Genomic DNA, 57,671 nt, shown 5'->3' on the forward strand with positions numbered 1-57,671 from the left:
TTCTCCCCTGATAAAAACTGCTCTAATACTTTTTTCTTGAATGCTGATTCTTGTTCTTTCATACTGCTCTATCTTATAAACTTTAACTAAAATTCAAAGTTTTAGACAGAGTTTAGATTACAGTCTCTATGATAAACCTATACTATATGATTATAGTTTATCAATACTATTAATGTTAATTCTCAATTTTTCACAAAAACGGGGACTGATTAATCTTCCATCTGGAGAATTTAACTTTGAATTTGCATCAGATATTGGTGCTATTGGCTTAACGATTTCTGGTTTTATATTAACACTAATTACTATTTTGATTTCATTTAAAAGTTCACAGATTCTTTCTAATGAAGAATTGAATAACGATTCAATTCCTTTTAAGATATTTTTATCTAGTAAACTTTATAAAAGAGCGATCGAGATTTTACAATCAGGGGTTATTTCATTAATAATGATATCATTTATCATTTATTTCTCCAAGCTAGTTCTGTCGGAAGAATATTCATCTTACATGTTTTTTTTAAATATTACAGGATTGATAATTATTCTAACCACTTTTTTGAGATGTTATTATGTGTTAGAGTTAATATTGAAAATGCAAAAATAAATTCAGCACTTTTCACAAGGTGAAATTTTTCTCTGCTTTATCTACTGCTGTAAATAAATAGTTAAACTATATTATTGCCATAAATTATTTTGTGATGGTCATATTGTTATTTCTTAATTGAAATAAATCTTATAATTTTCAACTACTACTTTTCATCCTCTTCACTTCCTCAGCCAAATCCATCACCGTCTTAGTCAGTGACTCTATTTGGGCTGTCTTTTTCTGATCATCCTGAAGGTATTTCTCAAGAAGCTTGACCATTTGATCTACTGGATGATGTTCAATATGGGGTCTATTATGTTGACTTGAATTTACAGCGTGATCGTTGTAAGTAATGTTGGATTGGATATTACATACGGCTTTGTCTGGATCAAAATTTTTGATGAATTCAGATGTTACCCCAAGCTCCTTAGCTATAATCTCTAATGTCTCATCTTCAATTGTTTCTGAATTCTCCAATTTTGACATTTGCTGTTGACTCCAGTTACAAGATTCGGCAAGAGAATATTGCTTGATTCCCAACATTTCTCTAAATCGTTGAACATTATTTCCTACGTGGATTTGACCTCTGTCTTTTTTCACTTCGCTCATGATGGAAAGATAAATATTTACCTTATGGTATGATACCACAGCCGGTGGTTTTTTACCGAATAAATTACTCACATATTTGACTAAAGCAGTTTTGACCTGCTTTACAGTGGTAATTTACATTATTTGTCAGAGAATTTATAGTTGTAGTTTTCAGCTAGTTCTTAATGACTGACAATGAGTGTCCTAAAGATCTGGTTTAAATGCAGCTAGAATTGACTACATCCTATTCCTATAATGTTGCTTCGCTCGTAGCGGGAATGGGTGTGGATTTTCTTTCTGTTTTGGATTTTGGTCACTTATGCTCACTAACTATTAATTTATCCCCAGTGGAACAGGGCATTATCGCTTCAGATCGCCTGTATCCCCTGAAGCCCAAGAATCCGATTTGAGGGATGGGTTCACTTTTAAGACCGTGAAAGGGGAGGTGCACATCCCTGAGCAGATCGGTTACTGCATACGCACGTCAGCAAGCTCAGAATAGCCGGTAGAGCTGACACATTACATCTTATTATTAATTAATGCTGGTTGGTCGGATAGACTGAGGTGGGATTACTATTTCTGGTTTGGGGTAGCAAGTAGCAGGTATCAAGTAGCAAGAGGGGAGAGGTTAGAGCCAAGAAGCAAGAGCCAAGAAGCTAGAGCCAAGAGGCAAGAATCGAGAGTCAAGAGTCATGAATCAAGCGTTCGTGATAGTGCTTTCAGCTTTCTGACTTTCCCTTCTGCCCACTGCGACTGATGACTGTGACTGAGATTTCTCCTCGTACCTCGTCGAAATGACGGTGCTCCCATCGGACATCGGTCACCGGACACCTGTCTCGCCGTGGCGGACCCAGCATTACAAACAAAAAGCACATGAAATGCCTGAAGCAGGATAGCTATGTCTAATTCTATCTCAGTTGAAGGCATTCCATGAGGCCATTAAAAAACAATTATAAATCTCATGAAAAAAACAATACTCATCTGCTTAGTGGTCCCGATAGCCATCGGGATTCCCACAAGCACACTACTGGCACAAGTTGCTGATTCACCCGGGGCGGATTTTCTTCATAGGTCGCAGCCCCACGTCCCGCATGGATTGCGGGACACCCATCGGGGCGGGGAGACCCGTCCCGATACCTTGCCGGGGGATGGTAGTTTGGTTGATCACTCCGGCACCCAAGGGCAGGAGAGCGCAGGCTCTTCTGCTGAGGTGGGGGAGCATGCTCCGGTTACTGTCTATTTGGTACACCGTACCCCCGAATCTGCAGGAAATCTGGTGGTTGACCTCTGGGATGCTGAAATGTACGGACTGGAAGACTTCTCCAACCATCAGCAGATGGAAATCCCTCCCATGGACGCACATATGCTCACCGGACTGATGCCACGTGAGGAAAGAGGCTATCGGTTTCGGACTCCTTCTATTTCAGGCCCCTCCATTTTGCGCTTGTCTTTTGGAGCCAATCCGGTAATCCGGGACTATAGGGTCAGCCCGGGGGATAGTATCATGATTCAGGTAAACCCCCAGTCTTCAGCGATTACCTTTTCAGGACCTTCTTCCTTTAAGTTCAGACTTCAGAAAGAGCTTCAGGAGGTGCTATCCGCTTCAGTTCAGGAAACAGATGTCGTACTGCCTTTTAATTCTGATGATGGATACAGGACATTTCTTGCAGAACCTAAAAACCACACAGCCTGGGATACTATTTCGAGGTCTTTCGGGAGGAAAACCTCTCCCGTGGTAGCAGGAAAATCCGAATTGGAATTTCTTAAATCCATAGACTATAAAAAATGGGAAGCGGAGGTTAGCCAAAGGGTTGGATTTTACGAAAAGTGGCTTTCAGAAGCGGATAGAATGGCTATCAAGGCAGGAATATTGGGTAGATTGGGGTATATCCATGTAGCAAGATTACAGGGGGCATATGAGAGGGTAGTTCAATTGGACGAACCGCAAACCGAAAGGGAATTTGAGGGTTTCATTTCCCAATATGCCCATGAGTTTGCTAAGGACATTCCGATAGAAACTGCCTTGCAGGTGCCCCCATTCCGTAACTTTTTGCTGTCCAAATCCAAATTAAGCGCCGATGTAACTGGCAATTCTTTTTTAGAAGAGGTTCGAGGGGAATATCCTTCAGCGGTTGCGGATCGCCTGGCGATCCAATATCTCAGTGACTACCGAAGAAGGATTCCGGATTTTGAATCCCAGGCAAAAGAACTTCTTTCCCAAGTAGCTGAGCCAAGCCTAAAAGCCGAACTGGAAATCATGCTGGGCAAATTCGGCAGCGGAAGCAAGGTCATTTCTTTTGACTGGCTGGGAATTGACGGCAAGCGTATCCAAACAGATGAATATAAAGACAAGGTAATCCTGATGGATTTTTGGATCAGCGGATGTGGTGCATGCAAGGCATTTCATGAAAAAATCCTGAGTCCTTTGATTTCCAGGTACGCAGAACACCCCAAAGTAGAAATTATCTCTGTAAGTGCCGACAGAAAGCCCGACTACTGGCAGAGGCAAAACGGTACCCCCAATGTTCCGGATGCTGGCTATACGCCGGCTTATGCTGAGCAAGAGGAAGGTAAGAACACCTTTCTTTCGCATTATAATATACAAAGTTTCCCGCAGTGGATGATCATAAGGGACGGCGGGAGCCTTCTCAATCTTGGTCGGGTCCCGGCTACTTTGGAGGAAGCAGAAGGGCTGATAGAAAGAGCGCTGTCCAACCCCACAAGTCAATCCAACTTACTTTAAATCCCTGTTTATGAAAAGCTATAGTTATAAGTTTAGGTGCCGTCTGGTGTTGCTCCTGGGTTTGGGAATGATCCTTAACCTTAAGGCGGCGGCGCAGAACACTGATACCATACGAGGGAAGGTGGTTTCCGCCACAGATTCCCAACCCATTCCCGGGTCAACCGTGACGTTAAAGGGAACACTTCGGGGTACAGTCTCAGACGAAGAAGGGGAATTTTCCCTGGAACTACCCCGGGGAGAGCATCTAGTGGTTGTAAGTTTTCTTGGCTATAAGTCCCAAGAGATACAGGTCACCGTCCCCACATCCACCCCACTGGAAGTCAGGCTGGAGGAAGATCAGATGAACCTGTCCGAGGTGGAGGTGGTTTCTACGGGCTATCAGGAAATTCCCAAAGAACGTGCTACAGGATCCTTTGTACAGGTGGACCGGGACCTGATTGACCGAAGGTTCAGTACAAATCTGCTGGATCGGCTTGAAGATGTGACCCCCAGCCTTATGATCAACCGGGAAGGTCCCGGTGAGGGGATCCGTATCCGTGGCAGAAACACGATATTTGCCAATACCGATCCCCTGATCATTGTGGATAATTTCCCCTATGATGGCCCATTGGAAAACATCAATCCTAACGATGTGGAATCGATTACTATTCTCAGAGATGCGGCTGCGGCCTCTATTTGGGGGGCACGTGCGGGAAATGGAGTAATAGTAATTACTACCAAATCAGGAAAGACCGGACAGCAGACCCGTGTCAGCTTGAGCAGTAATGTGAGCGTAACCGAGAGCCCTGACCTTTTTTACAATCCTGTTTCCAGTGTTGAGCCCTTTCTTTCTCTGGAAGAACAGCTGTTTGCAGGAGGCTTCTATGCTGTCCGTGAAAACAACGCAAACAAACCAGCACTTTCCCCATGGGTGGAGACATTGATTGCCCATCGTGATGGAAAAATCTCTGATGATGAAAAGCAAAGACTGCGGGATCAATTTGTAAATTCTGATTTCAGGGATGAGTTGAACCGGCATTATTACAGACCGGAAATCAGAAGCCAGCATTATTTGGGCTTGCAGGGAGGAGATGGAAGTGGTCGCTATGCGTTTTCAGCTGGTTACGATGCCAATCAGGCAAATGTGATCGGCAATGGAGATGAAAGGATTACCCTGAGCGCAAAAGGAGACTGGTCACTGATGAAAAAAGACCGCTTGAAAATCTCCGCGGGTCTGTATTACACTTCAAATGAATCCACTGTCCGCACAGAAGTGCCGGAAGCCTTCCTATATGAGAGGCTTATCGATGACGCGGGAAATCCCCAAGCCGTCATCCGCCAATATTCCAGAAGGTTTACAGAAGCGAATACGTTAGATGGAGCTTTGGACTGGAGGTACATTCCCTTGCTGGAAAAGAACAACATGAACTTTCAGAATTCCCAGGAGGAAATCAGATTGAATCTATCAGCAGGGTACCGGATTACGGATTGGCTTTCGGTAGAGGTATTGTACCAGCGCTGGAGAAACAACAGAACAGGAAGTTCATTATATCCTGAAACCAGTTACTATACCAGGGAACTTGTCAACCGGTTTGTTCAGGAAGAACCGGATGGTACGCTGACCTTTCCGGTGCCTCTGGAAAGTATTTTTGACCGATCCAACACTTCAGCCGATAGCTATAACCTGCGGTCCCAACTTAGATTCAGCAAGTCTATCGGGGAGAAAGGGGAACTGAGCGGACTGGCCGGAGCGGAAATCAGGGATTGGAATTCAGTCACCCATTCAGCAAGGTATTATGGCTATGAGGAGGAATATGGCAGAAGTGTGGTTGTTCCCTTAGCCACCCGTTTTCCAAGTAGGGTAAATAATTCGCTGATACTTATTCCCTCTGCGGGAATAAGCCATCCGGGTTCAGTGGATCGGTTTCTCTCCCAATACATCAATTCGGCCTACACCCATGATGGAAAATATACTATTTCTGCAAGTGCCAGAAGGGACGCCAGCAATTTTTTCGGGGTAAATGCCAACCAGCGGGGAGTGCCGCTCTGGTCTATGGGCATGGCATGGACGATCAGTGAAGAGCGTTTTTACAGATTTGACTGGATGCCCTATTTGAAGTTACGGTCAACCTATGGTTATGCCGGCAATATCAACCGTTCGGTCACCTCCTTTATTACCGCTAATACCTATTCCGGAGCTTTTAATGCCTTGACGGGAAGACCATATGCCTGGATCACCAATCCACCTAACCCGGAATTGAGATGGGAAAAAATAGGAACCTTCAATTTGGCCTTGGATTTTGCGTCAGTAGGAGATCGGCTGAGTGGTAGCGTGGAGTGGTACCAAAAAAATGGAAGGGATCTGTTTGGTGACTTTCCGGTTTCACCAAGTACAGGTGTCAGTCAGTTAAGGGGGAATTTTGCTGAAACCCAAACCCGGGGATTTGATGTTCAGTTGAACAGCAAAAATATTATGGGAAAGTTTTTCAGCTGGGAAACACGTTTTTTCCTGAGTACCGTCAGCGAAAAGGTTACCCGCTATGATAAAGAATCCAGTGTAAGCAACTTAATGGGATATTTTGGGACTTTTCCAATGGAAGGCAGACCCTTGTTCGCAATATACAGTTACCCTTGGGCTGGTCTTGATTCGGATACCGGCGACCCACGGGGCATTTTGGACGGAGAGCCATCCACCGATTACCGTGAAATCATTTCGAGTGCTACACCTGAATCCATAACTTTTCACGGTGCGTCTAGGCCGACATCCTTTGGTTCTTTGATGAACAACTTCTCCTACAAAGGTTTTGTGGTATCATTCAATATTAGTTATCGTTTGGGTTATTACTACAAGAGAAGTGCTGTGGATTATTCCGGCGTGTTTGCAGGAAACATCCCCCATGCTGATTTTGAAAACCGTTGGTTGGAGCCTGGAGACGAAATCAGAACGGATGTCCCATCTCTACCGGCTAATACCAACAGCCTGAGGGATACATTTTACGCACATTCCGAAGCCCGTGTTGAACGGGCGGATAATATCCGCTTACAGGACGTGAGACTGTCCTACAACTTCAACACTACGGTGTTAAGACTCCCGCTTTCCCGATTGGAATGGTTCTTCTATGCCAATAATCTTGGGATAATCTGGAAAGCTTCTGATGATCCTATGGATCCCGATTTCAGGTCCATGCGACCGCTGAGAAGTCTGGCAACCGGGCTACGAATTGAGTTTTAACCTTTAAATCCACATGCAATGAATATTAGAAATACAATCCTGTTCTTCAGCCTGATTATGCTGGGAGCTTGTGATGGCTTTTTGGATCAGAAGCCCCAATCCAACCTTTTAATCCCACAAAAAGCAGTGGAGTTGGAGCAATTGCTTGATGCGACCCTATTGGGGATCAACAGTACTCCTGGAATACTTGAATTGAGTTCGGACAACCTTTACATAACCGAGGATGGCTTTTTGGGGCTAACTTTGTTTGAGAGAAACGCCTATACTTGGCAGGAAGATATATATGAATTTTTGGGAAGTGACTGGAGTGTCCCATACCAACAGATTCTGGCAGCTAATGTGGTGTTGGAACAGGCGGATGAAATAGTTCCGGAAACCTCCGATGACGCAGAACTGTTGATTGAGCTCAGAGGCCGGGCATTATGGATGCGGGCTCAGGCTTATTTTCAGCTATTGAGCGCTTTTGCAGCTCCCTATAGCCCGGGTTCTGCAAATGATTCACCTGGTGTTCCACTTCGTCTGTCCCCAAACGTTTCGACTTTTGTTGATAGGGGTACGATAGGGGAAGACTATGACCAAATCACAGGGGATCTGGAGCTTGCAATCGGTCTTCTTCCTGAATATGCAGAATATAAGACCCGCCCTTCAAAAATCAGTTCACATGCGCTTTTGGCCAGAATTTATTTGGCAATGGAAGAATATGAAAAAGCGGGATTTCATGCCGGGAAAGTTTTGGAAATAAACAACACCTTATTGGATTACTCGGAGCTGGATCTTGCAGCGAGGTACCCTTTTCCTCTATTCAACGATGAAGTGATCCATCACCTGGAAATGATGAATTACCGGCATATGAACAGTGGATTGACCTTTGTGGACAGCACGCTGGTCGGGATGTTCGGTGACAATGATCTAAGAAAGGAATTGCTTTTTACTCCTGATGAACAGGGGATTAGCTTTGATGGGAATTATTCGGGGAGCAGAGTTCGTTTTTCAGGATTGGCAACCAATGAAATGTATTTGATTTCGGCTGAATGTGCAGCAAGAAGGGGGGGTATTGGTGAATCGATGGAGATACTAAACACGTTGTTGGAAACAAGATGGGTAGAGGGGGGCTTCATCCCATACACTGCGTCCAATTCCGAAGAAGCACTCAGGTTGATCCTTATGGAAAGGAGAAAAGAACTGATCTTCCGGGGAATCAGATGGACGGATTTAAGAAGACTGAACAAAGATCAAAGATTTGCAACTTTGGTGACAAGGAAAATCGGATCTGAGAGTTTTGAAATAAGTCCGGGCTCACCACGGTATGTCTTGCCGATTCCTCCGGAGGAAATTCAGGTTTCAGGAATTGCCCAAAATCCTAGATGATTATTGTAACCAACGCTGGATTCCAAATGGAATGGGCAGATAAAAAAAACATTGGTATAGTTCAAAAAAAAAGAGGCCGAAAAAAATTCGGCCTCTAATTTCAATTAAGGAAGGAATTTACCTGGTGCCACCATTGGTGAGGTGACGTCTTGTTCCTCGTAAATACATACCAGGCTTGGGTTTGTTTCGCATTCATAATTTTGTGGGTTTGAGATATCCACTTGATGCCATGCGATGACTTCGTCATCATCATTCCTTTCTGCACCATAAGCTGTGGTGACTTTTAATGGCTGGGTAAATGCGAATGCGGCTACCACAGCAAGCGAAAATACACCTCCGCGTAGGAGGTTAAGGCTATTTGATTTCATAAGATTATAATTTGTTTTTTTAATTGTTGTATGCCCGTCTGTCGTCGGACAGGAAATCACGCATATATGTTGATCAACTCTTTGAGGCGGTACCCACCATATGCGTGATTTCATAGTTGTAGTTTTGTGATAACTCCGATCGCTTTGGACTAGCTGTTATGCCACGAATCATAACAGATTTTCCTTCTGAGAGGGGCGGCCGGTTTTAATCCGGATTGCGCAGTCCTGATCACTGCCCCCTGCTGTTGTCCGGCAACCACCTGGTGGCTTCACGGACCGTGCTGTTTTTTTATTTATCGAGCGTCATTGCCCCTTGCGTTTATAGAGCTGCCTTTGGCGTTATGTGATAACCTTTGAGGTTTGCCAAACCTCGAAGGTTTTTTATGTTACTTGTGCTGATCGGGATTTGCAATCCCGATCCTAAACCGTAGGATTTGTAATCCGATAATTGATTCGCAAACGCTGCAGATCTCCTCGGGACAAGCTTTCTTCTTATCACTATACCTCATGTCCGAGGAAATGGCCTTTTTGTCTTTTTTGACCTAGGGTTACACCCTTCGTTCCTCAGGTCTCCACCCTAGGCTACCGACCAGGCCTACCTACGGCAGGCTTCTTTTCTACAGGATTTTGGATTCAAATCAATTGAGTTATTATTGGGCTGTCCAGCTTAACCCTTAACCCTTAACCCTTAACCCTTAACTTTTAACCCTTAACCTCTTAACCCTTGAGCTCCAATTTCTCTTTGCCTCAACCCCCATACCGCCGTTCCCAAAAACACCAGGTTGAACACCAGATGCTCTCCCCAGCCCAGACCACTGAGCACCCCGCCGCAGGAGCAGGGGACACGCTCCGCAAATCCCAGCCAGACCAGGGCCACATACCCGGTAAATAGACTCAGCAATACCACGCTCAGCAGCAATCCTACCCTACGCCAGCCCGGGGCCAGCAGCAGTACGGCAACAACCATTTCCACCACTGGCAATACATATAACAGTACTTCCGCCATTCCAGTGGGGAACACCTGGTTGTACATCGCCATCCGGGTCCCGCTCCAGTCATACACCTTACTCACCGCCGTATAGGCGAAGAGTGCCGCCAGCAATAAGGAGGCTCCTTCGGCCAGGACAGGGGTAAGCGTGTTGGGATAGGGGCTTGTTTTATTCATGCTCAAGAGCGGTAAGTGATGCTCTTATAAAATTACTTTACCCCTGCCTACCCGGCCTCCGACATATGTCGGAAATGAAAAATCAGCGCTTAGATTCCGACAAATGGCGGATTTTTGGGCTGATTTCTTGGTTTCTGCTGTGATTTTCTTGGATCGTATTCACCTACTAATTAGATTAATAGGTAGGATTTAGTGAGGGAAGGCCAATATACCGTGGTTTGGACTTTTTATCCTACACTGAATCGATTGTTTGATTTACTGACTTTTGACATGGTGGAGACTTATCAAAAACTGCTTATGGATGACATCAACCAGTTAGTTCCCTTACCGGGGAAAAGCTATGCGAAGGTGTTTGCCAAACTGGAATTAAAGCAGGTTAAAAGAGGAAAGACACTGAAACATCCGGGGGAGACGGACCGCGTCAGCAGGTACCTGTGCAAGGGGTTTATCGGGTCTTACAAATTCAATGGTGACCAACACGCCCTGTTTATGGTGTTCAAGCCGAAGGATATTGTCTTTGATGAACGGTCGTTCCGTAGCGGTGTCCCCAGTGATACCCTTATTAAGTGCATCACGGATGTGGTGTTTTATGAGTTTTCCCGTGATTCGGAGCGGGAGTTGTTGGACGAAAATCCTGATTTCGTCAAGGTTGCCCACAAGATCAGCCTGCGGATAAACGAATGCAGCTCCACTGTGCTTGAACTGAGTAAAAAGAAATTGGATGCCGGATACAGGGAGTTTGTGCGGATGTTTCCCGGGCTCGAACCGGAAATCACCAACGAGGACCTGGGGGCATTCTTCAGGGTAAGCCGCCGGACGGTGGAGCGTTTCAAACACGACTTAAAGAATTTCGACGATGAAACCTACTGATTTTCACGTGGCCATGCATGTGGATTCGCCCCTGTTGAATGAGCTGGTATTGGCCTGGGCGATTACCTGGCTAGACGTAGTCCGTGATGATTCAGATTGGGAGATACTGCAGCGTTCTGTAGCCCAGAAGCAGAATTCATTTGCCAGCTACCTGTTCCCCCAGATGGAGCGCCATCGGCTGATCAGTATAGCTAACTTGTTCTTTTGCCTGTTTATGGTTGATGACCTGTTGGATATATTGGAAGAAAAGAATGAGGATTATTTTTTAAAGTTCTTGTCTGCTGAGGAGTTGGCACTTGACAAAACGGAAATGTCCACCATAGGATTTCCAATTGATCGGTGTTATATAAAGGTTATGGAGAATTATGCCGATAAAGGCTGGAAAGCTGGATTTGAAAGCGTCTGGGATAATTACATAGCGGGGCTTCGATGGGAAAGGCAGAACAAGAGGGAAAACCGGAGTCCATCACTGGACGAGTACCGTAGGATGAGACCCCATAGTTCTGGGGCGTACATCGCCATCCACTTGCTCCGGGGAGAATATGGAAGGCAGGCGGACGGTTCCGGGGAGCTAGAGGAAGCTATCGCCAGATACATCTACCTGGCAAACGATCTGGTCTCCTCCGTAAAGGAGCAAGCTATAGGGGACAACCACAATGAAGTGCTCCTCTTGGCCGGTGATCATGGGATGAAAGCGGGTAAGAAGTTGGTCGAAGGGGAGCTTTTGGGCCTTCGCCAAAACATCAGGGACTTGGGCGATGCTATCAGTAAGAAATCTCCGGAAGGCGCGCGATGGGTGGAGGGCCTTTTTCTGCTTCTGGGTGGGTGTCTGTTCTGGTCGCAAGAGAGCATGCGGTATAGGGACGGGAAACTGGGGGTTTCCACCAATAAATTCCCGAAAGGGCGCTGACTCAGCTAGTAGCTTACCTACGGCATGTTTTTTTTATCCACTATTCCGCCCTTTCAGGGCTGGGATTATTAGGCATTTCGGAGCGATGGGCTTTACCCATCGTTGAGCTGTTTTGGCCCTTCAGGCCTGTGTGGGGGAACAATATTCGGTTTAATAGGGTGATTGAAGTTTAAATAGGGAGATTGAAGTTTAATTTTCTCTACATGGATTTTGGTGCTACTCCTCGGACCGCATCCTATTTTCCAAAAAATCCCCCTGCTCCGAGGACAATTGCCTTAATCATTATCTACCCCGGGTTTCGCTCGCTCACTTCGTATCACTCCCTTACCCGGGGCTATTAAGGGTTTTACCCCTTCGGGGTAGTTTTCCATTCGATAATCCGGTGACCTCCAGCTCGCGCAAGTCTCCTGACTTGTGCGGTGGATAATGCAGTCTCCCGACTGCCTTTAGTTGATAGGTAAACTTTCCAATTCAACATCTATTTGTTGCTCGACTTCCGATAATCGTTGTGATGTTATCCTAGGATTTCCAATCCGATAATTTACAAACGCTGCAGACGTCCTCGGGACAAGCCTTTGTCTTATCACTATGTCCCATGTCCGAGGGAAACGGCCTTTGGTCTTTTTTACGCCGGGTTGAAACCCGGTGCTCCGCCACGGCGGACGAGATATAAAATCGGCATTTCTTAGTCTCCAACAGACCAGCTCGCGCAAGTCTCCTGACTTGTGCGGTGGATAATGCAGTCTCCCGACTGCCTTTAGTTGATAGGCAAACTTTACAACTCAACATCTATTTGTTGCTCGACTTCCGATAATCGTTGTGATGTTATCCTAGGATTACCAAGCAGACAATTGATCTATTTTCATAGGCTATGCCCACACAGACCTATCTCCAATTAATCCTCTTTTCCACCCTCCTGCATTAGCTCCCTTTTCCATATGATAATCCTGCGCAGGAGGCAATGGCCATTGGTCTTTTTTACGCCGGGTTAAACCCCGGTGCTCCGCCACGGCGGACGAGATATAAAATCTGCCATGCCTACGGCATTTCTTAGTCTCCAACAGAGTTGGCATACAAATCAATTGAGTTAGTATTGTGCTGACACAGCTTAACGGTTAACCCATTAACCCTTAACTTTTTTATCCCATAAGATCTCAGTGTTCCTCATATTTCATCTGTGCCTCTCTGTGATCACCCGATCCCAAACCGTATGATTTCCAATCCGACACTTCACAAACGCTGTACACCTCCTCGGGACAAGCCTATTTGGACAGGCCCTAGGGGGTTAGTGCTAGGCTTTCTCTCTCGATCCAGCTGTCATCCAACACAGCACACCCGTCATCCAGCACCTGACATCCTACCTCATGTCCAAGGGCAATGGCCTTGTGGGCCTTTTCAGTACAAAAAACGATTCGCCTCGATTCCCCTCGCTCCCGTCTTTACCAGAAACACATCGCCGCTTTTAGGAGAGCTTTTTAAATCCTCGGAACTCATGTTTTCCTGAGCGCTGGTGATCAAAAGCATGTCTAGATTTTCTCCCCCAAAAGCACAGCTGGTGACATTGGGAACCGGCAGTTCAATCTTTTCGACTAATTCTCCTGTCATAGGATCCCAACGATTTACGCCCCATCCTCCATAATGGGCCACCCAGAGCATTCCATCCTGGTCTATACACATCCCGTCGGGCATTCCCATTTCTTCGGGGATTTCAACGGCAACCTTTTCAAACTCAAGTGTTCCCTCATCCAAATCAAAACGGTATGCTTTGATCTGTCTGGTAGGTGTGTCGATAAAGTAAAAAGTGTGGTTGTCTTCCGTCCAGGCCATTCCATTGGAAATCGTCAACTTATCCAGCATTTTTTCAGGCTTCAGGTTAGAGTCCATTTTATACAGACTTGCTGCCCCTTGGGTGAATTTTCTGTTAAGCGTCCCTATCCAAAGCCGCCCTTTTGCGTCACACTTTCCGTCATTGAAGCGGTTTAGCGTAAGATCCGCCTCTACTTCTGCCAGCCACTTTAGCTGTTCTGTCCCCAGATCAAAGGATGCTACTTTACGATCCAGTGCCAGGATCAACTCATTGCCTTTTCCTGCCAAGACTAATGTGAGCCTATTGGGAAATGATTTTATAGTAGTCTTCCCGGTAGGCAAATGGTGCTCAAAGAGTTTCCCGTTTTCTATATCCACCCAAAAAAAACGTTGGCTTGCCGCATGCCAAAATGGACTTTCCCCCAGCATGCATTGGGATGCATGGAGGTGTCCGATGTTTAGTATCCCTTTTTTCATACCTGCCAATATTGGGCTATTTTCTTTTTCAAAAAAGCCACGCTACGCTGAAGTTGGTCCATGCCGTCCACGCCGTCCTCGATGCTGATCCAATTGTCAAAGCCAACGCGCTTCAATTCGGTAAAAATAGCATCGTAATCATTCAGTCCTTTGCCCACTTCCCCATGACCCAACCGTGCGGCATAGCCGGTTACCCCACTTTCCTCATTTTTCAGATCTACAATAGTGCCATATTTCAAAAACCGGTCACTGGCATGCATGGTGACTACGCGCTCTGACACATCATACAATAAATCCAGCGGGTCCTCACCGGCCAGAAAGGCATTGCTTGGATCATAGTTCACCCCGAAATTCGGATCCTTGATGCTATTGACCAGCTTGGTGAACAGTTCTCTTTTCTGGGCAAATTCGGGGTACTCCCAAAAGTCGTCTTTGTAGTGGTTCTCCAAAATCAGTGTAATTCCCAGGGATTTGGCATAGGGCAGGCAGGCATGGATGGAATCGGAGGCAAATTTGATTCCTTCTTCCACGGAAAGTTCTGGACGATATTGGCCGGACAGTACACGGCAATATTTCCCGCCAAGTTCGTCAGTCATCTCTATCCAGCGCTTTTGCTTCCGTATCTCTTTCTCCCGAAATGCCGGGTCAGGATGGGTGAAGTCCGGGGAGCAGCACATCATGGGAATGACCATTCCTCTGTCCTCCACCATCCTTCGGAAGAGACGCCAATTTTCCTCTTTTTCCATTTCCAGAAAACCTGCGTACCATTCCAATCCATCAATCTCCAGTGCGGAGGAAAGTTCTATCCATTCGGAGAGTTTCATACTGCCGTCCTTGCAAAGAGGCTGCATGAAAGCTTTGGGGAAGGCGGCTAATTTTGGCATATTGTTTATTGGGTTCATTTATGGGGGACGGTGCTCGAGTCTTTTGGAATGTTCCGACCGATCATAGGGAATTGCTCCAAGTCTATAACTTGACCGCTGATAGGCCCACTTTCATCCGAAAGCCAGTAAATGGTTGCCAGAGCTATTTCTTCCGGCCAAATAATTCTACCGGATGGAGCATAGAGCTTTGACAGGTTTTTGTACCAGGAGTCAGCAAGTCCATGTTCTCTTTTTCGTTCAATCTCCTTCTCTGTAAGGACCCAGCCAGGATTAATCTGATTGACCCGCACGCCGTTTTCCCGGAAAAGAGAATCCCCCAAATTCCGTGTCATGGTCATCAAGGCTCCTTTGGTGATACTATAAGCCAAAAGGTTGTGCTCGCCACTCCAGGCATTTATTGACCCTATGTTCAACACCGTCCCATGACTTTCGATCAAATGGGGAAGTGCCGATTGTATCAAAAACAAGGGAGCAAAGGTATTGACTTCCAATAGCCGGTTTAAAAAGGCTTTATCTGTAGAATGGATGTCTGATGCAGCCACAATAGCTGCATTATTGACGATGGCATCAAGTCGTCCCCATGATTTTATTGAAAGGTCCACTAGTCTTTGGGGAGCGCCTTCATTGGAGAGATCTTCTAGGTGAAGTCTTGCTTTTTCAGCCCCCAATTCGGAAACGACCTGAATGCCCAGATCTTTCTCTAATCCGTGGATGATTACTTTGGCACCTTCGGCTACAACTCTTGTGGCTATGGCTTTGCCTATTCCCATTGTGCTTCCTGTGACGATAATAACTTTGTCTTTTAATCGCATCTTATACCGGTTTTAATACACTTTTTACGACTGCCCCGCTGTGCATTTTTTCAAATGCCTCATGCCATGCTGTAATCGGCCAGATACCTCCGATGATGGGTTTTACATTTAACGTTCCATGGGCAAGCAGGCCGATTACTTTTTCCCAGATAGGCCAATTATGGCTGAAACTTCCCTGAAGTCTTATGTTTTTTTGTACTAATGGATCTATGGAGAAATTGCATGGGGTAGGCCCCCAGCCTACTTTGGTGATTTGTCCATTTGGACGCACCAGCTCCATTGCGATTTTCAATGTGGCACTGACTCCTGCTGCATCGATTATCAGGTCTGCGCCCAAACCGTCTGTTTTTCTCGCCCATTCAGTAGCGTCGTTGATAAGAGGAGTGACGCCATAGCCTCTTGCTATTTCCAGCCTGCCTCTGTCTTTTTCCAGCCCTAAGATGGCTACATCTCCACCGCAAATCTGGGCTACCGCCGCACATAGAATGCCGATGGTCCCCGGTCCGATTACGATTACCCGATCTCCGGGTTGGATGTGGGAGTTGACAACGGTGGCATTGTAGGCGACCGAGCAGGGCTCGGTCAGGCAGGCTTCTTCAAATGACAATCCATCAGGGACACGGTGCAAACATCTGGCAGGAACCCGTACGAATTTGGTCATAGCTCCATTCACCCCGTAACCGAAGCCTTTTCTGCCAGGATCCAGATTGTACAAGCCGATTTTGCTCATGGGGTTTTGAGAATCGATCACTGCTGCGGTCTCACTGACTACCCGATCGCCTACTTTCCAGCCCATCACCCGGTCCCCTACTGTCACTATTTTTCCTCCGAATTCGTGTCCCAAGACCACCGGATAATTCACAGGCCAGCTATGATCGGATGTCCACTGATGCAGGTCGCTTCCACATACACCCACATTCTCCACTTCCAACAAAATGTCCTCGTCCCCGATTTCAGGAACGGGGATTTCTCTGATTTCTACGGAGCCTTTGGCTTCTGAAAAGTTGACCACGGCAGCTGATTTACCTGATATTGACATGAATTATTGGGGTAGGGAATTGCTGATTGATTGAGAATGTATGGCCGCGCAAATTTTCCTTAGAGAGCCCTCTAGATCGCCATCGGCAGTTTTGAAAGTGTCCGCATCAATAGTCAATGGAGCTCCAAGTACCACAAGAGGCGCTCCATAGTGAGGGCATTGGACGGCCTGCTCAAGTGAAAGGCCCCCTACGGCCTGAACCGGGACCTTTACAGCGTTGACCACTTCCCGTAATTGATCAAGCGGGCTAGGCATGCGGCGGCCGGCCGCGGCAATTCCCCGACGCTCATCGTATCCTATATGATGGATCACGTAGTCACATCCCAAATCCTCTAAAAACCTAGCTCCCTCGATCATGTCCGGACAACCCAGGTTATCACCCATTACTTTCACTCCGTAATCTTTCCCCGCCCGCACCACGCATTTGATGGTTTCTTCATGCGCCCTGGCCATGACCACCACGTGGGTCGCACCGGCTTTTGCCATCATTTCCGCCTCTAGATAGCCGCCATCCATCGTCTTTAAATCAGCCACAATTGGGATTCCGGGGAATGCTTCCCGCAATTTTCTGACTCCATGAAGACCCTCCGCAAGGAGCAATGGCGTACCGGCTTCCAGCCAGTCCACCCCTGCCCGTATTGCCATAGCGGCCGTTTCCAGAGCTTCGTCGATGTCAGTAAGGTCCAAAGAAATTTGTACTATAGGTTTCATTTTGGGTCAGGTTATAAGTAAGCAATGGAATCAAGCAAGACAAATCATTACGCAAGGGGACGGTTATCTGTCATGCGGTATTCTCCCAGACCAAGTTCACGACAGCTTACCAAGGTTTTAGGAACCAAAAGAGCGCTGGACTTTGGTTTTTTTAAGATAAGGAAAATTGCAAAAGATACTTTCCTGTTTTGGGATAAAAGGGGGAATTGTATGCTGGGAAATGATAAAAAACAATCTCTCTGGGCAGAAAGCTTGTAAAATAGATCAGCGCTCGGTGGCGGGGCTCAGGCACTGGCTCTCTGAATTAGGGGTATGGAATGCTGGGATACTGTCCCTACATATTTCCGTGACAAATGCCCTGGGGATGACTTCCCGTAAAAAAAAGCCCTGATCAGGAGGGGAGAAGAGCTTGTGAATGGATGTCGTGGAAATTAAGACCAGGCTTTTCGGATAAATTTCAACCAGTTGCCATACATGATTTTATGGACGTCTTGCTCCGAATAACCTCTTTTGCGCAACAAATCAGGGATAGTGTTCAGATCAGTGATAGTCTTTAGATCAGCGGGGCTTTGCTCCGTCCCAAAGGCGCCATCCAGATCTGAGCCGATCCCTATGTGGTTGGCATTGCCGGCAATCTGGCAAATATGATCCATATGATCCAAAACAGTTTCCAATGTCACGCCCCTTTCTTGCGGGGTGGATTTTCCTCTTTCCCATCCAGGGCTTAGCATCCATGCATCCATGGCAGCTCCGATCACGGCCCCGCGGTCAATCAACGCTTTGATCATTTCGTCCGAAAACTGACGGTTGTGATCCACCAGTGCCCGGCAGTTGTTGTGACTTGCCCAGACGGGGCCATTGTGGATTTCCAGCGCGTCCCAAAAAGCCAGATCACATAAATGTGTTGCGTCAAGGATTATCCCCAGCTCATCCATCTTGCGGATAAGTGCCTTTCCTTCTTTGCTCAAAGGAGCGGAGGCATCTGTTCCATGTGCGTAGCGACCCGGGCCGTAATGGGCCGGGCCAAGAGCGCGAAGCCCGGATTCATAGGCTTTCTCCAAGTAATCCACGCTTACAATGGAGTCGGCTCCTTCTAAGGAAAGTATAAAACCCACAGGTTTTACTGCATTATCCTCCCCGTTTTCCCATAGCGCAACGTGTGCATCCAACTCGACAAGATCTCTGATCTGTACCATTTCGCCTTTTTGCGCCATGGCCAGATACCAAGCGAGCTGACCTTGGGTCTGGGCCCATGCCTGCTCCGGAGAATGCCAGCCTGGAAGTGAATTGCCGGGAGCTACATAGCGGGCAATTTGTGTGGCGACGACCAGTCCTATGTTTCCTTCTCTTAGCGCGGGCAGGGAAACCACCGCATTGCCACGATCTGGCTTGTCGTTCAGTCCTTTTTCTCGGGCGTTGATCTCTGAAACGGGCAGCGTGAGGTCACGATTCCATTCCAGTGCATTCATACTCAGATCCAGGTGGGCGTCTATGGTAAACATGGCTTAAAAGCTTTGAAGGATGAAAACAGTTGGGATTTTATGAAGATCAAGGGGAAGTTCTTTCCATTCTTGGGCAGTTTTGGTCAGGATCATTTCGTCCGAACCTGTGATGTTCTTTGCGATGCAAAGCTTGGTCTGGGGAGCTAAGGTTTTTAGCAAATCCTCCAGCAGTTGATTGTTTCGGAATGGGGTTTCCATAAAGATCTGGGCTCTTTTTTCTCGCAGAGATTCGGTTTCCAGCTTTTTGATAGCAGAGGATTTGTCTTTTTTGTCTATGGGCAAATAGCCGTGAAAGGCAAATGATTGTCCTGAAAAACCTGAGGCCATCAAAGCCATGAACATGGAACTAGGACCTGATAGCGGCACTACTTGGATGCCTTTCTTGTGCGCGTGCTCCACCGCCAATGCTCCCGGATCGGCAATGCCCGGGCAGCCTGCTTCAGAGATAATCCCTATATCGGCGCCGTTGATTAGGGGTTGCATGAGCCTGTTAATGAATTCGGGTGAAGTTCCTTTGTCGAGGATTTCCATGTGGACATGGTCCAGATTCACCCCGAGCTTGAGGCTGCTGATGTATCTGCGCGCGGTACGTAGGTTCTCTACCAGATAAACTTTGGTGTTTGTGATCACCTCTTTTACCTGTGGTGTGATGACGGCATCTTGGGTATTGTCGGCCAATACATTGGGAATAAGGAAGAGCTTTCCTTTAGGTTTGGACATTTTATTAAGGTGGTATTTGGAAAAAGAACGGGGAAATAGCCTTATTCTGTACCAGAATGAAGGATGAAGTAATGAGAAAGAGCCAAAATCAGACCTGTTTCAAAAACCGCTTGATTTCTTCTACAACGGCGTCCGGCTGCTCTGCATGAAGCCAGTGTCCCGCATCTGTGATGAATTCTACTTCATTGTTGGGGAAAAACGCATCAATGTCTTCGAGGTCTGACTGCTGTATGTAACTGGAATTCGATCCTGCCAGGAAGAGTGTAGGCCCTGAGAAGCTTTTCCCATCTGGCAACGCCTTGCCTACTTCGTTGATTTTCTCAGTGATAACGGGAAGGTTGATTTTCCACATAAAACCATCCGAATCCCTTCCCAGGCTTTTTAGCAAAAACTGACGGACTCCGATTTCAGGCACGTAGTTGGCCAGCTCATCATCGGCTTCTTTTCTGGATTGTATCTCTGTCAGATCCAAGGCGTTTAATCCATCCAAAATGCTTTGATGATGCACGGCATAATAGCGGGGTGCGATATCGGCTACGATCAGTTTTTCCACTTTCTCAGGGTACTTCAGCGCAAAATTCATCGCTGTTTTGCCACCCATAGAGTGCCCCATCAGAAATGCTTTGGCCAAGCCCTCATTGTCCATGAGCTCTTTCAAGTCCTCCACCATCACCTCATAGTTCCACTCATCTGACTGGGGCGAATCACCATGGTTTCGCTGATCTACAAGGTAAAGGGTAAAGTTGTCCTTGAGCTCTTTGGAAATGCTGAACCAATTGTCTGCCGAGCCAAAAAGTCCGTGAAGGATAATTAATGGCTTTCCGGTGCCTATTTTTTTGAAGTTTAATTTCATGTTATTGTTGTCAACAGCCGACCGTCAACGGACGACAGCCAGCATGTGATTTACTTTTTTTTCTAAATTGAATTCCTAAGGGCTTGGGTTTTAATTGTTAAATCTTCGTAGGATTTATAAAACCTTGCAAAATCTGTCTCTGTGATAATTTCTCTTTTTTTTCCGAGATACAAACAGCTTACTACTTCAATCCCAGAACGAATGGAGTCTCCCAAAAACTTTTTGAACTCTGGATTAGATTGGCCCGGAGAGCCTTCCGCAATGTTCAAAGCTACAGAATCGGCAGCCCGTTGCATTTGCGTGGATAAAACAAATTTCTCCTCAGGTGGGAAAGCTTTTATTAAGACACTTATCTCTGCACTGAGATCAATTGCCAAGTTCCAGACCCTTAAGTCTTCGAATTTAAATGACATTTATTTGATTTTAATTTATGAACATAATGATCAGGGGCTGTTGTCGGTTGACTGTGGTCTGTTGACTATGTAATCTTCCAATCCAGAATTACAATTCAAGTTTCCTCCTATACATCTGTATGGTATTCTCCAAGCCATAATACAGTGCGTCACAAATCAAGGCATGGCCAATGGAGACTTCATCGAGATAGGGAATACGTTGCTTCAGGAAGGCCAGGTTCTGCAAATCCAGATCGTGTCCGGCATTTAGCCCAAGTCCCAATTCCCGTGCGATTTCAGCAACTTCCACATAGGGTTTTACCGCCGCATCCCTGTCTTTATGATAAGTTGAAGCATAGGGCTCGGTGTAAAGCTCCACACGGTCAGTTCCTGTCAGCTTTGCCGGTTCAAAGTATTTGATCTCCGGATTGATGAAAATCGATACACGGATCCCTGATTCATGCAGTTGGGCTACGATATCTTTCAGCATGCTCTGATTGGAGATGGTATCCCAGCCGTTGTTTGATGTGATGGCAGTAGGGGGATCAGGGACCAAGGTCGCCTGTGCAGGTTTGACCAAGCGTACCAACTCCATAAAGCGATGATCAGGATAGCCTTCAATGTTGAACTCTGTGGTGACTACGCGGGACAGGTCGATCACGTCCTGGTAGCGGATATGCCGCTCATCAGGTCGGGGATGTACGGTAATCCCCTGGGCACCAAATCGCTCGGCATCCAATGCTACTTTGACTACATTGGGGTTATCAGCACCGCGCGCATTGCGCAGGGTGGCGATCTTGTTAATATTTACGCTTAGTTTGGTCATATCCGGGTCGAAAAAGGTATTTTTGTCAGTAATATTTAGAAGTGTAACACAAACTTAGGACTAATGAGTTTAAAGCAGAAAATAGAAAGTGAAATTAAATCAGCAATGATCGCAAAAGATAAAACCCGATTGGGTGCATTGAGATCAATCAAATCGCTGATTCTTTTGGAAGAGACTAAAAGCGGAGCAAAGGCCGAACTCAGTGAAGAAGATGAATTAAAGCTCTTGACCAAGGCGGCCAAGCAGCGCAAAGATTCTGCGGATATTTATGAAAAGCAGTCCCGCACTGACTTATATGAGGTGGAAATGGCAGAGCTGAAGGTACTTGAGGAGTTTTTGCCAGAGGCCATGACAGATGAGGAAATTACTGCCGTGATCAGAGCTATCATTGCGCAAACCGGGGCGTCAAGTCCTAAAGATATGGGTAAAGTGATGGGGGTGGCCAGTAAGGAACTGGCTGGAAGAGCGGACGGGAAAGTCATCTCTGAGAAAGTGAAAGCTTTATTGAATAGCTAAGTTGAGCGTAATAGACATCATCATTGTACTTATTCTTGGCCTGGGGGCCTTTGAAGGGTTTCGTAAAGGTTTCCTACTTGGGATCCTAGGCCTTTTTGGATTTGTGATTGCCGTGATTTTGGGGATATATTTCATGTCTCCGGCTAATGATTGGCTGGCTGAAAATGTCACAGAGTTCAATCTGGGCTTTCCGATTTTTGGCTTTATCGTGATCTTTGTCCTTACCCTTCTAATTATCCGGATTGTAGGATGGATCCTGAAGCAGATTATGGACATGGTGTTGTTGGGGCCATTGGATGCTACAGTAGGGGCAATTTTCGGGGTGGTGAAGGCAGCTTTTTTTATAAGCCTGTTCTTTTGGTTGTCCAGCTTGTTCAAATTGGAGATGCCTGCCCAATGGACAAAGGACTCTGAGATGCTTTATTTCATAGAACCTATAGCACCAAGTATTGTGGCGTTCATAGAACCCTTTCTACCTAGCATGGAGGAAAGTTTAAGACAGTTGGACGAGATCGTGGAGAAAATAAAGGATGCTGCTTCTGCTGGATAATTTCGATTCCTTCAGTCACATGTTGGCAGATTTGCTCAGGCAGTCCGGGGAGGAATTGCAGGTGCTTCGCAATGATGTGTCGTTGGAAGACATCAACACGTTGGACTTTGGCGGCTTAGTCCTTTCTCCGGGACCTGGTGTGCCTCAGGATGCCGGGAATCTCATGAGTATCTTAGCGGAATATTATGATAAAGTCCCCATATTGGGGGTTTGTCTGGGCCATCAGGCCATCGGTGAATTTTTTGGAGCTAGGCTGAAGAAGAACGCCATTCCTACGCATGGCAAAGTACATGAAGTACATAAGACTTTAATCCATCCATACACAGCTGGAATTCCTGATGCTTTCATGGTCACGAGATACCATTCCCTGCAATTGACGGATTTGCCGGAGGAACTCGAAGTGATACTGGAAACTGAGTCAGGCGAGGTAATGGGAATTGCGCATAGAAATTTGCCGATCCTGGGCATCCAATATCATCCGGAAGCCTACTTGACTGAATACGGGTTGGAGTTGGTAAAGGCATGGGGTGAAAGCATTAATGCCGGGAGCCCGAAGGTGAGCCTGCGATAGTTCTCGGGCTGTATTTGGATAATTTACCTAGTGTACTAGTGAAAATATCGGATAATTCCCCTATTAGCTGATTTAGTTGTAGTTCGCCGCTTTTTCGAAGCTCTTGAAAAATCAGGTATCCAACTCCTGCGAAATTCTTACCTTTGTCACTGATTATGAAATCGAGCATTATTCTGAAAGTTACAAAGAGTAATGATTAAATACGCTGCGAGATTCCATCTGACAATTGAAAAACAGTTAATAACAGATGAAAAAGAAGCCATTCAGCGTTGTCTATGAGGACAACCACCTTTTGATAGTAAATAAAGCTGCAGGCATATTGGTGCAGGGGGATAAGACGGGAGATAAGACCTTGACCGATTACCTCAAGGAATACATTGCCAAAAAGTACGACAAACCGGGAGCAGTTTTTCTCCATCCTATTCACAGGCTGGACCGACCGGTAAGTGGTTTGGTGGCCTTTGCCCGTACCTCCAAGGGGCTGGAGCGTATGATGGAGCTTTTCCGCAAGCGGGATATCCATAAGGTCTATTGGGCGCTTGTGAAGCGAAAACCAAGGGAGGAAAGTGGGAAATTGACCCATTACTTGGTCAAAGACGAGCAGAAAAATCTGGTCACTGCCCATGACCGTGAAGTGCCGGGATCGCAAAAAGCCGAGCTGAATTACAAAACACTGGGATTTATGAACGATCACTGGCTGATCGAAGTACGACCTGTATCCGGACGTCCGCATCAGATCCGCGTGCAACTCGCTTCTATGGGTTGTCCTATCCGTGGAGATATCAAGTATGGCTTTGCCAAGCCAAACCCGGATGCGAGCATCAATCTACATGCGTTCAACCTCGTGTTTGTGCATCCTATCAAAAAGGAAAAACTTTATTTAAGAGCTGCCGTGCCGGAGGAAGAATTCTGGGAGCAGTTTTTGGAATTTGAAAGTGTCAAGACTAAGGATCAACACTTGGACAATTCCTTCAGCGGGTAAATACTTAACCTTCGGGATTACATTATTCCCGGAGGTTTTTTTATGTGGATTAGCCGCAAAGAGCGCAAAGGATTTCGCAGAGAAGTCACAGAGTTTTGCAGCCTTGAGCTTTATGTTCTTGTCTATATTTATTGAGGGGCTATGTTTTATAGGTCTGATTAAAATTCATTTATAGAATTGTTTAACTTTTGGGGATGAAATCGACACGATTAAAATCATCATTACAACACCCAAGGCAATGATTGTTTTAATCGTCAAAGGTTCCATATGGCCTTTAAAAGAGAAATTGTAATCATATGAAATCGAGCATGTCGCAGGCGACACACAAAGGGATGATTATCTACTATGCGAGATTCCATGTGACCATTGAAAAACAATTATAAACACATGAAATATATCCTACTCTTTTTAATCGCTTCTTTAGTTGCCGCATGCTCTGGCAAGCAGCAGCCCAAAACCATCTACATTGTCCGTCACGCTGAAAAGCTGTTGACAGGAGATGACCCAGAGCTTTCTGTAGCGGGAAATGCAAGATCCATAAAACTATCCCAGATTCTGGCCGATGAGGATATTCGGCATATCTATAGCACGGACTATAAAAGAACCCGACTGACAGCGGCACCAACTGCAAGTGCTGCCGGAATCGAAATCCAGACCTATGATCCAAAAAATCATGATGAGTTGGTAGAGAAGTTGAGGACTTTGGAAGGAAATATTTTGGTTGTAGGTCATAGCAATACAGTGGGCCAAGTCGCTAATTATTTTGTGGGAGATGGGGAGAAATACGATGATCTCAAAGATTCGGAATACAATTTCATTTACATCGCCACCCTTGAAGAGGATGGGACTTCCGCTGTGGTTCGGAAAACCTATAAGGATTATTGACCTGAGAAAGACTAGGTGATTCTATCTGCGATTTAGACTTTCCTTTCCCGATTTTTTTTCTACCTTAAATCGGTATTTTTAAAAGACTATGAATCGCCCGGAAAACCTCAAACAACTACAGAATAAAACTAAAATATGGGACATAGCCGTCATCGGCGGTGGATCCTCAGGCCTCGGAGTGGCATTGGATGCTATTTCCAGAGGACTTTCGGTTGTTCTGTTCGAAAAAGCCGATTTTGCCAAAGGCACATCCAGCCGTAGTACCAAACTTGTTCATGGCGGGGTGCGATATCTTGCCCAAGGAGACGTAGGGTTAGTTTTTGAGGCACTAAAAGAGCGCGGAAAACTATTGCAAAATGCTCCTCATTTAGCGCATAACCAGCCATTTATTATCCCCATTTTCACTGCCAAAGACCGATTCATGTACAGCATAGGGCTGAAGGTGTACGATTGGATGTCCGGCAGGTTGAGTCTGGGGAAATCCCAATTTATCTCGAAAGAGGAGACACTCAAACGGCTGCCGGGCCTCAAACCGGAAGGGCTCTATGGTGGTGTAGTCTATCACGATGGACAGTTTGACGATGCGAGGCTTGCGCTGAATCTTGCCCAGTCCGCAGATGAGGCAGGAACCTGTGTGCTTAATTATGTCAGCGTAAATAGCTTGGTGAAGAATGCGGAGGGGAAGATCACAGGGCTGCATGTCTCGGATAGACTGACACGGAAAAAATACGAAGTGAATGCCAAAATGGTGGTGAACGCAACAGGCGTTTTTGCGGATAAAATCCTGAAAATGGATAATCCCGAAGCCTCTAAAATGATTCAGCCAAGCCAGGGAATCCATCTGGTTTTGGATCTAGACTTTTTGGGTGGAAAGGATGCGCTGATGATCCCGAAAACCAGGGACGGGAGAGTGCTCTTCGCTGTTCCCTGGCATGGGAAACTCGTGGTCGGCACTACGGACACACTTCGTGAAAAGCCAAAATTGGAGCCTGAGGCACTACAAAAGGAAATCGATTTTGTATTGGAAACCGCGGCTGGCTACTTGGCCAAGAAGCCAACCAGAGCAGATGTGAAATCTGTTTTTGCAGGGTTGAGACCTTTGGCTCGGCCAAAAGAAGGAAGCACCAAGACCAAAGAGATCTCACGTTCCCACAAAGTGATTTTATCTGAGAGCGGTCTGGTCACCTTGACCGGAGGGAAGTGGACCACTTTTAGGAAAATGGGGGAAGATACGGTGGAATATTTTACCCAAGTGACAGGAGAAAAGCTCAAGAAAAGTAAGTCTTTGGATATGAAAATTCATGGTGCTACCAACCGGGTGCCTGCGGGGCATTGGGGTATTTATGGCTTCGACGCCCAGCCCATTCAGGATTTGACCAGGGAGAATGTGGCCTGGAAGGATAAACTCCACCCTGATTTCCCCCATATAGAAGCAGAAGTCATCTGGGCAGTTCGGGAAGAGATGGCGATGAAAGTGGAAGATGTGCTTTCACGTAGAATCCGCATGCTCATGTTGGATGCGCAGGCTGCCATGGACACGGCTCCTAAGGTGGCTGAGCTGATGGCTGCGGAAATGGGAAAAGATGAAAAATGGATAGCATCGGAATTGACTGACTTTCACAAAACAGCTTCGAAGTATTTGATAAAAAAATAACCCAAAATGAGCCAAAATAAACCCTATTTAATGGCTCTGGATCAAGGTACGACCAGTTCCAGAGCTATTCTTATTGATAAAAAAGGCAAGATTGTATCGATTGCCCAGAAAGATTTCAAACAGCATTTCCCAAAGGCAGGCTGGGTGGAGCATGATCCCAATGAAATCTGGACTTCCCAGTCCTCGGTCATGATCGAATCCCTGGTCAATAAGAGTATCCGTGCAAACCAGGTAGCCGGAATCGGAATCACCAATCAGCGGGAGACCACCATCGTCTGGGATAGGAAGACCGGGGAAGCCATCTATCACGCAATCGTCTGGCAGGATAGGCGGACTGCCGAATTCTGCAATGAACTTAAAAATCAAGGTCATGCAGAAATGGTGGCTTCAAAAACGGGTTTGATCATCGACGCCTATTTTTCGGCCACCAAGATCAAATGGATTCTGGATAATGTAGAGGGCGCCAGGGAGCGGGCTGAAGCCGGCGAACTTGCTTTTGGAACAGTGGATTCTTGGTTGGTATGGAAGCTTACTGCAGGCAAAACCCATATCACCGACATTACCAATGCTAGCCGGACGATGCTTTTCAATATCCATTCACAGGAATGGGACAAAGAGTTGCTGGATTTATTTGAAATCCCTGGGTCCCTTTTGCCGGAGGTGAAATCATGCAGCGAGATCTATTGTGAGACAGCCGGGGATGTACTCAGTGTGAAAATCCCTATCGCAGGGATTGCAGGAGATCAGCAGGCCGCACTTTTTGGGCAGCTGTGTACTGAACCTGGAATGGCAAAAACCACCTATGGTACCGGTTGCTTTTTGGTCATGAATACGGGCAAAGAGGCAGTGAAATCCAAAAATCAGTTGCTCACCACGGTTGCCTGGAAGATTGGTGATGAAATCAATTATGCATTGGAGGGATCGGTATTCATTGGAGGAGCTGCAATTCAATGGTTACGGGATGGTCTTGAACTTTTCAGGCATGCGCGTGAAAGTGAGCGCTTGGCCGATAGTATAGAAAGTAATGACGGGGTATATTTTGTGCCTGCACTCTCCGGATTGGGAGCTCCACACTGGGATCAGGATGCAAGAGGTGCTTTTTTCGGTATCACAAGGGGCACTACCAAGGCCCACATGGCAAGAGCGGCGCTGGAAGCCATTGCTTATCAGGTTTATGACGTGCTCAAAGCCATGGAGAAAGACAGCGGAAAGCCTACGCAGGAGCTTCGTGTAGATGGTGGAGCTACCGCCAACAGCTTTTTGATGCAGTTTCAGGCGGATTTGCTGGATTGTGAAATCAAACGTCCGGAAATCATAGAAACCACGGCAATCGGTGCGGCATTTCTGGCCGGTTTGGCAGTTGGGTTTTGGAAAGACCGGGAAGAGATCAATTCACTCTGGAATGCGGATAAAAGCTTTGTGCCAAATATGGAAAAATCAGAACAAAAGAAACTGATTCACTTTTGGCATAAGGCAGTGGAGCGATCTAAAAGCTGGGTGGAACTATGAATGTATATCTGGCAGAATTAATTGGAACAGGGCTTTTAATGCTATTGGGCTCAGGGGTGGTCGCCAATATGCTGTTGCCAAAAACCAAAGGAAATGGAGGAGGCATCATGCCGATCACTACGGGTTGGGCATTGGCGGTTTTCGTAGGAGTAGTCGTGGCAGGTCCCCATAGTGGTGCGCATATCAATCCTGCTGTCACCATAGGTTTGGCTTTGACGGGCCAATTTGACTGGGCATTGGCCCCGGGATATATCATTGCCCAGGTTTTGGGGGCAATGCTCGGAGTAGGGATAGCTTGGCTGTTTTATAAGGATCACTTCGAAGCTTCCGATGATGCAGGCATTAAAGCAGCTCCTTTTGGCACTTCACCTGCAATTAGAAATCTCCCCTTAAACTTCTTCTCTGAAGTGGTGGGGACTTTTGTCTTGATTTTAGTTATTCTCTATAATGATGGAGTAGAAATAGGTGACGGCAATAAAACTCCTATCGGTATGGGCTCTTTGGGGGCGATTCCGGTAGCATTCCTGGTTTGGGTGATAGGATTGTCGCTGGGTGGAACCACGGGGTATGCGATCAATCCTGCCCGTGATTTTGGGCCAAGACTTATGCATCAGATTTTGCCTATAAAAGACAAGGGAAGTTCAGATTGGGGATATGCCTGGGTTCCCATAGCGGGGCCATGTGTGGGAGCAGCTTTGGCGGCAGGATTGTATTTGCTGGCGGGATCCTAAGGAACTTAGAGGGTTAAAGTTGGGGTTTTAGAATTGGCTGGAAAGTCAGTATATTTAAAAGACATTGCATAAAAAAATAGCGCTATGAATATCGAGCAGAAGAAAATAGAATTGATCCATTGGATTACGGAGTTGGAGAATGAGGAAATTGTAGATTCACTTGAGGATTTTAGGAAAAATAGTTTTGAGAAAAGCCTTCCCGATCCTATCAAGAAACTCCTTGAGCGTTCAAAAGCCACTCCGGATGAAGAGTTAATTCCTCATACCTCTGTGAGGGAATTGTTAAAAAGAAAATGAATTCTACGATATTTTGGACTCCACTTTCTCTAGAATCTTTTGAGGAATGTATTTCTTTTCTAGAAGACAATTGGGGACAAATAATTTTAGAAAAGTTTATAAATCTTACCGAGCAGAAACTAAAACACTTGCAGAATTATCCTTTTTTAGGGGAGGCCACAGAATATCCTGATATTAGAAGGGTTTTAATTCATAAGAATGTTTCGCTATTCTATATGCCGGAAATTAATAGAATTAAGTTGTTGATTTTTTGGGACAATCGTCAGAATCCTGAAAATCTCTTTAAGAAGCTGGCTTCAATATGAGCCCTTTATTTTAGTAAGTTTGGTGATCATAATCACTAAAAATACGTCTATTTGGTGATTACGATCACCAAATAGACGCCAAAAAGCCTGAAATCTGTCCAGATCTCAGGCTTTTTGATGCTGATGAAGCCGGGATTATTTCAATATTTCCCGCGCAATTACCATCTTTTGTATCTCTGAAGTTCCTTCCCCGATCGTACACAACTTGGAGTCCCGATAGAATTTTTCCACCGGATAATCCTTGGTAAACCCATAGCCGCCAAAGATCTGAACGGCCTCATTTGATACAGAGACGGCAACTTCTGAAGAGAAATATTTGGCCTGAGCCCCGGCCAAGGTTACTTTTTCTCCACGGTTTTTGAGATCTGCCGCCTTGAATATGAGTAATCTTGAAGCTTCCACCTGGGTGGCCATATCTGCCAGTTTGAATGAAATCCCCTGAAATGAACTGATAGGTTTGTTGAACTGATGCCGTTCTTTGGAATATTGAATGGATGCTTCCAAAGCTCCCTCGGCAATTCCCTGACCAAGTGCCGCAATAGAAATCCTGCCGCCATCCAATACCTTCATAGATTGGATAAAACCATTGCCAACCTCGCCTATTACCTGACTTTCGTGAATTTTGCAGTCGGTAAAGATCATCTCCGCGGTCTCAGAAGCACGCATGCCAAGTTTGTCCTCTTTTCTTCCTCCTTCAAAACCGGGCGTACCTCGTTCTACTATAAATGCGGTCATTCCATGCGAGTCCCCGATCTCTCCTGTTCTTGCGATGACAACAGCTACATCACCTGATACACCGTGTGTGATGAAGTTTTTTGCCCCGTTGATGACCCAGTACTCACCTTCTTTTTTTGCAACGGTACGCATGTTTCCAGAATCTGAACCTGTGTTTGGCTCAGTCAGCCCCCAGGCACCCAGCCATTCGCATGTAGCGAGTTTGGGAAGGTATTTTTGCTTTTGCTCCTCAGAGCCAAAAGCCATGATATGTCCCGAGCAAAGGGAGTTGTGGGCGGCCATAGAAAGTCCGACTGAAGGGTCAAGCTTGGAAAGCTCCACGATAGCAGTCACGTATTCTAAGTATCCGAAACCAGAACCTCCGTACTGCGTAGGGATCAAAACGCCCATCAATCCCAGTTCACCAAGTTTCTTGAATAATTCCACGGGGAAAAATTGCCGATCATCCCAGTCCTTGCGGAAGGGCGTGATCTCCTTGGCTCCAAAATCACGGATCATCTGGGCGATCATCCGTTGATTTTCATTTTGATTAAAGTCCATTGTGTCTGAATTTGGGTTTATCTCTTTTTAAATCTAACTCCAAGATTCAGAATTAGTTTTGCATCAGCAAATCCCCAGAGCAGGGCTATACATTACCCCCTGAGTTTGAGCAAACTATTCTTCTTCGCTTAGAAATCTCTGTGTGATTAAAGTTTTTCAGCGGGTCGTTTTCCCAATTTTAATTTTTATTTCCCTGTCCCGGGCATTTTTAGTTTTTTATGGTAAGTATTATGTGCTTTTCTATGGCAAAGCAGTAAAAGCATTGATAGGATTCGGAGGCTGTCTCATAACTCATGATTGTCAGCACTTAAAAGACTTCGACTTTCATGCCTTCGGCAGACAGGCTGCTCAGTCTGACAAGAAAAGCTGATTATGGGACAACCTCATCAATTGATTGGAATAAGGGAACCTTTAAGACTGCTTTTTTTCTTATTGAAGAAAATATTATTTATGTGGATCCGCTTTTCTACCACTAAAGAGATTAAAGCATCAAAGGATTAGGTGAACTTTATCATTTAGGTTACTTCGGTCTTCCGTCATCGGTCTTCTGCCAGTATAACAAAGAGAATACCGCCACTGGAATCATGACCTACAATCACAAAAAATAAGCTCATGCCGGAAATCATTGACCTCTCACAGGAAATATTCGAGGGGATGCCTATGCACCACAGCATGGCTCCTGTCAAAATCAGTGTTCACGCCACGCATGAGCAATGGGCAAGGGAAATAAATCCCCAAACCCATACCCCAAGCGCACTTAAGCTCACGATGAGTGAGCATACAGGCACCCATGTGGATGGGCTCAATCACATGGGGAAAGAATTTGCTGCGCGGACGATAGATCAAATGCCGCTTTCCATGTTTTATACAGAGGGTATTTGTCTGGATTTAACCTATAAGGGATTGCAGGAATTAATTACCGTGGAGGATGTTCAGCAAGCAATTCAACTAGCGGGGTTGTCTATTCTCCAGGGAGATACTGTTTTGCTTTGCACGGATCATTATAGAAAACATTTTGGCACGGATAACTGGAATAAAGGTCCGGGACTCACTGTCGAGGCTGCCCGCTGGCTCGGTAGGCAGGAAATTTCCGCCTTTGGAGTAGAAACGATGTCCCCCGGCGTTCCCAAGCTTACCAACCAGGAAGTGCATCAAATCTGCGGAGAGATGGGATTTACCCACTACGAAAACCTGATCAACCTCCATCTTTTGATCGATAGAGGTAGATTTAGGTTTATAGGGCTTCCCCTGAAGATCAGAGGAGGAACCGGTTCTCCGGTACGTGCAGTTGCGGTGTTTGAATAATAATTAGAGAACTCAATGCAGAATTACCAGTTAATCGGCCCTTTTCCCAGGTACTTTTCTGCAATCGGCAGGTAATAATCCTTCACATCATCCAAATCATAGATTTTTGGGGACTTAGTGTATAGATCGTATCGATTGAAGTCGAGAATCCATTCTTTGTATTGTGCATCCTGGGGCCCTTCAAACTGGGAGTAACTTCCTCCATTGTGCCATGGATAAAAGGAATGATAACGCACCATCACCATTCCTGCTTCAGGGATTGTGTTTGTAGGGTGATTTTTCAATACCTGGTAAAAGTACTCATCATGTCCCCAAGCCAGTTGTAGGTTGTCAAGACCACAGCCTTTTTCATAAATCCCCAATTCTGTATTGTAGCGGGGATCTTTCATGTCCGGATTTAGCTCGTTGAACTCAGGATAAACGCAGGTGTCAGGCAGTTTTGCGCCAACTACGAACACATCTCCCACAAGCCCCCATTGCTCATCCTGACTCGTGCCGTCCTCATCACTTCCAAATAAATACATGACTTTGCCAAGATCATGGATCAAACCTACCAGCTGCATCCAATCAGGACGGTTGTCATGTCTCAAAGCCTCCGCGGACTGGATCAAATGCTGCACATTTGGCAAATCAAGATCAGGATCACTTACATCGATCAGTGCGTTGAGTTTTTCCATCGCGTCCCAAAGATCCATCGGTTTGTCAAATTTAAGATACTTGGATTTCATCCGCTGCACATAATCATAGGTCTGATACATGCGCATTTTACGATAGTGCTCCTTTACGGCAGCTTTCACATCCGCGTGATCGTAATTCCTGAATTCCTTTTCTGTAGTTTCCATAGTATTAAGCGATTGTACCTAAAATTACATAAATAATAACTGTGATTGCAATCAAAATCCAGCCCAGTGTTTTGGCATGTTTCCAGGGAATGATGCTCAGCTTACCTGAATCTGTCATCACAAATGGGGCGGTAACCGGGTATTTTATTGATACGAGATGCATCACGATTAGATTTAGAATAAATTCTACTCCCCAGATATGGACGAAATGAATATTCACTTGAAGTATCAAATCCATCAGAATGTAAAATCCCAGTCCAAAGACCAATCCAGCTTTTGCCCCGGCAGAAGAAACGCTTGGGAAAAAGAACCCGGCAATAATTACCGTTGCCATCGGGATAAAGAAGATTCCGTTGAGCTGCTGCAAAAGCTGATACAGTCCGGCAGGTGCATTGGCCACAAATGGAGCGACCAGGATGGAAACCACTGCCAAAATAGCCGAGACCCATTTTCCGATTCGAACGAGCTGTCCTTCCTTGGCCGCCTTGTTGATATACACCTTGAAAATATCCAGACTGAAAATAGTAGCTGCGCTGTTCAAAGCACTGTTGAAGGTGCTCAAAATAGCACCCATAATCACCGCGACAAAAAATCCCGTCATCCAAGGCGGCAGCACCCGCTTGACCAGTTCAGGATAGACGCTGTCCTGTGAATCAAAGAGGGTGTCTCCGAAATAATAGAAGCCAATGATGCCGGGAAGAACAATCACCAGCGGGATCAGGATTTTCAAAATCCCGGTAAACAATAGGCCTTTTTGGGCTTCTTTGAGGCTCACCGCCCCAAGTGCCCGCTGAACGATGGACTGGTGCATGGTCCAGAAATAGAGCTGGTTGACAATCAGTCCGGTGAACAATACTTCAAAAGGAAGAATAGAGTCTCTGGATCCCGGGCCAATTGACGGTTCCTTACTGATCACATTGAATTTCTCCGGGGCATTGTTGAAGACTTTTGTCAGACCATCAATTATACTTCCATCCCCTATATCCCAAAGTGCAAACACAGGAACCAACAATCCCGCGATAAGCAACCCGAAACCATTGATCGTATCTGTGTAAGCCACCATTTTCAATCCTCCGAAAATCGCATAAACTGCTCCGATCACTCCCACCACGACCACAGTGAGCCAAATTCCCTCTGTCTGGGTGATTCCCAGTGTTTCCGAGATACCAAAAATCGATTCAATGTTAATCGCTCCCGTGTAGAGTACGATTGGCAACAGCGTCACCACGAAAGAGATAATCAGCAGCAGGGAAATCAGTGTCTGCGTCATTTTATCAAATCTTTTTTCCAAAAACTCGGGGATGGTAGTCAGTCCCATTCTCAAATACTTTGGGATAAAGTATAGCGCACCGATCACCAATGCGATCGCCGAAGTGACTTCCCAGGCGATGATAATTGCCCCGTTTTTATAAGCCGAACCATTCATCCCCACGAGATGCTCTGTCGAAATATTGGTAAGCAACATGGAGCCGGCAATGACCACGCCTGTTAGACTGCGTCCGCCTAGGAAATAACCGTCTTGGGTTGCGAGATTTTGTTTGCGTAGCATCCACGTGGAGTAGATTGCTACGAAGCCCGTGAAAGCTAAGAAACTGAAAAGTGTAAGCACTGAGGTTGGGTTTGTTAATTGTAGCGTGGAAAATAGGTAATTCGGATGAAGGAGGCAATTATCTCTTCCAATTGCTCAGTCATCCCCAATTATTTTTTCTGGAAGTATAATTAGTTCCCGCAGACCTGACTGCCGTTAGGCGGGTTAATGCAGAATAGTGCACAGATCTTTGCGGACTTCCTATATCGGATTAATCACTTTCATGCCTGTTTGAGGAGTCCAAATTCTTGAATATTTCTTTCTGAAAGTCTCTTTGGCTCCCGCAGATTATCGCTGAGAAGGACGCAGATCTCCGCAGATTGCATCCTACAGAAGTTCAACTCTCATCTCCGTTTGTGAATTCTTGATTCATGAGTGTTTTTTCTTAATTTCCCCCACTAAGAACAATCGCCTTGATTTTAAAAGTCACCGCACATCATAGAAACAAGTATGAAGAGATTTTTGCCACTTATTCTGATATTTCTGATTTCCCTGAGTAGCTACGCTCAAGATATCACCGGCCAATGGCATGGTGCCCTCAGAGTGCAGAGTGTACAGCTTCGGCTGGTATTCAATGTAGCGCAAACTGAGAGTGGCTATACTGCCACCATGGACAGTCCGGATCAGGGTGCATTCGGCATTCCTGCGACTTCGGCCAGCTTCGAAAATAATGTCCTGAAAATTTCGATTACCAATGCTAATATAATCTATGAAGGCACACTGGGTGACGGGGAAGTGATTACTGGCACTTTTACACAAGGAGGGAAGCCTTTTCCAATGAATCTGTCTAGACATGAAATTGAGAAACTAGGTTCTAAGAGACCTCAGGAGCCCAAAAAGCCTTTTCCGTATCGTTCTGAAGAAGTGATTTTTGAGAATAAGCCAGCTGAAATACTGCTGGCCGGTACGCTCACGCTGCCGGAAGAAGATGGAAAGTATCCAGCGGTAGTGTTGATTTCTGGATCTGGCCACCAAAATCGTGATGAGGAATTGTTTGGGCACAAACCATTTCTGGTATTGTCGGATTACCTTACCAGAAATGGCATTGCAGTTTTACGCTTTGATGATCGTGGAACGGCGGCTTCCACAGGGGATTTTGAAAGCGCGACTTCGGTGGATTTTGCCACGGATGTCGCTTCGGCTGTTCAGTATTTGCAGTCGCGACCTGAGATAGACAAAAGCAAAATCGGGCTGATCGGGCACAGTGAAGGCGGGATCATTGCGCCAATGGTAGCGGGTGATTCCGATGATATTGACTTTATCGTGATGCTTGCGGGGACCGGGATTCGTGGTGATAAGCTGCTTCTTGCACAACAGGCGTTGATCGGGAAGGCTTCAGGGATGAGCCCCAATCAGCTTTTCGAAAATGAGATGATAAGCAAGAAGGCCTTCGAAATCATGGTAAAAGATCAAAGTGAAGAAGAGCTGAGAAATGGTATTAAAGCCTACATGACGCAGGTCTTTAGGAATATTCCTGTAGAGAATATCCCCGGGGGAATGAGTGAAGAAGAGTTTGTCACGGCGCAGGTAGAGCAGCTCACCAGCCCCTGGATGCAGTATTTTATCAAATACGATCCAGCTCCGGCTTTGGAGAAGGTGAGTTGTCCCGTGCTGGCGCTCAATGGAGAAAAAGACCTGCAAGTTCCTCCTAAAGAGAATCTGGAGGCAATCAAAGCTGCATTGGAAAAGGGTGGCAATACAAATGTAACTACAATGGAATTACCTGGACTGAACCACTTATTCCAAGAAGCAGAGACCGGGCTAATAAGCGAATACGCAGAGATAGAGCAGACCTTCTCGCCAAAAGCGATGGAGATGATTTTGGAGTGGATTAAGGGGCAGGTGGAATGATTAATGATGGTTACTTCAGGCGGTATTAATAAAGAAGAGGTTTTTATGGCCAATGCCTTTATTACCTAAAGCAATAAAATGGGACTTTATAAAAAACCGAAGCTTATGATATTCCGGTTGTTCTATTTAGTGATTATCCAATTTTCAGTAAGCTAAACTTGCTTTTAGCCGATCATTAATTGCCAAAGCAATCGTCTTTTTGACCAAATCACTTGCGTTGACGAATGTGGATTTAGATTTCAGTTCTGGAAAGGGGAGTTTCAAAAGTAACTTACCAAAACATTCATCCGAAAAGCTATGGGAAACAAACTCAACTCCTTTAAAATCAAAAATCACAAAATCGTTTGATTCAAGAAGTGATTCTATTTGCACACGGATTTCTTGCCCTAGAACTCTTGTCCCAAGGTTGTTAGAAAAGCTATTAAATAAGATAGTCTGTGTCATTTTCTGTTCTAAAGGATTTTCAAATTTACCAAAGGTTCTCAAGATTGCCAAACTGAGATTCTTTAAACTCCTGAAACATATCGAGTTGATCAGAATCTTCTCCAAATATTTCTTTATAATTAACGGAGATATTCGTGTTAATTCTCAGGTAATTTATAGTGCCTCTCCAGTGAGGTGTTTGATATAACGTTCCATTACGAAGGCATGAACCTCCTGAATAGATTATAAAGTCTCCTTTATTTTTACTCATCATTTCTGAAGTAGCCCAAAGGCCAAAACCTAATCCTAGGCTATTGGTAACTCCTCTTTCTATACATCTAGTAACGGCTTCTGGTTCGGAAAGGTCAATAAATCTTGATTTTGGATGTCCAGTCAAAGCAGCATGGATTCCTTGACCTGTGTCTGCAATGATAATTCTAATTTCTTGCGATCTTGGGAAGAATTGAGCAACAACAAATCCTGTACCAGCCCCATATCTGAATTCCGGGCTAGAGTGGTTAAGCGTGTTGTCAAGAACTTCATATAAACAAAAATTCAGAACTGTTAGCATATCTTCATTCACACCGTTCACAATCAGGATTCGCATTATTTCTGCAAATACGGTGTTGATATTTGTCTCATTGAACTTTGATATCTCGATAAATCTACCTTGCCTATCTAGTCTTGTGAAATCCTCTTCAAGTTCAATCCCAATAATTTCAAAAAAATTAATCCTACTGGCATAATTAGCTCTATCCGAATTGGGATTAAAATTAACCATAGAACAAATTACTTTTATATCATTTCTTTTTAGGCATTCAATCCGAGCTACAAGAAGCAATAGTAGATCGGGGTAAATAAAGCCAGTGCCATTGAGGTCAATTTGCAATTCTAATTCATCTCCTGGCTTTAAATGGTTTAGTTGTGTAAATGCTTCAAGTAAATCATGCTGTGATGAGATGTGATTAAAATCAATTAGGACAGAGATTTGATGAGGCATTTTTAGACTGAATACTGTTGGAGGAAGTTAAGTGAGTCAGTGCAATAATCGTTAATTCTAATTTCAAAAGTTAGGTTTTTGAACGCTGATTTAGTTCATAACCATCTTATGCCCTTATTTATCCTGCCTAAAAGCTCAAAACCTTATGTCACCTGATCAAAGATGCCTTCAAGTCCGCCGTCATGTTAAATCATCCTATCTCTCCTCAGAAAATTGTTTCAAAATCCAAGCTGAGTTGCTGGCTTGATATTTCCTCTCCAGTGAAAGGAATAGTGGCAATATTATCAAATTTTTGGATTCGCTTGGTGTTCATAAGACGTCTCAAAAGCGTTAATTTATTTACCTCAAAAGACGCTTCGATCTCATGGTTTTGCCAATGAGCCCAAGCTAGAGCATGTTGCTCTGGAGTCATTCCTCTGGCGATTGAGATGTGAGGAGTTGTATGAAATTGTGGTTTGTATAGTACTGGTCTTGCAAACTGACTAAGTTCCATTATAATTTGTGTGAGGTGATACTTATTATAGATACCGACAAAGACTGTCTCGGGAAATTGGCCGATTCCGTTTAGTTCGGCAGTAAATGGCTCCACTGTTTTTCCAAATCGTATTAGATTATCGACGAGTCGAGATTCCTTATAGTTTGATTGTAGGCAGTTCATGATACTAATATGCGGTTTGAAAATGTCCGCCATTGTGCAACCATATCTTTTTGTAAAATACTGTTTGTACGACATGATCAATTTGCAGATTTTCTCACTTGGTGAGATGACCAGGAAATATTCATAGGTATTGAGTTTCATTGTTTTTATAATTTAAGTTGTTCGTTTTATACAGATACAGCAGAAAGTTCCTGAACCGGCTCCACCTCCTTCTTATCCTTCAACCCCACCTTCCACATGCCGTGTACGTCGATGGCAAACGTCCCGAAATCTTCAACCACTTTGCCCCGGATTTTATAAAAACCCTTGCCTTGAAAAGGGAAGCGTTTCAGGGAATTGGGGAAATGGACGGTGTCCAGCCAGTCACCCTTGGCATCGAGAAAGGTTCCAAAGGCCATGTGTTCCCGATTGACCGTGCGCACGTCTTTGGTGGTGACCAGCTGACCGAGCATTTCCACACTCTTCCCCAGTAACTCGGGCAGCTGATGCGCCAAAGCCATTCCTTTGCCATCATGGGCACAAAGCCGGAACATATCGGTGAGGGCAAAACCGAGCACATTGATCTCATCAAGTGCGTCTTCGAGCGGATAATCGGGGAAATCAGGAAGGGCAAAATCCATGGGAGGTTCTTTGAACAGTGCAGGTGAATCGGGGATGGCAGCCAGCTGCTTTTGGGCGAAGTTGGCTTTCCAAAGCAGTTTTTTCTTCCCCAACCCCGTAAATCCAAAAGCTCCTACGCTGATGAGAATGTTCAATTGCTCAGGACCGGCATGGGTGCGCTCGATAAAGTCTTCCAAGCTCAGGTAATTCCCGTTTGTTTTCCTTTCCTCCAGAATCAGGTCACAGAGTTTTTTTTCCAGTTGCTGTACATGGATCATTCCCACGAAAATCTCTTCCCCGCTGATGTTGGTCAGATACTCACTGCGGTTTACGCAGGGCGGATTTACCTTCGCCCCGGTACGTTTTAGCTCATGGAAATAGAATTCCGTGGCATAAAAGCCCCCGAAATTATTGATCACTGCCACCATAAACTCCATGGGGAAATAGGTCTTTAGGTAGAGGCTTTGATAGCTTTCCACCGCAAAAGAAGCGGAGTGCGCCTTGGAAAATGAATAGCCACCAAAGGACTCCATTTGCCGCCATACTTCCGCAGCGACTGCGTCATCATGTCCAAGCTCTTTGCAGTTTTTGAAGAAGTTTTCCCGGATCTCATTAAAGCGATTGTGTGATCTATACTTACCCGACATCGCCCGTCGTAGAATATCCGCTTCACCCATGTCCAACCCGGCGAAGTGATGGGCGACTTTGATCACATCTTCCTGATAGACCATCACGCCGAAAGTTTCCTCTAACAATTCTTTCATCTTGGGATGGAGGTACACGATCTTCTCAGGGTCATGAAAACGCTCAATGTACTGCTTCATCATACCCGACTGTGCCACACCCGGACGGATGATGGAGCTCGCCGCCACTAGTGTGAGGTAGTCGTTACATTTCAGCTTGGTGAGCAGCTGTCGCATGGCAGGACTTTCGATGTAAAAGCAACCGATGGTATCAGCCTTTCGGATTTGCTCCGCCACTTTGGGATCACTCATGAACTGCTCTACCCGATGAATATCAATGTCGATTCCACGGTTTTGCTTGACGAGCCGGATCGCGTCTTTGATATGCCCCAATCCACGTTGGCTGAGGATGTCGAGCTTGAAGAGCCCGATTTTCTCTGCCAAAAACATGTCTATCTGAGCGGTGCAAAAGCCTTTTGGAGGCAATTCATTCACTGTGTACTGATAGATAGGTCTCTCAGAAATCAGCATTCCACCCGGGTGTATGGAAAGATGGTTGGGGAAATTCTCCAGCAGCTTACCGTATTTCAGAATAGTGCGCTGTATTTTATCCTCATTCATCGGCTGGTCCTTGCCTCTCACGAGTTGGTCGATTTCTTCTTTTGGCAGGCCAAAGACCTTCCCCAACTCACGGATTATCGCCTTCCGCTGAAAAGTACTGTACATGCCCAGCAGTGAAACATGGTCTTTGCCGTAGCGCTTGAAAATGTAATCGATCACCTCGTCCCGGTCTTTCCAGGAGAAGTCAATATCAAAATCCGGAGGGGAAGTCCGGTGTGGATTGAGAAAGCGTTCGAAATACAGATCGAGCCTGATGGGATCTACATCCGTGATTTTTAGACAATATGCCACAATGGAATTGGCACCGCTTCCCCTGCCCACGTAGTAGAAGCCACGGTTCTGCGCATAGCGGATCACGTCCCAGACGATAAGAAAGTACGCATTGAAATTCAGGTCATTGATGATTTTCAGTTCTTTGATCAGACGGGCTTTGGCCACAGGATCAGTGCCGTACCGATAATGGAAACCTTCCATGGCAAGCTTTGCCAGTAAAACCCGATCATCTTCCGCACTGACACTGTAGTGTTTTTTGTTTTTGTCGGTGAGGAGCTCGGTGGTGATCTCACAGGCATCGATCAGCTGTAGCGTGTTGCTGATCATTACGGGGAAATTTCGAAAAGAACTCATCAGGGCAGCTTCCGAAACGAACGTTTCATCCGACGAAGCAAAGTCCTTTTCTACCAGTTTACTGATGAGCGTATTTTTGGCTATGGCACGGAGCAGGCGATGTACGTTGAAGAAGGTTTTGTCCTGGAAAGTCACGGGATGCCGGATGATCCATTTCTTCAGGGCGGCTTCTACTTCCTGCTTTTTCACGCGATTCAGCTCGCTTGCCAGTACACCGATAAATTCATGTTCTTTTAGATCCTGCGCAGAAAAACTCCCAACCGGATGGATAACCAACACCTCTGAAAAGCAGTCAGGCCGCTCGGGGAAAGGCATTTCTGCCTGCAAATGCTGAGAAAGAAAACGGTTGATTTCGAGTAGGCCGGCATCATTTTTAGCCAATAGGATATAGCAGAACCTATCTTCGTTACGGATCTCGGTCCCTACGATGGGTTTGATTTTCTTTTCTCTGCAGAAATCCACGAAATCCCATGTGTCGGCGGTACTGTTGATATTGGTGAGGCCAAGGGAAGCTAGACCAAGATCTGCAGCTGCGTCCACGAGGTCTTGGGTGCTGTAGGTGCCGTAGCGGTAGCTGAACCAGGTTTTACAATTGATAAACATTTTATGCGGACGTTAGGGTGATGGCTCGGGTGAGGCTTTTTTCGCCGTAGCGGTTTTTGATCCAGTCGATGGCCTGGTATAGATTTACTCCCTCTTCGGTGTCGTGGAAAAGATCGATCTGCTGATGCCCCTGGACGAGATGACTGACTTTTACGCCTATCAGGCGCACGAGCATTCTTTTTTCATAGAGCTTGGCAAAGAGTTCCTTGGCCCGCTGTAGCAAGACCTCGTCCGAGCTGGTGTAGGGGATGATGCACTGACGGCTGACCGTGTCGAAATTGGCATAGCGGAGCTTCACCGTGATGCAGCCGCAGAGCTTGTGTTTTTGGCGAAGTTCAAAACCGACTTTCTCTGTCATCCGTACCAATTGGCTGTGGAGAAAAGCCATGTCGATGGTGTCCGATTCAAAGGTGTTTTCGGTGCCGATGCTCTTTTGCTCGGAGTAGGGGATGACCGGAGACTCATCGATTCCGTTGGCTTTGCGGGAAAGGTCTAGTCCGGATTTTCCCAGGAGATTTTGCATCATCCGGGGAGGGATCTCACTGAGCAACCTGATGTTTTCCACCCCCATCCGCTCCAACAATGCGGAAGTCTTTTCGCCTACGCCCGGCATTCTTCGGATGGGGAGTGGGGCGAGGTAGGGTTTCTCTAAGCCAAATGGGATGGTGGTCTGCCCGTTGGGTTTGGCATCATGGGTGGCGACTTTGGATACCAGTTTGTTCACTGCCAGGGCGCAGGAAATCGGCAGACCCGATTGCCTATAGATCTTTTCCCGTAATTCCTTGGTGAATTTTTCGCAGCCAAAAAACCGATCCATCCCTGTCATATCGATGTAAAACTCATCAATGGATGCTTTCTCCATTACCGGTACCTGCTCTTGGAGCGCCTCAGTGATCAGGCGTGAATGCCGGCTGTAGCTATCATGGTCTCCTTTGATGTAAAATGCCGAAGGGCAGAGCCTTCGTGCCAACTTCATAGGCATGGCGGAATGCACTCCGAATGCCCGGGCTTCGTAACTGCACGAAGCCACCACTCCCCGGTCGGAGCTGCCGCCGATGATGACGGGTTTGCCTTTGAGGGCATCGTTTTTCAACCGCTCCACAGACACAAAAAACGTGTCCAGATCCAAATGCACGATATGCCTTTCCATTTCTCAGATCATTTACTATATTTGATACTATTAATACCATATTACTGTTATTAATTGTATCGAATAAAAATGGAAAGTCAAAGCTTTTTCTGGGCATCCAATCTGAAATTTCTCAGAAAGCGACGCAAATTGAGTCAGGATATGCTGGCGGAGAATCTTGGAATGACCAGGGCCAAGCTGAACGCACATGAAAATGGGCATAGCAAGTCACCGGCAATTGAGGATTTGCTGCTTTGTGCGGATTACTTCAGAATGAGTGTGGATACGCTGCTTCGGGTGGATCTTTCGAAACTGAGTGAATTGAAAATCCGTGAGCTGGAAGCAGGAAATGATGTGTTTCTGAGCGGTTCGAAAGTCAGGATTCTGGCCACTACCGTGAGTTCAAGCAATGAGGATAACATCGAGCTCGTACCGATCAAAGCCAAGGCCGGATATCTGGGAGGCTTCGGGGATCCGGAGTATTTGAGTACGCTGCCTGTTTTCAATCTGCCAAATCTGCCCAAGGACAAAAAGTACCGCATGTTTCAGACTGAAGGAGACAGCATGCTGCCCATTGCGGATGGGGCCTATGTGATTGGCTCGTATCTATCCGAGTGGCGGCTTGCCAAGGAAACCCCCTGCGTGGTAGTGACGGCGAGTGAAGGTGTCAGTTTTAAAATGTTGAGTTTTCAGGCGAAGGAAAGAAACTTTTTGTTACGCTCGCTAAATCCTGTTTATACACCTTACACGGTTCCGGCGGAAGAGATCCGTGAGATATGGAAATTTGAATATTACATGAGTGATGAGTTTCCACAGGAGCCGCTGACGCTACAGCAAGTCGGAATCGAGATCTCGGAGATTAACAGAAAGCTGGGGCTGCTGGGGGGTAACCTTTGAGGTGTCACCCGAAGGGTCTCCTCGAAGGTTTTGTATGGTGATAAAATCCCCCTAGCCCTCCGCCGCGACGGAGGGAATTGCCAAATTTGAACCTCTAGCATTAATTCAAAGTACGTACGTGCGGTTAAGCGGATACCCATATTTATTTTTCACAAGGGGTAATGATAGACGGATTATTCACTTTAAATTTCCCTAGTTTTGGTGGGCTGAGCAGAACTAAAGTGGCTTACCTTCGGTTTGAATTGAAACTTCTAGAGACATTCAGCTCTCTGGGTTTCTCGCTTAAATCAGACACTTCTATTCACCCACAGTATTTAATTTTTACATTGCTGTTTTGACCAAATCATTTTCCTCCCAATCTCTCCTTATCACCGGGATTATCTTAGTTTCGATCAATTTGCGCACTTCGATAGCATCGGTTGGGCCATTGATTCCGTTTATCCGGGAGGATTTGGGCTTGTCCAATGGCTTGGCGGGCTTTCTCACCACGCTCCCTTTACTGACATTTGCTACCTTTTCCCTTTTTGCTCCCGCTATAGGAAAAAGACTGGGGATGGGAAGGGCGGTATTTTTGGCTATTGCTATTTTGACTTTAGGAGTTGTTGTAAGGGTTTTGGATGGGGTGGTTCTGCTATTTTTGGGCACGGCACTTACAGGTATTGGAATAGTGATTGCGAATGTCTTGCTGATTCCGCTTATCAAGGTGAGACTGCCCGGGAAACTTGGCTTGATGACTGCTCTGCTTGCTACCATGATGTCGCTTTTTGCGGCTATTGCGATAGCAGTAAGCGTGCCATTGGCAGTTGATCTGAACATGGGATGGAGAGGATCACTGGCTTTTTGGGCTATTTTTATGGTTATGGCCTTGATCATCTGGTTCCCCCAGCTCCAGCGCCCAAAAGCGAATTTGCACCAAGTGATCCAGCCGGCTAAAAATGTTTGGAAATCCAAGCTGGCATGGCATGTGACGATCTTCATGGGTGCCCAGTCTATTATGTACTTTACTGTGATTACATGGCTGCCTGATATGTTGATTTCCCGGGGCTGGACTCCTTCCCAAGCCGGCATAGTTGCTTCTCTTATGCAAGTGGTTTCGTTGATAGGTTCTTATTTTGCGCCTAATCTACTGATTAAGCTTAAGGAACAAACCGGGGTGGTGAAGACGGTCGGTGCCGGATATTTGATAGGATATCTTACGCTTTTTATAGAGAATGAATTGCTTACTTATGCGGCCCTAGCGATAATAGGATTGTGCATGGGGGCAAGTTTGAGTATCGCTTATACGTTGATTTCTCTGAGAACAGCAGAAGATCAGACTACAGCCAAACTCTCGGCGATGGTCCAGTCCTCCGGCTATTATCTTGCAGCCTTGGGTCCCATGCTTTTTGGGGTTTCTCTTGATTTATTTAATAACTGGAATGTTCTTATTTACTTTTTACTGTTTTTCGCAGGGATCTTTACTTATTTCGGCATGTCAGCAGGAAGAGATCGTAAAATCTAATTCCCAAATATTATTTCGTCCTTGATGGAATAGAATGTAATTTTGTGATCAAATTAAGCCCAGTCTGCTATGCAAGAATTCCTTCACACCCTAGGCATTTCCGAACAATTGTTCAATTACCTGATCATGCCCCTGCTCATCTTCTGCGCACGAGTGGGCGATGTGTCCATCAATACGCTCAGGATTATGTTTATGATGAACGGGAAAAAGAACATTGCGCCGTTTTTAGGGTTTTTTGAGGCACTGATATGGCTCCTTGCGATCGGTCAGATTTTTCAGAATATTGACAATCCCCTTTCCTACATTGCCTATGCCGGTGGATTCGGTACAGGTACTTACGTGGGGATGTATTTTGAGGAAAAACTTGCTCTGGGAAGGGTGCTGGTGCGGGTGATCACGCCAAAACCTCTTCCCGAATTGATAGAGTACATGAAGGAGCGGGATTTCCGCTTTACGAATGTGGGTGGTGAAGGTCGTTTTGGAAAGGTGAATCTGCTTTTCACCGTGATGAAAAGAGACAATCTGAGCGAGTTTGTGGCCAAAGTGCAAAGCATAGACGAGAAAGCATTCTATACCATTGAGAGTGTGAAGCGGGTGTCTGAGGACGATCTGAATGTGATGGACGACAAGCCACGGTTCAATATGAGTTTTTTCAGTAGAGCCCGTACCTGATGGCCAATTCCTGGTTTCAGTTTCAGCAGTTCCGGGTCAACCAGGATAACTGTGCAATGAAAATCAGCACAGATGCTGTCATGCTGGGAGCCCTTGCGGATACGATCTCTCCAAATGAAATCCTCGACATAGGAACAGGGACAGGAGTGATTGCCTTGATGCTTGCGCAGCGGTTTCCAGAAGCTAAAATCCAAGCGGTAGAAGTGGATTCCCAGACTGCTTCCCAGGCTTTGGATAATTTCAGGTCAAATGCATTTTCGGAGCGTATGCAGCTTTGGGAGGGCAGGCTTCAAAACTTCGAACCCCATAAGAAATATGACCTGATCGTAAGCAATCCGCCTTATTTTCCCGACCATTTGAAGTCATCTGACCTGCAGCGCAATACGGCTTTGCATACCGACGAGCTTTCCTTTCAGGATTTATTGGTGAAAGCTGCTGCACTGTTAAAGGACACAGGTAAGTTTTGGGTGATTCTCCCTCCGAGACAGATGCAGGATTTTCACCAGGAAGCAGAGAAACATGGACTGTTTCTGGGTGCCAAGTTCACACTTCAGGACAGACCCGGCAAACGGGTTTTGCGGGAGATTTGCTTTTTTTCCCGAAAGCAAACTGAAGTCGAAGTCACGGCCATTTTTATCAAAAACGAAGAAGGGACACCTCATGAAACTTATGCAGGTCTGGTTTCCGGGTTTTTACTTGGTTTCTAGGGTCAGAGCATTCGCACCTCTTCCCGAAAGCTGATTCCATGGTTCTCCAGCGTCGCCAACACCGGATTGTAAATCTCCGGAAGCACAGGGATGTGGAGGCCTTTCAGTTTAATGTCCCCATCCAGAAATAGGTCAACAGCAATTGCGAGCGGAAGTCCAACCGTCTTTGCCATGGCCGTGTAGGTGGCATCTTCACCAAAGGACACCAAACTTGATCGGATTTCTTTGATGCCTTCTGTAGATTTGATTTGGAAGAGGTGCTGCATTGCGATCATGTCCTTGTCTTCGGGATAAAGCTTCCAGTTTTTCTCCAAAATCGCCTGCAAAATCGCAGCCGGAGAGCCCTTTTTCATTGGTAGCAAGTCATTTCCAAACAGTCCCAGCCACTGGATTTTCTCCCATGTCGGGAAATCAAAATCAGGGATCAGATTCCCGAGTTTTTCTTCTACGGAAAGTTTAGGATCGTACGGCAGAAATGCGTTCAAAAATTGCCTCAAAGTTGTGTCTTCGGGTAGATTCATCTGAAAACCATCGTCACACATGCCCAGTTGTACGAAGACGTTCCAAGCTTTGCAGAAGCCTGATCTTCTTAAAGTCCCGCGGAGCATGGTGCCGATTTTTTCCAGTCCATACACCTGTCTATAGCTGAGCGAATCCCGGTTGGGATAGCCGTCAAAGTCACCCAATCCCGGGAATTGAATAGTTTGGAGTCGGTTGAAAAGCTGATGATAGGGGACAAATTTCAACTCTCCGTTTTCTATGTAGCGGGAAGTGCCCTGACCCGCCAGCACCACGTTCCTTGGATTCCAGGTAAACTTGTATTTCCAGGGATTGTCCTCTGAATCAGGTGCCAGCAGTCCACCACAATAGGATTTGAAAGAGAGGATTTCTTCGCCTTTTGACTTCGCCAAGTTGATGATCCGCATGGCAGACATGTGGTCTATTCCTGGATCCAAACCGCATTCATTCAGAAAAAACAAGCCCTTTGCTTCGATTTCCGATTTCATTTCACGCATTTGCTCAGATTCATAGGAAGCCGAGAAAAAATGGATTTTGAAATGCAGACAATCCTTTGCCACCAGTGGATGCATAAAAGCAGGTAGCATGGAGATCACGACATCTGCCTCTTTGATCAGTGACCGTCGTGATTCTATATCCTCAATGTCCAGTTGGCGGGCTTGGGTATTTGGCTGGTTTTTAAGCTTTTTGATTGCGGAATCCAGATCTATGTCCGCCAAGATTAACCGTCGGTCTTTGGATTGGCAGCTTTTTGCCAGAAAATCGATCAGGAAAACAGCGGATTTTCCCCCGCCTAAAATCAGGATGGTGTGCATGTGATAGAGAGTTGCCCCGTCTAAAATCGAGAATATATTTTAGGGTAAAAAATTGTGACGGGAATATTAAAGAGAACAATTTTTTACCTTACCCGTTAGGAGAACTCCAATTAGAGAAAGATGAGTAAGAAACTAAAAATAGAAGCTGAGTTTGAAGAGTTGGCGTGGGAGGAACTGACCATAGCAGAGCAGCAACTGATGATGCGGGCGAGAAAAGTATCTGAAAAAGCCTATGCACCCTATTCTGACTTTCATGTGGGGGCGGCTGTGAGGCTGGAATCGGGTGAAATTCTGCAGTCCAGTAATCAGGAAAATGTAAGTTTTCCCGTGGGGGTTTGTGCGGAGCGCTTGGTACTTGGCTATGCCGGGGCTAATTTTCCGGATCTCGCTGTGAAGGAAATCGCAATCGTAGCACGTAGGAAAGGGGATGAGATCTGGGCGGGAGTTTCACCTTGCGGGCTTTGCCGGCAGACAATCAACGAAGTGGAAATGAGATTCAATCAGCCCATCATCATCCTTATTCAAAATCCCGATGGTTCTGTACTTCGATTTCAGGGAATCCAGACGCTTTTGCCATTCAAATTTGACGATCTGAACGGATAGTATTTTATTGGTTCCTTGATGAAGTATCTATTGATTAATGGTTTTTACTTTGTGAAATTTCCCTATCCCCACCCTTTGAAAAGGGGGGGGATTGCATCAATTTGAACCTCATCAATAGATTCCATGAACTTACTTGGGATCTGCTTAACAACCATAAAGAGTTTTGAAGAAAAGTATCAGTTTTCAGTATCAGGCGCACTATTCAATTTCACATGAGCCTACTTTCGAAGAGAATGAGGTCTGGCTGGTGCTGCATGGATACGGGCAATTAGCCGAGTTCTTTCTCAGAAAATTTCAGGGCTTGGATTCTGCGGATCGGCTTTTTGTGGCACCTGAAGCGATGAATTACAGTTACCTCAATGGTTTTTCGGGGAGAGTTGGTGCGAATTGGATGACAAAGCATGAACGTGAAGTCGCCATACAAAACAACCATACTTATCTGGATCTTTTGATGGATAAGCTACTTTCGCAGTATAGTGTGATGCCAACAATCAATGTACTGGGATTCTCACAGGGAGCGGCCACCGCCACACGTTGGGCAAGTAGATGGGCAGGTGAAATAAGTCGGTTGCTACTTTGGTCCGGAGGTTTTGCCCAAGATATGGTTTTGGACGATGCGCGGGAGAAGTTTTCACAAACTGAATTTACGCTGATCCTAGGAGACCGGGACGAATTTGTCACGCCGGAAAGCCTTGAAATACAGGAAGAATTGATCAGAAATCTGGGTAAAAAGGTAAAAAGGGCGACTTTTTCGGGAGGACATGAAATTGATGCTGAATTGCTTTCAAAAATTCTTGATTCAAGTGAGTAAATCCCACTATATTGGCACTTCAATCGCTTAATTAACCATAGAATTTGATCAGAATTCGACTTTCACTATTTTTCTGAAAATTTTGTAAACCACCAATGCTTTCCCTTACCGAAAAGGAGATAGACCTTATCTCCACTCAATTACTCAAAGGAATGATCTGTTTCTATCAGATCGATAAGAAGAAAATCCACCACATGCCGGATGACGAGGATTATTATAATTATGACCTGACAGAGGCAGAAGAGGATGTACTGGATGAGATCGAGGAGAATCCGGATAATTATGCGGAGTTTACCCAGATGGAGCCAGCTCAGGAGCATCAGATGATGCAGGACTTTATAGACCGTCGCGTCAAGGAAAGAAACCTTGCGGAGGATTTGGTCAGCTCACTCACCAAACCAAAAGCCAATACTGCTTTTAAATTTCTGATCGAAGATTCTAAGTACAAAACCGAGTGGGCAGAATTCCGCAGGGAAAAGTACCACGACTGGATCAGGGAGCAGGTGGATAGTTTCAACTATACCGAAGATTAATGGATAGCCGGCTGATTGGGTCGGCTATATTTTTTATACCACAGGGAGTACGGAGGTTTACGCAGAGGACGCGGGGAGCGGCTTCTTCGGAAGCCTGACGCTGAAATTCAAAATGCTCCCGCCCATATTTGCCATAGAGCGCCAGGATTTAACATGTCAATTTACCTACATAAAATATTTACCTCTTGCAAAAAAACTCCGTTCCTGTATTTTGTTTGGGTTTGAGTTATGATGTTTTTTAGTTTAAACTATCATTTTAACCAAAACAATTTGATTATGAAAAATATAGGAGGTAATTGGATTTCAGTAATTTTTTTATTGTTGTTTTTTCTTGTTCTGATGGCAGTCAAGAAAATCCATTTTTGAAAATAGAAAAAAGTGAAAACGTTTTTAATCTCAAAGGTGAAAAAATATATTTCCCGGAGATCATTAACCCTATAGCCATTAATGCTGTTGGCGATTTTCTGATCATATCAGAAAACAGGCGAAACGATCCAAAATACCCCCTTATACGCATCCTACAAAAATCACCCTTACACTATAAATCGTCTAAAGGTAAGCCAGGATTTGGGCCTTTTGAGATCCCGGATGCCACGTTGGTTGAATCAGGTGCAAATGACTCAACGTTTACTGTTTATAGTGGTATGAGTAAAACGCTCACCGATTTTTCACTGTATGATACATCTGTATTGGGCATTCATCAATATAAGCAGCCAGAAGGGTTATTTGAAGTGTATAAAATGTTTCATGCAACCGATAGTACTGTGTTAGGAATAAAGTCCATTGACCACAATCGGCTTGTGGAAATTTCTTTAAAGGATGGGGAAAGGATAGCGGGCTATGGAACTTGGGAGAAAATCCCTGATGCAGATCACTTGATCGACTACAGCGACGCTATAGTAAACTACCATTTAGGCCAAATCAACAAAGGATGGTTTAAAGCGAATAGAAAAGTAGGACTATTTGTCAAGGCAGGTGTATATCGGGATAGAATAGAAATATTTGACTATAATGATAAAGAATTCACAATAGTAGAGGGGCCAAGATTGGAACTCCCAAAATTTGAAATTGTACCCTCAGGTGCAAATTCCGTTGTGATTTTTGATATAGAAAATAAATATGGTCATCGGGACATTTATATTGACGATAAGTATATTTATGACTTATACGGTGGGTTTAACGAAGAGGAAATTTTTGAAACCAATGAAGTTGCAAAAACCATCTATATCCTAACTCATTCAGGTGATGTGGTGGGAAAGTTAAATCTGGATGTATCCATAAGAGGATTGGTTGTAGATTCAAGTCTAAAAAAAATCTACGGCATCACAACGGATAAGGATCCCGGAATTGCTGTATTTGACCTTCCTGAAGAGTTTTTGTGACGAAACACTTAATTGATTCTTAGCAGAAAAAGAACTCAGTTATGGGTTCCTTTTTAATGTGGTCACAGAGTGGTTTTTCACCATTTTTTCCTATTTTGAGTCCATGCAACAATCCGCTGAATTTTTGATCAGAAACACACTGGAACCAGGAGACCTGGGGCAGGTGGCGGCGCTACACGGTAAAGTATATTCGGAGGAATATGATTTTGGGCTTGGTTTTGAAGCGTATGTCATGGAAAGCCTACTGGAATTCTATTGCGCATACGATCTGGAAAAAGACAGGGTGTGGGTAGTAGAACATGAAGGCAGGATGGTAGGTTTTGTTCTGCTGATGCATAGGCCATCAAATCGCGCTCAGCTGCGGTATTTTATTTTGGCTAAAGAATTCCGTGGGAGAGGGATCGGAAGCAGGCTGATGAAAGAATGGATGGAATTCTATACTGAGCGTAACTATGGTGGAGCCTATCTCTACACGACCTCTGGCCTAGATGCCGCGGCTAGTCTTTATGAACGAATGGGTTTCCGTAAAATCAGTGAGATGAAATCAAGGAACTTTGGAATGTCCATGCTGGAGCAATACTATGAATTGGTCACCCCTTAATCAATAATGATTTCTACCTATGGGCAAATGAGTAAATGGTAAGTTTATCAGGTTGCGACAATTTACCATTTACCCAAAGAAGTACTTACAGGTTTTTAATCAGTTGAAGTGTGTCCGCTATTTTACTCTCCAGCAGATCAAATTGCTGGTTTTTGATCCAGTCTTTTTGGAAAAGCTGCGATCCTATTCCCACACAATATACTCCTGCATCAAACCATTCTTTTAGGTTTTCTTGGGTTGGTTCTACGCCACCGGTGGGCATGATATGTAGCTCAGGATAGACGGACTTGGCTGCAGCCACAAATGCTGGGCCTACCACATTTCCAGGGAATGCTTTGACTAGGGTTGCGCCCAATTTTTTTGCCTGAAAAATCTCAGACATGGTCGCGCATCCCGGTATCCAGAATACTTCTTTGGAATTGCAAAACACCGCCAGTTCAGGAATCAAAGCAGGTGAAACGATGAAATCCGCTCCTGATTCGATAAAAGCATCCGCATCCTTGGTCGTGAAAACGGTGCCAATGCCCATGACCATATCGGGATATTTTCCTGCGTAAGTATAAAGCTCTTTGAAAACCTCCAATGAGTTGACAGCCCGGTGGGTGAATTCAAACACCCGGATTCCTGCATTATACGAGGCGTCGAGTACGCCTTTTGCCACTTCTATATCTATATGATTGAACACAGGGATCATTCCTGTGTCGCTCATGGCCTGTAACATGTCACTTTGTGAAAATCTCATGTGTTTATGTTTGATTTTTTATGGTCACACCTGCTTGCCGGCAGGTGGAATCTTTCACGTTTAAAATCATCACTATCCTGTGTGTGTTATAATGATGATTTTAATCGTGTCGATTCATATTTGTTTTTAGCGTAAGAGCTTACCTACATTTTTTCCTTCCACCAGCTGATTCACTTCCTCCAGGGAGACGAAGTTTGCATCTCCGGGAATGGAGTGTTTCAACACAGAGGCTGCAACTGCAAAGTCCAGAGCGTTCTGATCATCTGCAGTAAGCAGTCCATAGATCAATCCGGCCATATAGGCGTCCCCACCGCCTATTCTATCGACTATATGGGTCATCTCATAGGTTTTGGATTCGAGCAGGGATTCCCCGTTCCATAGTATCCCGTTCAGGTTGTTTTCTGAGGCACTGATAGAATCCCGATGTGTAGTCGATACATAGCTCAAATTAGGACACATCGTTTTTGCTTTTTCACAGGCCTGCAGGTAGTCAGTTTCTTGGATCCCCATGCAGTTTTCAAAGTCCGTCAGTCCGGCAATGATCAGGTGTGAAGGGGCTATCAGTTCTGGCATGATGTCCAATGGGCCTTTTCCGTATTGCCAGAGATTTCTTCTGTAATTGATGTCCGCACTGATTTTTACTCCTAGCTTGGAAGCCGCTGTGACTGCTGCCTTACAGAGGTCGGCCGCGGATTGTGAAATTGCCGGGGTAATTCCTGTCCAGTGAAACCAGTCCGCACCATCAAATATCTTTTCCCAATCAAAATCCTGGACGTTCACTTGGGCAAACGCGGAATCAAAACGGTCGTAGATGATTTTAGAAGAACGCTGCATTGCGCCATTTTCCACAAAATAAACGCCCATTCTTCCTTCATTATAACGGATGAAGGACGTGTCCACCCCTGCAAATCTCAGCCTGTTTACCGCGGCTTTTCCGATTTCATGCCCGGGAAATGCTGTGACATGTGCTGCGGATAGCCCCCAGTGCGCCAATGAGATGGCCACATTGGCTTCAGCACCGCCATAATTGACCTCGTAGGATTGTGTGTTTATAAAGCGTTCGTGTCCCGGAGTAGAAAGGCGGAGCATGATTTCGCCAAGGGTGATTATTCTTTTAGTCATTTTAGGCAGGGGTATAATTTTGGATTTATCAAAAAATTAAATTTCTGTTCGTGTTTATGATGAGACAATAATAAACGCCATTTATTGCTTTACCAATAATTACCGCCCAATTCTTTGCCAAAAACGGAATAAATCCCTTGGGAATTTACGGGAAGTTTAAGTGTCGCTTTTGATTTCTTTGAGTTATACAGTGGGCCTTCAGAATATTTTTCTAATTTTGCCCCAATTTGGACTTAAGTAAAACTTTCTCTTCAATCTCCCTCTCTAATGCCTAAAGATAGCAGTATAAAGCACGTTCTCATCATTGGTTCAGGTCCCATCGTTATAGGTCAAGCTTGCGAATTTGATTACGCAGGCTCACAGGCAGCCAGGTCTCTTCGCGAAGAAGGAATCACTGTCACGCTGATCAATTCGAACCCGGCGACTATCATGACTGATCCTGTCACGGCCGACAATGTCTATTTGCTTCCTTTGGAAAAGAAATCCATCGTACAAATTCTCAAAGACCATCCTGATATCGATGCTGTTCTTCCTACTATGGGTGGACAGACAGCCTTGAATCTTGCCATTGACTGCGAAAAAGGCGGTGTTTGGGATAAATATGGCGTGAGGATGATCGGTGTGGATATCGATGCGATCGATACCGCTGAAAACCGTGAAAAGTTTAAAGCACTGATGGAAAAAATCGACGTAGGGGTTTGTAAAGGCGCTACCGCTACCTCTTTCCTGCAAGGTAAGGAAATTGCCCAGGAAATAGGCTTTCCCTTGATAATCAGGGCTTCTTATACGCTTGGCGGCGCAGGAGGGGCATTTGTGGAAACTGCTGATGATTTTGAGAAAGCGCTTTCCGCAGGTCTTCAGGCTTCCCCGGTCCATGAAGTGTTGATCGAGCAAAGCATCCTCGGCTGGAAAGAATACGAGCTAGAGGTGATGCGCGACAATATCGGTAATATGATCGTAATCTGTTCCATAGAGAACTTCGATCCTATGGGGGTGCATACCGGTGATTCTATCACCGTGGCACCGGCGATGACCTTGCCTGACACCACATATCAGCGCATGAGGAATTATGCCATCACGATGATGAACAGTATCGGGAATTTTGCAGGAGGCTGTAATGTACAGTTCTCGGTAAGCCCTGACAATTCTGAAATCATAGGCATCGAGATCAACCCACGCGTTTCCCGCTCTTCAGCTTTGGCATCTAAAGCCACCGGTTATCCAATTGCTAAAGTTGCTGCCAAATTGGCGATAGGTTACAATCTGGATGAACTGAAAAACTCGATTACAGGGACAACTTCAGCATTTTTTGAGCCTTCCATAGATTATGTTATTGTAAAAGTGCCCCGCTGGAATTTTGATAAGTTCAAGGGGGCGGACAGAAGACTGGGCTTGTCCATGAAATCTGTGGGAGAGGTGATGGGAATCGGCAGAAACTTCCAGGAAGCCCTTCAGAAGGCTTGCCAGTCCCTTGAAATCAAAAGAAACGGTCTTGGTGCAGATGGCAAAGAACTCCGCAATCAAGATGAGATTTTATACAGCCTTGCAAATCCTAGCTGGAACAGGCTTTTCCATGTTTATGATGCCTTCAAACTAGGGATTTCCTTTCGGACGATTCAGGATTTGACCAAAATCGACAAGTGGTTCTTAAAGCAAATTGAAGAATTGATCCATCTGGAAAAGGAAATCGCTAAGTATAAACTTGATACCATCCCTCAGGAGCTGATGGATCTGGCTAAGCGTAAAGGCTATGCAGACCGTCAGATTGCGCATTTGCTGGATTGCCTGGAAAGCGAGGTTTTTGATAAGCGATACCAGGAGATGGGCATCAAACGGGTATATAAATTGGTCGATACCTGTGCTGCGGAATTTGAGGCAAAAACCCCTTATTACTATTCTTCCTTTGGAACGGAAAATGAGTCGGTAAAATCAGACCGTAAAAAGGTGGTGGTGCTTGGCTCTGGCCCGAACCGTGTAGGTCAGGGGATTGAGTTTGATTATTCCTGTGTACATGGGGTGTTGGCAGCCAAAGAATGCGGCTACGAGACCATCATGATCAACTGTAACCCTGAGACGGTCTCTACGGATTTTGATATAGCCGATAAGTTGTACTTCGAGCCTGTGTTCTGGGAGCATATCTACGAAATCATCCTTCACGAGCAGCCTGAGGGTGTGATCGTGCAGCTAGGTGGTCAAACTGCGCTTAAGCTTGCCGAGAAGCTGGAAAAGTATGGCATCAAAATCATCGGAACCAGCTTTGAAGCTCTTGATCTGGCAGAAGACAGGGGGAGATTCTCGTCTCTTTTGAAGGATTTAGATGTTCCTTATCCTGAATTTGGAACAGTCCACAATACGGACGAAGCACTAGAGCTCTGCAAAACAATCGGCTTCCCGCTTTTGGTACGTCCTAGCTACGTGCTGGGTGGACAAGGGATGAAGATCGTGATCAATGAGAAGGAACTGGAGCAGCATGTTGTGGATGTGCTGAGAGATATTCCGAACAATGAGATATTGCTGGATCACTTCCTGGAAGGGGCTATAGAGGCCGAGGCTGATGCGATCTGTGACGGCGAGAATGTCTATATTATCGGAATCATGCAGCACATCGAGCCTGCCGGGATTCACTCAGGTGATTCTTATGCGGTGCTTCCTCCATACAACTTGGGGGATTTGGTGATCCGCCAGATCGAAACTTACACAGAGAAAATCGCCCTTGCACTGAGAACTGTTGGGTTGATCAATATTCAGTTTGCCATCAAAAACGACAAGGTTTACATCATCGAGGCAAATCCGCGAGCTTCCCGTACCGTGCCTTTTATTTGCAAGGCTTATAGAGAACCTTATGTGAATTACGCCGTAAAGGTGATGTTGGGAGAGAAAAAAGTAACTGATTTTGAATTCAACCCTTACAAAAAGGGTTATGCTATCAAGGAACCGGTTTTCTCTTTCCATAAATTCCCGAAAGTAAATAAAGAACTGGGGCCAGAAATGAAATCCACCGGTGAGGCGATTTACTTTATCGAAGATCTGATGGATGATTATTTCTTGAAAATCTATGCGGAGAGAAATCTGTATCTCAGTAGATAAGAACTATAAAACATTTTAGTATTGTGTGGAAATTTCTTGTAATAGTACTTGGGGTCGGCTGGTTGTTAGGCCAGCTGATCCGGTATTTTCTTAGAAGTAAGTTGGCCAAATTTGCCCAACATGTAAACGAGGTGGCCAGAGAAGAGCAACGCGCCCAGCGACATGCTTCTGCCCCCAAGGATGAGGTGGTGGTGGATTTTGTGCCACAACGCCAAAAAGAGAAAATCAACAAGGATATCAAAGGCGGTGAATACGTCGATTATGAAGAAGTGAAGGAGTGATCCTTCGCTTTTTTCTTTTTAACCACAAAGTGCACAAAGGCTTCGCAAAGTTCGCAGTTTTAAATTTTTGCCCTGCTTTTCCAGAAGCTGAAGTTTTATGTTTATCCAGCTGGATGTTAATCCAAGGGCTATTCGGGATTTGTAATCCCGAATCTATCGATCAGTTTTTTATTTTGGTTTAGCCAACCTACACCAAAAAACCTTGAATCCACTTTGGGTTTTTGTGCCGATCAAAAAGTCTTCTCCACCGTCTTTTACCCCCAGTTTTTTCTTCAGAAGCTCAGAGCCTGTGGCGTAATTTCGGGTAATTACATTCACTTTTCCTGAGGGAAATAGCTTTTTGATTTCGGGTTTCTTCGGCTGTA

Annotated in this window: 53 protein-coding genes (1 of these 53 running past the window's edge); 28 read left to right on the forward strand and 25 right to left on the reverse strand. The window is 45.4% G+C overall.

Features of this window, described 5'->3' with window-relative positions; genetic code table 11:
• Nucleotides 1–739: 739 nt before the first annotated feature.
• Nucleotides 740–1,264 (reverse strand): helix-turn-helix transcriptional regulator, encoded by a 525-nt coding sequence (locus LZF95_RS19210; RefSeq protein WP_233756656.1) that lies wholly within the window; start codon nt 1,262–1,264, stop codon nt 740–742.
• 128 nt (nt 1,265–1,392) lie between these two features.
• Here LZF95_RS19210 and LZF95_RS19215 point away from each other — a divergent pair, with 128 nt between their 5' ends.
• From LZF95_RS19215 to LZF95_RS19230, 4 genes are all read left to right on the forward strand, one after another.
• Nucleotides 1,393–1,581 carry a hypothetical protein gene (locus LZF95_RS19215; RefSeq protein WP_233756658.1) on the forward strand — a complete coding sequence of 63 codons (189 nt, stop codon included), beginning with the start codon at nt 1,393–1,395 and terminating at the stop codon, nt 1,579–1,581.
• A 551-nt stretch (nt 1,582–2,132) separates the two neighbouring features.
• On the forward strand, nt 2,133–3,914 hold the full coding sequence (locus tag LZF95_RS19220; RefSeq protein ID WP_233756659.1) for a thioredoxin family protein: 1,782 nt from the start codon (nt 2,133–2,135) through the stop codon (nt 3,912–3,914).
• Nucleotides 3,915–3,924: 10 nt separating this feature from the next.
• On the forward strand, nt 3,925–7,125 hold the full coding sequence (locus LZF95_RS19225; protein WP_233756660.1) for a SusC/RagA family TonB-linked outer membrane protein: 3,201 nt from the start codon (nt 3,925–3,927) through the stop codon (nt 7,123–7,125).
• A gap of 18 nt (nt 7,126–7,143) precedes the next feature.
• Nucleotides 7,144–8,493 carry a RagB/SusD family nutrient uptake outer membrane protein gene (locus tag LZF95_RS19230; RefSeq protein ID WP_233756661.1) on the forward strand — a complete coding sequence of 450 codons (1,350 nt, stop codon included), beginning with the start codon at nt 7,144–7,146 and terminating at the stop codon, nt 8,491–8,493.
• Between the two features lie 104 nt (nt 8,494–8,597).
• On the opposite strand, the gene LZF95_RS19235 is transcribed toward LZF95_RS19230, so the two are convergent.
• Nucleotides 8,598–8,861: a hypothetical protein gene (locus LZF95_RS19235; RefSeq protein WP_233756662.1), complete on the reverse strand. Its 264-nt coding sequence runs from the start codon at nt 8,859–8,861 to the stop codon at nt 8,598–8,600.
• A gap of 709 nt (nt 8,862–9,570) precedes the next feature.
• Entirely contained in the window at nt 9,571–10,026 is a 456-nt protein-coding gene (locus LZF95_RS19240; protein ID WP_245405160.1) for a MauE/DoxX family redox-associated membrane protein, read from the reverse strand.
• A 213-nt stretch (nt 10,027–10,239) separates the two neighbouring features.
• Between LZF95_RS19240 and LZF95_RS19245 the strand changes: the two genes are divergently transcribed.
• Both LZF95_RS19245 and LZF95_RS19250 read left to right on the forward strand, forming a co-directional pair.
• The gene (locus LZF95_RS19245; RefSeq protein WP_233756664.1) at nt 10,240–10,896 is read left to right on the forward strand and encodes a Crp/Fnr family transcriptional regulator; all 657 of its coding nucleotides are present in this window, start codon (nt 10,240–10,242) and stop codon (nt 10,894–10,896) included.
• The gene (locus LZF95_RS19250; RefSeq protein ID WP_233756665.1) at nt 10,883–11,806 is read left to right on the forward strand and encodes a terpene synthase family protein; all 924 of its coding nucleotides are present in this window, start codon (nt 10,883–10,885) and stop codon (nt 11,804–11,806) included. The genes LZF95_RS19245 and LZF95_RS19250 overlap by 14 nt, the downstream gene beginning before the upstream one ends.
• Before the next feature lie 1,395 nt (nt 11,807–13,201).
• On the opposite strand, the gene LZF95_RS19255 is transcribed toward LZF95_RS19250, so the two are convergent.
• The 10 genes from LZF95_RS19255 to LZF95_RS19300 form a co-directional block, all read right to left on the reverse strand.
• On the reverse strand, nt 13,202–14,089 hold the full coding sequence (locus LZF95_RS19255) for an SMP-30/gluconolactonase/LRE family protein (protein ID WP_233756666.1): 888 nt from the start codon (nt 14,087–14,089) through the stop codon (nt 13,202–13,204).
• Nucleotides 14,086–14,973 (reverse strand): sugar phosphate isomerase/epimerase, encoded by an 888-nt coding sequence (locus LZF95_RS19260; protein WP_233756668.1) that lies wholly within the window; start codon nt 14,971–14,973, stop codon nt 14,086–14,088. Before LZF95_RS19260 ends, LZF95_RS19255 begins: the two co-directional genes overlap by 4 nt.
• A gap of 14 nt (nt 14,974–14,987) precedes the next feature.
• Nucleotides 14,988–15,785 (reverse strand): SDR family oxidoreductase, encoded by a 798-nt coding sequence (locus tag LZF95_RS19265; protein ID WP_233756670.1) that lies wholly within the window; start codon nt 15,783–15,785, stop codon nt 14,988–14,990.
• Nucleotide 15,786: 1 nt separating this feature from the next.
• On the reverse strand, nt 15,787–16,824 hold the full coding sequence (locus LZF95_RS19270) for a zinc-binding dehydrogenase (protein WP_233756672.1): 1,038 nt from the start codon (nt 16,822–16,824) through the stop codon (nt 15,787–15,789).
• Between the two features lie 3 nt (nt 16,825–16,827).
• Nucleotides 16,828–17,535 (reverse strand): orotidine 5'-phosphate decarboxylase / HUMPS family protein, encoded by a 708-nt coding sequence (locus tag LZF95_RS19275; RefSeq protein ID WP_233756673.1) that lies wholly within the window; start codon nt 17,533–17,535, stop codon nt 16,828–16,830.
• A 431-nt stretch (nt 17,536–17,966) separates the two neighbouring features.
• Nucleotides 17,967–19,037, reverse strand: coding sequence for a dipeptidase (locus LZF95_RS19280; RefSeq protein WP_233756675.1), 1,071 nt, complete (start codon nt 19,035–19,037; stop codon nt 17,967–17,969).
• Between the two features lie 3 nt (nt 19,038–19,040).
• On the reverse strand, nt 19,041–19,757 hold the full coding sequence (locus LZF95_RS19285) for an SAM-dependent methyltransferase (RefSeq protein WP_233756676.1): 717 nt from the start codon (nt 19,755–19,757) through the stop codon (nt 19,041–19,043).
• 88 nt (nt 19,758–19,845) lie between these two features.
• The gene (locus LZF95_RS19290) at nt 19,846–20,610 is read right to left on the reverse strand and encodes an alpha/beta fold hydrolase (protein WP_233756677.1); all 765 of its coding nucleotides are present in this window, start codon (nt 20,608–20,610) and stop codon (nt 19,846–19,848) included.
• A 62-nt stretch (nt 20,611–20,672) separates the two neighbouring features.
• Nucleotides 20,673–21,023, reverse strand: coding sequence for a four helix bundle protein (locus tag LZF95_RS19295; RefSeq protein ID WP_233756678.1), 351 nt, complete (start codon nt 21,021–21,023; stop codon nt 20,673–20,675).
• An 88-nt stretch (nt 21,024–21,111) separates the two neighbouring features.
• A complete protein-coding gene (locus tag LZF95_RS19300; RefSeq protein WP_233756679.1) occupies nt 21,112–21,828 on the reverse strand; it encodes a pyridoxine 5'-phosphate synthase in 717 nt (238 codons plus the stop codon).
• Between the two features lie 63 nt (nt 21,829–21,891).
• Between LZF95_RS19300 and LZF95_RS19305 the strand changes: the two genes are divergently transcribed.
• The 9 genes from LZF95_RS19305 to LZF95_RS19345 all read left to right on the forward strand — a co-directional run bounded on the left by LZF95_RS19305 (nt 21,892) and on the right by LZF95_RS19345 (nt 29,523).
• A complete protein-coding gene (locus LZF95_RS19305; protein ID WP_233756680.1) occupies nt 21,892–22,344 on the forward strand; it encodes a GatB/YqeY domain-containing protein in 453 nt (150 codons plus the stop codon).
• A 1-nt stretch (nt 22,345) separates the two neighbouring features.
• Nucleotides 22,346–22,894: a CvpA family protein gene (locus LZF95_RS19310; protein ID WP_233756681.1), complete on the forward strand. Its 549-nt coding sequence runs from the start codon at nt 22,346–22,348 to the stop codon at nt 22,892–22,894.
• A complete protein-coding gene (locus LZF95_RS19315) occupies nt 22,875–23,465 on the forward strand; it encodes an aminodeoxychorismate/anthranilate synthase component II (protein WP_233756682.1) in 591 nt (196 codons plus the stop codon). Before LZF95_RS19310 ends, LZF95_RS19315 begins: the two co-directional genes overlap by 20 nt.
• A 247-nt stretch (nt 23,466–23,712) precedes the next feature.
• Nucleotides 23,713–24,447 carry an RluA family pseudouridine synthase gene (locus LZF95_RS19320; RefSeq protein ID WP_233756683.1) on the forward strand — a complete coding sequence of 245 codons (735 nt, stop codon included), beginning with the start codon at nt 23,713–23,715 and terminating at the stop codon, nt 24,445–24,447.
• A gap of 387 nt (nt 24,448–24,834) precedes the next feature.
• On the forward strand, nt 24,835–25,332 hold the full coding sequence (locus tag LZF95_RS19325) for a histidine phosphatase family protein (RefSeq protein ID WP_233756684.1): 498 nt from the start codon (nt 24,835–24,837) through the stop codon (nt 25,330–25,332).
• A gap of 88 nt (nt 25,333–25,420) precedes the next feature.
• Nucleotides 25,421–26,986 (forward strand): glycerol-3-phosphate dehydrogenase/oxidase, encoded by a 1,566-nt coding sequence (locus LZF95_RS19330; RefSeq protein WP_233756686.1) that lies wholly within the window; start codon nt 25,421–25,423, stop codon nt 26,984–26,986.
• Between the two features lie 6 nt (nt 26,987–26,992).
• Entirely contained in the window at nt 26,993–28,495 is a 1,503-nt protein-coding gene (gene glpK, locus LZF95_RS19335; protein WP_233756687.1) for a glycerol kinase GlpK, read from the forward strand.
• Complete coding sequence (locus LZF95_RS19340) at nt 28,492–29,226, forward strand: MIP/aquaporin family protein (protein ID WP_233756688.1); 735 nt, start codon at nt 28,492–28,494, stop codon at nt 29,224–29,226. Before glpK ends, LZF95_RS19340 begins: the two co-directional genes overlap by 4 nt.
• Before the next feature lie 84 nt (nt 29,227–29,310).
• Nucleotides 29,311–29,523 (forward strand): hypothetical protein, encoded by a 213-nt coding sequence (locus tag LZF95_RS19345; RefSeq protein ID WP_233756689.1) that lies wholly within the window; start codon nt 29,311–29,313, stop codon nt 29,521–29,523.
• A gap of 440 nt (nt 29,524–29,963) precedes the next feature.
• Here the strand turns inward: LZF95_RS19345 and LZF95_RS19350 are convergent, their stop codons facing one another.
• Nucleotides 29,964–31,103, reverse strand: a complete 1,140-nt coding sequence (locus tag LZF95_RS19350; RefSeq protein ID WP_233756690.1) for an acyl-CoA dehydrogenase family protein — start codon at nt 31,101–31,103, stop codon at nt 29,964–29,966.
• A 612-nt stretch (nt 31,104–31,715) separates the two neighbouring features.
• Here LZF95_RS19350 and LZF95_RS19355 point away from each other — a divergent pair.
• Nucleotides 31,716–32,408: a cyclase family protein gene (locus tag LZF95_RS19355; protein ID WP_233756691.1), complete on the forward strand. Its 693-nt coding sequence runs from the start codon at nt 31,716–31,718 to the stop codon at nt 32,406–32,408.
• Nucleotides 32,409–32,431: 23 nt separating this feature from the next.
• On the opposite strand, the gene LZF95_RS19360 is transcribed toward LZF95_RS19355, so the two are convergent.
• Together LZF95_RS19360 and LZF95_RS19365 are read right to left on the reverse strand one after the other, a co-directional pair.
• On the reverse strand, nt 32,432–33,250 hold the full coding sequence (locus LZF95_RS19360) for an inositol oxygenase (RefSeq protein ID WP_233756692.1): 819 nt from the start codon (nt 33,248–33,250) through the stop codon (nt 32,432–32,434).
• A gap of 4 nt (nt 33,251–33,254) precedes the next feature.
• A complete protein-coding gene (locus tag LZF95_RS19365) occupies nt 33,255–34,859 on the reverse strand; it encodes a solute:sodium symporter family transporter (RefSeq protein WP_368670791.1) in 1,605 nt (534 codons plus the stop codon).
• Nucleotides 34,860–35,288: 429 nt separating this feature from the next.
• Between LZF95_RS19365 and LZF95_RS19370 the strand changes: the two genes are divergently transcribed.
• On the forward strand, nt 35,289–36,689 hold the full coding sequence (locus LZF95_RS19370) for a S9 family peptidase (protein WP_233756694.1): 1,401 nt from the start codon (nt 35,289–35,291) through the stop codon (nt 36,687–36,689).
• A 144-nt stretch (nt 36,690–36,833) separates the two neighbouring features.
• On the opposite strand, the gene LZF95_RS19375 is transcribed toward LZF95_RS19370, so the two are convergent.
• From LZF95_RS19375 to dinB, 5 genes are all read right to left on the reverse strand, one after another.
• The gene (locus LZF95_RS19375; protein WP_233756695.1) at nt 36,834–37,184 is read right to left on the reverse strand and encodes an STAS-like domain-containing protein; all 351 of its coding nucleotides are present in this window, start codon (nt 37,182–37,184) and stop codon (nt 36,834–36,836) included.
• Nucleotides 37,159–38,112 (reverse strand): hypothetical protein, encoded by a 954-nt coding sequence (locus LZF95_RS19380; protein WP_233756696.1) that lies wholly within the window; start codon nt 38,110–38,112, stop codon nt 37,159–37,161. The genes LZF95_RS19375 and LZF95_RS19380 overlap by 26 nt, the downstream gene beginning before the upstream one ends.
• A gap of 205 nt (nt 38,113–38,317) precedes the next feature.
• Nucleotides 38,318–38,911 (reverse strand): 2'-5' RNA ligase family protein, encoded by a 594-nt coding sequence (locus LZF95_RS19385; RefSeq protein WP_262912273.1) that lies wholly within the window; start codon nt 38,909–38,911, stop codon nt 38,318–38,320.
• Between the two features lie 26 nt (nt 38,912–38,937).
• Nucleotides 38,938–41,904, reverse strand: a complete 2,967-nt coding sequence (locus tag LZF95_RS19390) for a DNA polymerase III subunit alpha (RefSeq protein ID WP_233756697.1) — start codon at nt 41,902–41,904, stop codon at nt 38,938–38,940.
• A 1-nt stretch (nt 41,905) separates the two neighbouring features.
• Nucleotides 41,906–43,054: a DNA polymerase IV gene (gene dinB, locus LZF95_RS19395; RefSeq protein WP_233756698.1), complete on the reverse strand. Its 1,149-nt coding sequence runs from the start codon at nt 43,052–43,054 to the stop codon at nt 41,906–41,908.
• A 69-nt stretch (nt 43,055–43,123) separates the two neighbouring features.
• Between dinB and LZF95_RS19400 the strand changes: the two genes are divergently transcribed.
• The 4 genes from LZF95_RS19400 to LZF95_RS19415 all read left to right on the forward strand — a co-directional run bounded on the left by LZF95_RS19400 (nt 43,124) and on the right by LZF95_RS19415 (nt 46,810).
• On the forward strand, nt 43,124–43,930 hold the full coding sequence (locus LZF95_RS19400; RefSeq protein WP_233756699.1) for a LexA family transcriptional regulator: 807 nt from the start codon (nt 43,124–43,126) through the stop codon (nt 43,928–43,930).
• Between the two features lie 334 nt (nt 43,931–44,264).
• Entirely contained in the window at nt 44,265–45,431 is a 1,167-nt protein-coding gene (locus LZF95_RS19405) for an MFS transporter (protein WP_233756700.1), read from the forward strand.
• A 69-nt stretch (nt 45,432–45,500) separates the two neighbouring features.
• Complete coding sequence (locus tag LZF95_RS19410; RefSeq protein ID WP_233756701.1) at nt 45,501–46,103, forward strand: DUF2179 domain-containing protein; 603 nt, start codon at nt 45,501–45,503, stop codon at nt 46,101–46,103.
• Nucleotides 46,103–46,810 carry a tRNA1(Val) (adenine(37)-N6)-methyltransferase gene (locus LZF95_RS19415; RefSeq protein ID WP_233756702.1) on the forward strand — a complete coding sequence of 236 codons (708 nt, stop codon included), beginning with the start codon at nt 46,103–46,105 and terminating at the stop codon, nt 46,808–46,810. The genes LZF95_RS19410 and LZF95_RS19415 overlap by 1 nt, the downstream gene beginning before the upstream one ends.
• Nucleotides 46,811–46,812: 2 nt before the next feature.
• Here the strand turns inward: LZF95_RS19415 and LZF95_RS19420 are convergent, their stop codons facing one another.
• A complete protein-coding gene (locus LZF95_RS19420) occupies nt 46,813–48,144 on the reverse strand; it encodes a saccharopine dehydrogenase family protein (RefSeq protein ID WP_233756703.1) in 1,332 nt (443 codons plus the stop codon).
• A 120-nt stretch (nt 48,145–48,264) separates the two neighbouring features.
• Here LZF95_RS19420 and LZF95_RS19425 point away from each other — a divergent pair, with 120 nt between their 5' ends.
• From LZF95_RS19425 to LZF95_RS19445, 5 genes are all read left to right on the forward strand, one after another.
• The gene (locus LZF95_RS19425; protein ID WP_233756704.1) at nt 48,265–48,747 is read left to right on the forward strand and encodes a cytidine deaminase; all 483 of its coding nucleotides are present in this window, start codon (nt 48,265–48,267) and stop codon (nt 48,745–48,747) included.
• Between the two features lie 163 nt (nt 48,748–48,910).
• Complete coding sequence (locus LZF95_RS19430) at nt 48,911–49,558, forward strand: alpha/beta hydrolase (protein ID WP_233756705.1); 648 nt, start codon at nt 48,911–48,913, stop codon at nt 49,556–49,558.
• A 95-nt stretch (nt 49,559–49,653) separates the two neighbouring features.
• On the forward strand, nt 49,654–50,091 hold the full coding sequence (locus tag LZF95_RS19435) for a UPF0158 family protein (protein WP_233756706.1): 438 nt from the start codon (nt 49,654–49,656) through the stop codon (nt 50,089–50,091).
• A gap of 362 nt (nt 50,092–50,453) precedes the next feature.
• Nucleotides 50,454–51,473, forward strand: coding sequence for a BF3164 family lipoprotein (locus LZF95_RS19440; protein WP_233756707.1), 1,020 nt, complete (start codon nt 50,454–50,456; stop codon nt 51,471–51,473).
• Nucleotides 51,474–51,576: 103 nt separating this feature from the next.
• Nucleotides 51,577–52,074, forward strand: a complete 498-nt coding sequence (locus LZF95_RS19445; protein WP_233756708.1) for a GNAT family N-acetyltransferase — start codon at nt 51,577–51,579, stop codon at nt 52,072–52,074.
• Between the two features lie 85 nt (nt 52,075–52,159).
• On the opposite strand, the gene LZF95_RS19450 is transcribed toward LZF95_RS19445, so the two are convergent.
• Together LZF95_RS19450 and LZF95_RS19455 are read right to left on the reverse strand one after the other, a co-directional pair.
• The gene (locus LZF95_RS19450; protein WP_233756709.1) at nt 52,160–52,816 is read right to left on the reverse strand and encodes a bifunctional 4-hydroxy-2-oxoglutarate aldolase/2-dehydro-3-deoxy-phosphogluconate aldolase; all 657 of its coding nucleotides are present in this window, start codon (nt 52,814–52,816) and stop codon (nt 52,160–52,162) included.
• Nucleotides 52,817–52,942: 126 nt separating this feature from the next.
• Entirely contained in the window at nt 52,943–53,938 is a 996-nt protein-coding gene (locus LZF95_RS19455) for a sugar kinase (RefSeq protein ID WP_233756710.1), read from the reverse strand.
• A gap of 267 nt (nt 53,939–54,205) precedes the next feature.
• Between LZF95_RS19455 and carB the strand changes: the two genes are divergently transcribed.
• Both carB and LZF95_RS19465 read left to right on the forward strand, forming a co-directional pair.
• Nucleotides 54,206–57,025, forward strand: a complete 2,820-nt coding sequence (gene carB, locus LZF95_RS19460) for a carbamoyl-phosphate synthase large subunit (RefSeq protein ID WP_233756711.1) — start codon at nt 54,206–54,208, stop codon at nt 57,023–57,025.
• Between the two features lie 23 nt (nt 57,026–57,048).
• Entirely contained in the window at nt 57,049–57,306 is a 258-nt protein-coding gene (locus LZF95_RS19465) for a DUF4834 family protein (protein ID WP_233756712.1), read from the forward strand.
• Nucleotides 57,307–57,474: 168 nt separating this feature from the next.
• On the opposite strand, the gene LZF95_RS19470 is transcribed toward LZF95_RS19465, so the two are convergent.
• Nucleotides 57,475–57,671 carry the 3' portion of a class I SAM-dependent methyltransferase gene (locus LZF95_RS19470; RefSeq protein WP_233756713.1) on the reverse strand. The gene runs 997 nt beyond the window's last position, so the window shows 197 of its 1,194 coding nt (coding positions 998–1,194); the start codon falls outside the window, past its right edge; the stop codon is at nt 57,475–57,477.

This window comes from Algoriphagus sp. AGSA1 (genome assembly GCF_021390545.1).
GTDB lineage: Bacteria > Bacteroidota > Bacteroidia > Cytophagales > Cyclobacteriaceae > Algoriphagus.

What these genes read in the sequence shown, in the direction of transcription:
- LZF95_RS19215 (WP_233756658.1), top strand. Translation starts at nt 1,393, where the DNA reads ATGCAGCTAGAATTGACTACATCCTATTCCTATAATGTTGCTTCGCTC.
- LZF95_RS19220 (WP_233756659.1), top strand. Translation starts at nt 2,133, where the DNA reads ATGAAAAAAACAATACTCATCTGCTTAGTGGTCCCGATAGCCATCGGG.
- LZF95_RS19225 (WP_233756660.1), top strand. Translation starts at nt 3,925, where the DNA reads ATGAAAAGCTATAGTTATAAGTTTAGGTGCCGTCTGGTGTTGCTCCTG.
- LZF95_RS19230 (WP_233756661.1), top strand. Translation starts at nt 7,144, where the DNA reads ATGAATATTAGAAATACAATCCTGTTCTTCAGCCTGATTATGCTGGGA.
- LZF95_RS19235 (WP_233756662.1), bottom strand. Translation starts at nt 8,861, where the DNA reads ATGAAATCAAATAGCCTTAACCTCCTACGCGGAGGTGTATTTTCGCTT.
- LZF95_RS19240 (WP_245405160.1), bottom strand. Translation starts at nt 10,026, where the DNA reads ATGAATAAAACAAGCCCCTATCCCAACACGCTTACCCCTGTCCTGGCC.
- LZF95_RS19250 (WP_233756665.1), top strand. Translation starts at nt 10,883, where the DNA reads ATGAAACCTACTGATTTTCACGTGGCCATGCATGTGGATTCGCCCCTG.
- LZF95_RS19255 (WP_233756666.1), bottom strand. Translation starts at nt 14,089, where the DNA reads ATGAAAAAAGGGATACTAAACATCGGACACCTCCATGCATCCCAATGC.
- LZF95_RS19260 (WP_233756668.1), bottom strand. Translation starts at nt 14,973, where the DNA reads ATGCCAAAATTAGCCGCCTTCCCCAAAGCTTTCATGCAGCCTCTTTGC.
- LZF95_RS19265 (WP_233756670.1), bottom strand. Translation starts at nt 15,785, where the DNA reads ATGCGATTAAAAGACAAAGTTATTATCGTCACAGGAAGCACAATGGGA.
- LZF95_RS19270 (WP_233756672.1), bottom strand. Translation starts at nt 16,824, where the DNA reads ATGTCAATATCAGGTAAATCAGCTGCCGTGGTCAACTTTTCAGAAGCC.
- LZF95_RS19275 (WP_233756673.1), bottom strand. Translation starts at nt 17,535, where the DNA reads ATGAAACCTATAGTACAAATTTCTTTGGACCTTACTGACATCGACGAA.
- LZF95_RS19280 (WP_233756675.1), bottom strand. Translation starts at nt 19,037, where the DNA reads ATGTTTACCATAGACGCCCACCTGGATCTGAGTATGAATGCACTGGAA.
- LZF95_RS19285 (WP_233756676.1), bottom strand. Translation starts at nt 19,757, where the DNA reads ATGTCCAAACCTAAAGGAAAGCTCTTCCTTATTCCCAATGTATTGGCC.
- LZF95_RS19290 (WP_233756677.1), bottom strand. Translation starts at nt 20,610, where the DNA reads ATGAAATTAAACTTCAAAAAAATAGGCACCGGAAAGCCATTAATTATC.
- LZF95_RS19295 (WP_233756678.1), bottom strand. Translation starts at nt 21,023, where the DNA reads ATGTCATTTAAATTCGAAGACTTAAGGGTCTGGAACTTGGCAATTGAT.
- LZF95_RS19300 (WP_233756679.1), bottom strand. Translation starts at nt 21,828, where the DNA reads ATGACCAAACTAAGCGTAAATATTAACAAGATCGCCACCCTGCGCAAT.
- LZF95_RS19305 (WP_233756680.1), top strand. Translation starts at nt 21,892, where the DNA reads ATGAGTTTAAAGCAGAAAATAGAAAGTGAAATTAAATCAGCAATGATC.
- LZF95_RS19315 (WP_233756682.1), top strand. Translation starts at nt 22,875, where the DNA reads ATGCTGCTTCTGCTGGATAATTTCGATTCCTTCAGTCACATGTTGGCA.
- LZF95_RS19320 (WP_233756683.1), top strand. Translation starts at nt 23,713, where the DNA reads ATGAAAAAGAAGCCATTCAGCGTTGTCTATGAGGACAACCACCTTTTG.
- LZF95_RS19325 (WP_233756684.1), top strand. Translation starts at nt 24,835, where the DNA reads ATGAAATATATCCTACTCTTTTTAATCGCTTCTTTAGTTGCCGCATGC.
- LZF95_RS19330 (WP_233756686.1), top strand. Translation starts at nt 25,421, where the DNA reads ATGAATCGCCCGGAAAACCTCAAACAACTACAGAATAAAACTAAAATA.
- glpK (WP_233756687.1), top strand. Translation starts at nt 26,993, where the DNA reads ATGAGCCAAAATAAACCCTATTTAATGGCTCTGGATCAAGGTACGACC.
- LZF95_RS19340 (WP_233756688.1), top strand. Translation starts at nt 28,492, where the DNA reads ATGAATGTATATCTGGCAGAATTAATTGGAACAGGGCTTTTAATGCTA.
- LZF95_RS19345 (WP_233756689.1), top strand. Translation starts at nt 29,311, where the DNA reads ATGAATATCGAGCAGAAGAAAATAGAATTGATCCATTGGATTACGGAG.
- LZF95_RS19350 (WP_233756690.1), bottom strand. Translation starts at nt 31,103, where the DNA reads ATGGACTTTAATCAAAATGAAAATCAACGGATGATCGCCCAGATGATC.
- LZF95_RS19355 (WP_233756691.1), top strand. Translation starts at nt 31,716, where the DNA reads ATGCCGGAAATCATTGACCTCTCACAGGAAATATTCGAGGGGATGCCT.
- LZF95_RS19360 (WP_233756692.1), bottom strand. Translation starts at nt 33,250, where the DNA reads ATGGAAACTACAGAAAAGGAATTCAGGAATTACGATCACGCGGATGTG.
- LZF95_RS19370 (WP_233756694.1), top strand. Translation starts at nt 35,289, where the DNA reads ATGAAGAGATTTTTGCCACTTATTCTGATATTTCTGATTTCCCTGAGT.
- LZF95_RS19380 (WP_233756696.1), bottom strand. Translation starts at nt 38,112, where the DNA reads ATGCCTCATCAAATCTCTGTCCTAATTGATTTTAATCACATCTCATCA.
- LZF95_RS19385 (WP_262912273.1), bottom strand. Translation starts at nt 38,911, where the DNA reads ATGAAACTCAATACCTATGAATATTTCCTGGTCATCTCACCAAGTGAG.
- LZF95_RS19390 (WP_233756697.1), bottom strand. Translation starts at nt 41,904, where the DNA reads ATGTTTATCAATTGTAAAACCTGGTTCAGCTACCGCTACGGCACCTAC.
- dinB (WP_233756698.1), bottom strand. Translation starts at nt 43,054, where the DNA reads ATGGAAAGGCATATCGTGCATTTGGATCTGGACACGTTTTTTGTGTCT.
- LZF95_RS19400 (WP_233756699.1), top strand. Translation starts at nt 43,124, where the DNA reads ATGGAAAGTCAAAGCTTTTTCTGGGCATCCAATCTGAAATTTCTCAGA.
- LZF95_RS19410 (WP_233756701.1), top strand. Translation starts at nt 45,501, where the DNA reads ATGCAAGAATTCCTTCACACCCTAGGCATTTCCGAACAATTGTTCAAT.
- LZF95_RS19415 (WP_233756702.1), top strand. Translation starts at nt 46,103, where the DNA reads ATGGCCAATTCCTGGTTTCAGTTTCAGCAGTTCCGGGTCAACCAGGAT.
- LZF95_RS19420 (WP_233756703.1), bottom strand. Translation starts at nt 48,144, where the DNA reads ATGCACACCATCCTGATTTTAGGCGGGGGAAAATCCGCTGTTTTCCTG.
- LZF95_RS19425 (WP_233756704.1), top strand. Translation starts at nt 48,265, where the DNA reads ATGAGTAAGAAACTAAAAATAGAAGCTGAGTTTGAAGAGTTGGCGTGG.
- LZF95_RS19435 (WP_233756706.1), top strand. Translation starts at nt 49,654, where the DNA reads ATGCTTTCCCTTACCGAAAAGGAGATAGACCTTATCTCCACTCAATTA.
- LZF95_RS19445 (WP_233756708.1), top strand. Translation starts at nt 51,577, where the DNA reads ATGCAACAATCCGCTGAATTTTTGATCAGAAACACACTGGAACCAGGA.
- LZF95_RS19450 (WP_233756709.1), bottom strand. Translation starts at nt 52,816, where the DNA reads ATGAGATTTTCACAAAGTGACATGTTACAGGCCATGAGCGACACAGGA.
- LZF95_RS19455 (WP_233756710.1), bottom strand. Translation starts at nt 53,938, where the DNA reads ATGACTAAAAGAATAATCACCCTTGGCGAAATCATGCTCCGCCTTTCT.
- carB (WP_233756711.1), top strand. Translation starts at nt 54,206, where the DNA reads ATGCCTAAAGATAGCAGTATAAAGCACGTTCTCATCATTGGTTCAGGT.